The organism is Streptomyces sp. NPDC006385 (assembly GCF_040612485.1).
GTDB lineage: Bacteria > Actinomycetota > Actinomycetes > Streptomycetales > Streptomycetaceae > Streptomyces.
Genome location: NZ_JBEXQG010000052.1, coordinates 1 through 55,926, shown reverse-complemented (window position 1 = coordinate 55,926; position 55,926 = coordinate 1). Strand labels below are relative to the sequence as shown.

The window sequence follows — 55,926 nt, the reverse complement described above, 5'->3', positions numbered from 1 at the left end:
CGCGGAGCGGGCGCCGGAGGCGCACACGACGAGGAGGTCGCCGCGGGCGGCGGCGGTCTTCAGGGCAGGCATGGCCACGTCGAGGTGGTCGAGGGGGATGTTGTGGGCGCCGGGCAGGTGGCCGGAGGCGTATTCGCCGGGGGTGCGCACGTCGATGACGGTCAGCTCGTTCAGGCGGGCGTTGGCCTGGTCGGCGGTGAGGGCGGTGGTGGGTGCCACGGGGGATTGTCCTTCGCTCGGTTGCGGTCACCCCTTCGGTAGGATACCCAAGGGGGTATCTCGAAGGAGAGGAGTGTGGGTTGTGGAACTGGCGATGGCGGCTGAGGAACTGAAGACGGTGGTCAACCGGCTGCGCCGGGCGCAGGGCCAGATCGCCGGTGTGATCAAGATGATTGAGGAGGGGCGGGACTGCGAGGACGTGGTCACACAGCTCGCGGCAGCCTCCCGGGCGTTGGACAAGGCGGGTTTCGCGATCATCGCCACGGGGTTGCAGCACTGCCTGACCGATGCGGACATGGCCGCTTCCGGTGACCGGGAGCAGATGCGGGCCCGGCTGGAGAAGCTGTTCCTTTCTCTGGCCTGAGGCCGTGTCGCCGCCGGCGTCTGATCGCCCGCCCGGTGTGTCAGGTGAGGGCGTCGATGAACATGAAGGCGGCCACGGCCAGCAGCACGATGGCGAAGATACGCTGCAACAGGGTGCCGGTGACCTTGGCGGCCAGGCGTTTGCCGTCCCAGGCGCCGAGGATCGCGGCCGCGGTGAACGGGCCGATGACCGCCCAGTCGATGCCGGCGGTGGTGGCGCCGCGGGTGGCCAGTGAGGCCATGGAGTTCGCCGAGATGACCAACAGGCTGGTGCCGACGGCGGCCTGCATCTCGAAGGCCAGCACGGTGACCAGGGCGGGCACGGCGAGGAAGCCTCCGCCGACACCGAGCAGCCCGGTCAGCGCCCCCAGTCCCGCGCCGGTCCCGGCGGCCTTCGCCGGTTGCACCACAGGCATCTGACCGGTGCCCGTCTCGCTGGGACGCAGCATCTTCACGGCGGCGAGGGCAGCGAATGCGGCGAATGCGGCGGTCAGTACGGGTTGCGGCACGCGGGAGGCGGCGGCTCCGGCCGCGGCGGCGGGCAGGAGTCCGGCCGCGGCGAACAGGGCGCCGGCCTTCCAGCGGACGTTGCCGGTGCGGGCGTGGGCGTACAGGGCGGTGAGCGAGGTGGCGGTGACGATGATCAGGCTGGCGGTGGTGGCGGCGGCCGAGGTGAAGCCGAGCAGGTAGATCAGCGCGGGCACCGCCAGGACGCTGCCGCCCCCGCCGAGCGCGCCGAGCGCGAGTCCGACCACGGCTCCTGCGATCAGGGCCAGGATCAGCGCGCTCACGCTATGACACCGCCGCCGCCCTGGCCGGTGACCGGCAGGCCCTCACGCGCCCAGGCGGTCATGCCGCCGGTGACGTCGGTGGCCTCGATGCCGCGGCCGGCCAGGAGCTTGGCGGCCTGCTGGGAGCGGTGACCGGAGCGGCAGATCGCCACCACCGGCTTGCTCTGCGCGCGGGCTGGGAGCGATGCCCCGGCCATCAGGCGGGACAGCGGCAGGTGCAGCGCGTCGGGCGCGTGCCCGGCTGTCCATTCCGGTGTTTCGCGGACGTCCAGCAGCACGGCCTGGCCGTCGCTGGTGCGCTGGTGGGCCTGCTTCGGGGTGAGGCGGCGGGGGCCGCGGCGGAGAAGCGAGAACATCGTCTGATCACTTTCATGCAGGTGGTGCGGGCAGGGCGTGTCAGTCGGTGCCGTCGGTGCGGGTGAGGGTCAGTCCCGCCTCGGTGGCGGCGTCGAAGCCGTCGTCGACGGCGACCACGTCACGGCCGGCGGCATCGAGCAGGGAGGCGGCGATCGCCGCGCGCATCCCGCCGGCGCAGTGCACCCACACCACCCCGTCCGGCACCTCACTGATGCGGCCGTGCAGCTCGTGGATCGGGATGTGGACCGAGCCGTCGATGTAGCCGCCCGCGCGCTCCGAGTCCCTGCGCACGTCCAGGACGACCACGTCGTCGCCGCGCTCGCGCACCTGGGCGAGGTCGGCGAAGCGGGCGCGGAGGAAGGAGGCGAGCTGCTCGCCGGCGCGGACCCAGCCGGCCGGGTCGCCGGTGGCGGCGGCGGCCGGGCGGTCGATGCCCACCCGGGCCAGCTCCCGCTGCGCGTCGGTGATCTGCTCCGCGGTGTCGGCGAGCAGGGTGACGGGCTTGCCCCACGGGATCAGCCAGGCCAGGTAGGTGGCGAGCTTGCCCTCGCCCTCGAAGTTGAACGACCCGGCCACGTGCCCCTCGGCGAAGGCCATGCGGCTGCGCAGGTCCACCACCCACTCACCCGCGGCCAGCCGGGCGGCGACCTCCTCGGCGTCCGCACGCTTCGGAGGGGTGAGGTCGACCGGCGCGGGGCCCGCGGCGTTGGCCGGGCCCATGTGCGCGTAGTAGGCGGGCACGTCCTCCAGCCCCGTGAGTATCTGCGCGACGAAGGTGTCCACGTCCAGGGTCAGCGCATCGTTGGTCTTGCGCTCCTGGCCGATCGTGGTCGCATCCCCCTCGGCCTGCGAGGAAGTACAGAAGCTGCCGAACCCGTGCGTGGGCAGCACCGGCACCTCGTCGTCCAGCTCATCGGCCAGCCGGTGCGCGGAGGCGTGCTGGGCGCGGGCCAGCTGCTCGGTCAGCCTCGGTTCGACCAGGTCCGGACGGCCCACCGCGCCGATCAGCAGCGACCCGCCGGTGAACGCCGCCACATCACGCCCGTCCTCGGTCAGGGCGTAAGAGGTGTGGTGCGGGGTGTGCCCGGGAGTGGCGATCGCGCGCAGCGCCACATCCTCGTCCACCGTCACGGTGTCGCCGTCGGCAACCGGGGTGCGGGCGAAGGACACCTGCGCCCCGGCCGGCACCAGGTACTGGGCGCCGGTGACGCGGGCCAGCTCCAGGCCGCCGGTGACGTAGTCGTTGTGCACGTGGGTTTCGGCGACGTACGCGATGCGCACCCCGCGGCGGGCCGCTGCGGCGATGACCTGATCGATGTCGCGCGGCGGGTCGATGACCACCGCGGCATTGGGTCCGCCGGCTAGGTAGCTGCGGTTGCCCAGGCCCTCGAATTCCAGGGTGTCGACAAAGAACACGACTACGACTCCTCTCGAACGATGTACCCCGGGGGGTATCGGATACTCACTCTAGCAGTCATACCCGGGGGGGTATTCAGGGGTCGAAAGCGCCCCGCCCCCGGCATCGCCGCGCCCGGCGCGGCTACCGGGCGGGGGCATAGAGGAATGAGTCTTTCCGAACCATCGGGGAGTGTCCGTGTCCTACGACCGCACCGTCCGCCTCGACGCCGACTTCGACACCGCCGTCACCGCCGTCACCGCCGTCCGCACAGCCCTGGCCGACCACGACCAGGGCTTCGGAGTCCTCACCGAGATCGACGTCAACGCCACCCTCAAGGCCAAGCTCGGCCACGACATGGAGGACTACCTGATCTCCGCGTACAGGGACTTGGCGAGCACGGAGTGCGCGGCGCCGGCGGCCGGCAGGGTCATCCCGCGCAGGACCGGGCTCCGGCGGCGGCGTACGGGGGCGAACTGGCTGACGGCGAAGGTGAACAGCGGTCCGACGGCCAGGACTGCACTGCGGCGTGCAGCCACGGCTCATGCCGCATGGCCGCGAACAGTCCTGTGCGGTACAGCAGCCACAGTCCCCCGACATCGAGCAGGGCCGCCGGCGGCGGGAAGACCAGCGAGTCCGCCACACGGCTGTGCGCGAGAGCCAGCAGCCCCCGGCGCGTGGCACCGGGTCGCCGCGGTATCACCGGGGCATGCGGTATCCGCAAGGGGGCGGCTGAGCTGGCCAAGGCACCGGCGGCGCACGGCTGGGAGGACCAGCGGTGGACGCCGGCACGGGTCAGGACGGTGATCGGCCGGCGCTTCCACCTGACCTACACCATCCAGGGCGCGCGGAAGCTGCTGGTACGCAACGGCTGGTCCTGCCAGGTGCCTGCCCGACGCACGACGGAGCGGGACGACGACGCCGTCACGGGGTGGGTCAAGGAGGTATGGCCTCGCGCCGAAGGCTCACGGCGGCCCGTGGAGCCTGGCTCGTCTTCGAGGGCGGAGCCGGATTCTGCGTGACGCCGCCGCAGGCGAAGACCTGATCCCAACGCGGCCGGACTCCGGTGGGGCGGGTCCGCGGCCGTTCCCGCAGACGGGTGTCCAACGCCGCACTGACCTGCTACAGACCCGGCCACCGTTCCCGGCTGATCCACCGGCCACGACGGGACGACGGCAGGCGCGACGGACATAGGAGCTTCTCCTTTCACGCTTTCAAGACAGTGCCGTGTCAGCCGTCTCGATCGGTCGACAAGCCGTGGGCCCGCCTGTACTCCCTGATCAGTGACTCAGGGAGTCGACCTCGGGTGTTCACCGGTCGGCCCTCGGCCTTGGCCCAGGCGCGTACTTGCGCTGGCTCGATGTCGTTCGAGGATGGGGTGGGCTCTGGTAGGCCATCCGGCAGGGAGCTGGAGGACGCTGCGATCGCATTCGCCGGGGTGTTCCATGGTGAGTCCGTACCGACGGCCTTCGTCTCGATCGCCGAAGCCAGTGAGCGTAGCCGCAAAGCGATCAGTTCCGGTGGTGCCGTGATCGCGTGATCGCCGCCTCGTTCAAGCACGCCTGCGACGCAGGGACTGGTGAGGAAGGCCAGCGCCTCTTCGATCTCCTTCTTGTCGAGCGGCGTCTCCAGCGATGCCTTCGTCTCACGCCAGATGTCTCGTACGTCCAGCGCGCCGGCACCGAACTCGATGTCGGCAGGATCGTTCGCACTCTTCCACATGGCGTTGACCACGAGCGCCAGTGCTTCGGTCCGCCGTTCCGTCTCGCTCCAAGTGTGCTCGAGTGCGTCGGCTTGGCCTGCGAGAAGCAAGGCGACGAGTTCGTGTGGGTAGAGGGGGGTGTCGGAGTGGCGGACGACTGCCTCTGCGAGCTGCTTGGCCGTCAGTACTGCCACGCCTTCCTTGTCTGCCTCCTGGGACACCCAAGTGTCGAACCCAGGGCCGATCAGCACGGTGTGGTCGGCGTGGTGGCGGGCGCGGTGCTTGCTGAGCCGCATGAATTTCACGTCCTGGTCGGTCACCAGACCGGCACCGTCCGTCTTGGCTTCCACAGCGATGCGCCGTCGGTTTGCCGGGGAAAGCCACAGTGTGACAACCATGTCTGTCTTGGCCGGTCCGCTGTGCACTTCGACGTCCGCCCCGAGGTATCGGAAAGCCTCCGCCAGAGCACGCTCGAACCGCTGGTAGTTCGCACTGTCCGTGGACGAGCTCACCACCTCGGCCGCCAATCGCTCAGGCAGGGGAAGGCGCTGGCTGTCCTCTGTCGCGACGGTGCCTGCCGGGCTCAGCACGCTGTCCTGATGAGCATCGTGGCGTTGCTGAAGAGGAAGTGAGCCGGCAAGTGCCGTACCGAGCGCGGTCCTGCGCGTCACATTCCCAATGCGCTCGGCGAGCCCCGCTTCCACGAGGAGAGCGACGCGTGCCGTCACGTCCTTCCGGGTGAGACCGGACGTGGGGTACCTCTCGGCCAGGATTGCGGTCAACCTGCCCGAGTCGGATTCGGATTCCAAAGCGTCCAGGGTTTCCCCGAGCAGGGTCAGGTTGAGATGTAGGTGGCGGATGAGGTCCACGGCCTCCCCAGAGGCGAACCACTCCGCCGCGAGGTCGGTCGCCGCGAATTGGTCCGGCCCCACCTGGACCATCAGATCGAGGCCTTGGAGAGTGTTGAGCGACTGCTCAGCAGATGACTTGCTGACTTCGAAGACTTCAACGGAGAACTGGATGAACTCACTGCGGGACAGACTGTCCGTCGCAGCATCGACGAGGCGGCTGAGGGCCGCCATGTTCGCTCCGCCCGCGATGTACCCCAACACTCGCTTGCGCGCCTGCAACTCCTCCTCGGTGATCTCGTTGAGACGCTCGGCAAGCAGACGCGGAGGTTCTGGAAGCTCCGCGGCAAGGCTGGCGGCCTGTCTCTGCGACTCCAGGTCGCTTGGACGAACCAGGCTCAGCCGGGACAGCAGTGCCAGGCCGTCCTTTGCCGGGGTGATCTTTCCATTGGTCCAGTATTCGACCATGCCCGTGCCGCGCATCCAGTGCACTCGTCGGCGAACCTGGTCGAGCGACTTCCAGTTCAGCCCATAGCTATCGACGGCGATGTGATTCAACTCGTCGTAGGTGAGGCCCTCGCCGATCACCTCCAACGTCTCGCCGAAGAAGCGGACATGAGCGTGAAGCACAGCAGTGAGGTAATCGACTTCACCGGTGTCGAGGAAGTGCCTGGCTTCAGGCGTGAGAAGGACACGCGACGGACGGCCCTCCCGCGTGAACAGGCCGCAGTTCCCCATGTAGTGGAGCACCTGACGCAGTGGGACAGGAGAGGCGGCACCTGGCCAGGTGAACGTTCGGTCCACCAGGGGATCGGCGTCGATGTCCTTCAACAGAGCCGTGAGGTTGTCTATGAGCTCGGAGAAGTGACCCGGAATATAGGGGGCCGTACCGGCCCGGGCCAGCCACGGGAGAGGGGTGGGGAAGTCTCCGCCGTCTGACTCGAGCGCTTGTGGCATGAATGGGGCTCCCGCTAGAGATGGTTGAGCATGTGATGCGGAGCATCACGAGTGCCGTCAATGATGGCCTCAAGTGTCCAGTGCTGCCACCGGTTTGAGTCATGTTGGCAATACTTCGGATGCTTGCTCGGCCGTACTGGAAGGAGAGTGGGTCGCCGCCTTCGAAGATCATGCTGGGTACGATCGCCGGCAGGATGCCACCGCCTGGTTTGTCGGCAGCGAGGTCGGCGGAACCCGGTTGCGGTACAGCAGCGGCACACGGCAACCAGCCCGAGGTCTACCGCCAAACCGGTGAGAACTTGCCCACGGCCGGTCGGAGGCCGCGCGTCCCGGGAGGCTTGTTCGGATGCCGTGATCACACCGGCCACCCGAAGGTCACCCCGTGATACCCGGCGTCAACGCACGGGCTCAGGCTGCGGCCTTCCCGTCACGGCCGGACGCGAAAGCCAGGATGTGAGGAACCGCCTCCCGCAGACTGACGAAGTGGCGATGCACGCCCTCCACCGCGGCGACGGCGTTCACCCCCCACACCGTCATCCCGGCGCGCAGCCCGGACCGCACCCCGGACGGGGCGTCCTCGATGACCAGGCAGTCTCCCGGCTCGGCTCCGAGCCGCTCAGCGGCCAGCAGATACGGGACGGGAGAGGGCTTGCCCTCCTCGACAGCGGCGGCGTCCACGATCACGCCCGGCACCGGCAGGCCCGTCCGCAGGAAACGGCCGCGCACCCGGTGCTCGTAGTTCGAGGTCACCAGCGCCCAGGACCCCAGTGGCAGGCCGCGCAGCAGCTCCGAGGCGCCGTCGAAGGCCGCATAGACACCGGATCGGACGTCTTCGTCCTCGAGCTCATGCAGCATCGCCAGGCACTCGTGCGGATCTCGGTCCGCAGCGACCTGCGCGAACGTCTCCATCGGCCGCGTCCGCAGAGCCACCTCATAGACCCCGTCCGGATCCAGCCCGTACCGCTCCGCCCAGGTTCCCCACACCTTGCGCTGGTTGCCCACCGCGTCGATCAACGTGCCGTCGACGTCGAACAGGACGTACTTCACGCGGCCCGGCCGCGCAGGTTCACTGGTCACCCGTCGATCATGCCAGGCAGCGAACAGGCGATCGCGGGACAGCCTTCAAAGCACGGCGCAGATGGCTGTGATCTGGGCGTTTCCTTGGTATGGCCGGGGTGTTGTACCGATGAGTTCCGGATGCGTGCTCGGTCTATGGGTGGGTGTGATGGTCTCCGCAGCTCACGCGGAGAAGATCACCGGCCTGGACCCACACCGGTCAACCGCACCGGTCAACCGCACCGGTCAACCGCACCCGAGGAGAACGCCATGACCGCTGCCTACACCTTCGACGTCTTCTCCAGCCTCGACGGCTACGGCGCCGCCGGCGCCGACTGGACCGGCTACTGGGGCAAGCAAGGCCCCGAGTTGCTCGACCATCGCCTTGCCTTGTACGGCGAGGAGCAGCGGATGGTCTTCGGGGCCCACACGTATCGGGCGTTCGCGCGGATGCTGGCCGCGAGCACCGAGGAGTCGGACGTGCGTGACCCATGGGTCACGCGGATGAGGAACCTGCCGGCGACGGTGGTGTCGACGACGCTGGAAGGCCCCCTCGACTGGCCGAGCGCGACCGTCGTGAGCGGTGACGCCGTGGACGTCGTCGCCCGGCTCAAGGAGGAGTCCGACGTGCCGTTGCGCTCGCACGGCAGCCTGTCGATGAACCGCGCGTTGATGGCCGCCGGCCTGGTCGACCGCTTGCAGGTGACGATCTTCCCTGTCATCACCGGTCAGAGCGGGCTGGACCCGATCTTCCGGGGTGCGGCCGACTTCGACCTGGAGCTGATCGAGAGCCGGACGCTCGACGGCCGCATCCAAGAGCTCATCTACCGACCCACCCTCCATTGACCAGTACGGCTGACCGGCGGCCGCGGCGGCGGCAGCGACAGCACATCGACAGCCCCCGACAGGGAACCGACAGGTCCGCTTTACCCACCTCTTCGCCGGACCGGGTCAGGATTTCGACAGCGTCTGAACAGCCGGTCCCGAAGGACCGTACCTCTCGGCAGATCACGAATCCGCGGAAGGAACGTCAGCATGACCAGCGAATCAGTTCAGCCGGTGTCGGGCCCCAACCGCCGTACCGTCGTGGCGGCGGTCGGCGCGGCGGGGCTCGCCGTTGCGCTGACCGCGTGCGGGTCGGACGACGACGCGTCCGGTTCGTCCACCGAACAGGGCGCCGGCGGCGGTGCGTCGACCGAAGCGGGCGGCTCGTCGCCCGAGGCGGGCGCCGGCGGCGGTGCGGCGCTCGCGAAGACCGCCGACATCCCGGAAGGCGGCGGCAAGGTGTTCAGCGACGAGAAGGTGGTGGTCTCGCAGCCGGCGGCGGGCGACTTCAAGGCATTCTCGACGATCTGCACCCATCGGAACTGTCCGATGACGGACCTCAAGGAGGACACCCTCTCCTGCGCCTGTCACGGCAGCCAGTTCTCGGTCCTCGACGGCAGCGTGAAGAAGGGGCCCGCGACCGAGCCGCTGGCCGCCAAGCAGATCAGCGTGTCGGGGGACTCGATCACGCTCGCGTGACGCGAGGCGGACGCCTGAAGGAGCCCAGCACCTCGTCCGTGGTCGCGACCGTGGCGACCAATGCGAGGGTGTTGCGGATCATCGCGGGGGTGTAGTCGGAGGGCACCCCCGCGATGGCGTCCGTGGGCACGACGGCCGTGTAGCCGCGGTTGACGGCGTCGAACACCGCGTTGGGGACGGCCACGTTGGCCGAGACGCCGGTGATCACGAGCGTGCGGCAGCCCAGGTTGCGCAGCAGCGCGTCGACGTCGGTGCCCTGGATCGGCGACAGACCGTGCAGCCGTCGTACGACCAGGTCCTCCTCGGCGACCTCGATCGGCGCCGCCACGCGGACCGCCTCGGTACCGGGCAACTGCTGGACGGGGAGCCGTGCGGCGGCGCGGAAGAGGCGGGCGTTGTGGTTGGCGCCCCGACCGTCGGGGCGGCGTTCGGCGATCGCGTGGATCACCTGGACCCCGGTCTCGTGGGCCGCGGCCACCAGCCGTGCCACGTTGCCGAGGGCGCCCGACTCCCTTGCCTCCTCGGCGAGTTCGGGCAGCGCGCTGCCGGGGCCGACGACGCCCTGCTGGCACTCGACGGTGAGCAGGACGGTGGTCACGGGGTCGAGGAGTTCGGCGTACGACGGCATGGATCCCCCTGGGCCGACGGCGGCGTGGGCCGGCGAGCGTAGCCACCATTGCGTGCGGACGGAAGACGACTCATCCTTTTCTGACGTGATGTCAGAGGATCTCTCCTCTGGCACGACGTGGGAGAAGAGGGGGCCGTATGACCGTCACTCAGCGCCGGGGCCGCAAGATCATGATGACGCCCGGTGAGCTGGACGAGTTCCTCACCAGCCAGCGCACCTGCCGGGTCGCCACGGTGTCCGCCGACGGCTTCCCGCATGTCAGCGCCCTGTGGTTCGCCTGGGACGGCACCTCGCTGTGGCTGTACTCGGTCGTTCGCAGCAAGCGGTGGGCCGATCTGCGCCGCGATCCGCGGGTCGCGATCGTCGTCGACACGGGTGAGGAGTACGAGCAGCTGCGCGGCGTCGAGCTGTCCGGCACCGTCGAGTTCGTGGGCGAGATCCCGCGCGTCGGCGAGCTGCGCGCCGAACTCGACGTCCCCGAGACGCTGTTCGCCCGCAAGAACTTCGGCCTCGACGAGATGCCGCACGACGGCCGGCACGCGTGGATGCGGCTGACGCCCGAGAAGATCGTGTCCTGGGACTTCCGGAAGCTGGGAGCGGTGTGACCGGTATGCCGCGCCTCGTCGCGGGGGACGCCTCAGCCGACCTTCTCGGCAGCTGACCGCAGCGCCTCGACCGCCGCCCGGATCGACGGGCGGCGGTCGGCGTCCGCGCGCCACACCGCGTACACGTACCGGTGGACCCGGTCGCGCACCGGCACGGCCCGCACCCCGAGCGGCATCGGGTCGCGGCCCAGCCGGGGCGCCACGCAGACCCCCAACCCGGCGGCGACCAGCGCGAGTTGGGTGTGGTGCTCCTCGGCGCGGTGGGCGATGCGGGGCTCGATGCCCTTGGTGCGCAACGTGTACACCAGCCACTCGTGGCAGAACGCGCCCTCGGGCCAGGCGACCCACTCGTCGTCCGCGAAGTCCTCCAGGGCGACCTCGCGCCGGTCGGCGAGCGGGTGCCCCTCGGGCATGGCGATCTCCACGCGGTCGTCGAGAATCGCTGCCTTGGCGAGCCCCTCCGGCATGGGCAGGGGCTTGTTGTACCAGTCGAGGACGACGGCCAGGTCGGCGTCGCCCCGGATCACCGCGTCGACCCCGTACTCGGGCTCCAGCTCTCGTGACCGCAGACGCAGCGCCGGATGGTCGGCCCGCAGCGCCGTGAGCGCGGCGGGGAACAACCCCCGCAGGGCGGTGGGGAAGGCGGCCAGCCGCAGCTCGCCGACCACCTGTCCGCGCTGCGCCTCCAGTTCGGACTGGGCCAGCTCGACCTGCGACAGGATGCGCGCGGCATGCTCGGCGAGCAGTCGGCCGGCGTCGGTGAGCCGCACCCCCCGGCCGTTCTTGGCGAGGAGCTGCTGGCCGACCTCGCGCTCCAGCTTGGACATCTGCTGCGACACCGCGGAGGTGGTGATGTGCAGCCCCTCGGCCGCGCCGCTGACCGAGCCGTGCCGGGCGAGGGCGTCGAGGGTGCGCAGGCGCTCCAGATTCAACATGTAAGCAATACTACGAGATACGGGGGACAAAATCTCGCTTGTGCTACGAGATCGTTTGCCGCATGGTTGCTGCCATGACCACCGCCACCGCCTGCCGCGCCCCGGCCGAAGCCACCGCCCCTCCTCGCCCCCGCGCCCGCCTCGACTGGCGTGTGCGGTTCGCCGCGCTCTCCCTGATCTGGGGCTTCAGCTTCCTGCTCATCAAGGTGGGCACCGAGGGCTACGCCCCCTTCCAGGTCACGCTCGGGCGGCTGGTGTTCGGTACGGCGGTCCTGGCGGTCGCGATGGCGGTGAGGCGGGAGCGGTTGCCGCGCGGGGTGCGCACCTGGGGGCATCTGACGGTCGCCGCGTTCCTGCTGAACGCGCTGCCGTTCTCGTTGTTCGCGTACTCCGAGCTGACGATCCCGTCCACGCTGGCGGGGATCTGCAACGCGACCTCGCCGCTGTGGGGCATGGCCCTGTCGCTGGTCGCCCTCTCGGAGGACCGGCCGACCCGCGTCAGGGTCGCGGGGCTCGGCATCGGCTTCCTCGGTGTGCTGACGGTGCTCGGGGCATGGCAGGGTTTTCACGGGCTGGATGCCACGGGCACGGCGATGGCATTGCTGGCCTCGCTGAGCTACCCGATCGGCTGGATCTACGTCCGCCGCACGCTGGCCGGCTCGGGCGACTCGCATCTGTCGCTGACGGGAGCGCAGTTGTTGCTGGCCACGGGTCAACTGGCCGTCGTCACACCGCTGTTCACCTCCCTGCCGACGCGGTTCTCGCCGCTGCCGCTCCTGGCGATCGTGGCGTTGGGTGCGCTCGGGACCGGGCTCGCCGTACTTTTGCAGTACGGACTGGTCGCCGAGGTCGGGCCGACCACGGCTCAGATGGTCACGTACTTCATTCCGGTCATCGCGACGGCCGCGGGGGTTGCCCTGCTGGGCGAGTCGCTGGCCTGGTCGACGCCGGTGGGGGCGGTGATCGTACTGGCGGGTGCGGCCCTTACTCAGGTGCGGCGAAAGACACCTGGTGGCGCATGACGGGGGGAGGGATCAGGTCGGTGGGTCGGTCGGCGTGGCAGGTGTTCACCTGTAGCTCCTCGCCGGGCCCGTGCCCACCGCCGCCGCCACCGCGTCCGCCAGGGGGCCCGTCTCCTCCTCGGTGAGCGTCGAGACGGTGATCCTGATTCCGGGTGGTGCGCTCGTCCGGAAGCGGATCCCAGGGGCGACCGCCCAGCCGGCGTGCAGCAGACGGGCCACGGCGCCCGTCTCGTCGGGCACCGGGATCCAGACGTTCATGCCGCTGCGCCCCTGCGCCTCGACCCCGCGCTCGGCCAGGGCTCGCAGCAGCAGGTCACGGCGCGAGCCGTACGTCGCCGCCACCTCCGCCGGAACCAGGACGTCGCCGCTCCACAGCCGCACCACGGCCCGCTGCACCAGCCGGCTCACCCAGCCGGGCCCGAGGCGCTGCCGACCGCGCACCCGATCCAGGGTGACGGGATCCCCGGTGAGCACGGCAAGCCGCAGGTCCGGCCCGTACGCCTTGGCGACCGAGCGGACGAAGGCCCAACTGCGGGTGACGCCGGCCAGGGGACGCAGGGCCAGGTCGACGATCCCGTGACCGTGGTCGTCCTCGATCAGCAGGATCTCCGGGTACTCCAGGAGCACCGAGCGCAGGGCACGCGCGCGCGTGGCGCTCACCACGGCGCCGGTGGGGTTCTGCGCGCGGTCGGTGACGATCAGGGCGCGTGCCCCTGCGGCGAGGGCGTGCCGTACGTCGTCGGGCAGTGGTCCTTCGTCGTCGACGCCGACGGGGGCGATGCGCAGGCCGAGCGCCGGGACCAGGTCCAGCAGGCTGCCCCAGCCGGGGTCCTCGACGGCGACGGTGTCGCCGGGTTTGAGGTGGGCCGCGAGGACGCGCTCGATGGCGTCGAGGGAACCGGAGGTGACGGCGAGGGGCCCGTCCGGCACCCCGTCGGCATCCAGGGCGGCTCGCGCGATCCGCGCCAGCTCCGGCTCCACGGGGTCGTCTCCGTACAGCACCGGCTCCCGGTCGCCCTGTTCGGCCGCGGCCGCGAACGCCTTGGCCAGCGACGGCAGCAGCGCCGGGTCGGGGTTACCGCTCGCCACGTCACGGACGCCCTCGGGCACCTCCACCCGGACGTACTCGCGCCCGGTCGTGGCCGGCCTGGGCCGCACCCGGCTCCCCCGGCGGCCGGCGGTCTCGATCACCCCGCGCTCCCGCAGGATGCGATACGCGGCGGCGACCGTGTTGGGATTCACCCCCAGCTCGACCGCCAACTCGCGTATGGGCGGGAGCAGTTGCCCCGGCTCCAGCTCGCCGACTCCCACCGCACGCTCGACGCTCGCCGCGATCTCGGCTGCGCGGCGACCTTCGATCCGATATCCTCCTAGCACAAACCAAATTATGCACTAGTGCAATGGAGGACGCAATGCAGGGGACCCAGCAGCCGACGTCGCCGACCGCCGCCTACACGCCGACCGACCGCACCGTCCCCACCCGCTCCGCGCAACGGGCGTCGTACGACAAGGAGTTGGTGCACGCGATACTCGACGAGGCCTACGTCTGCCATCTCGGTTTCGTGCGCGACGGCGCGCCGGTCGTGCTGCCCACGCTGTTCGGCCGGGTCGGCGAGACGCTCTACATCCATGGCTCGACGGGCTCGCGCCCACTGCGGATGACCGGCCAGGCCGACCCGGGGCTGCCGGTGTGTCTGACGGTCACGCACGTCGACGCGCTGATCCTGGCCCGCTCGGCCTTCCACCACTCGATCAACTACCGGTCCGTGGTGGTGCACGGCACGGCGTACGAGGTGACGGACCCCGAGGAGAAGCGGGTCGCCCTCGACGCCCTGGTGGACCACGTGGTGCCCGGCCGGTCGGCCGACTCCCGCCCCGCGAACAAGAAGGAGCTGGCCGCCACCGCCGTGATCCGCCTCGACCTGAACGAGGTCTCCGCCAAGCTCCGCACCGGCGGCGTGAACGACGAGCCCGAGGACCTCGCCCTCCCCCACTGGGCCGGCGTCGTCCCGCTGCGCAAGGGCTACGAGACGCCGGTCGGGGACCCGGCACTGGCCCCCGGCACGAAGCTCCCCGAGTACCTCGGGGCCCAGTGATGCCGATCCGTCCCTGGGACGCGCCCGGCGACGACGCCGAGTGGCAGCGGTGGCCGGCCGTCCACGACTTCGGGCAGCTCGGTCGTCAACGGCGTCGGGGGCGAGCCACCGTATGTGCGGCCCTTGCGCTTCGCCTACGACGCCGGGCGCGGCGAGGCCGTCACGCATCTGGCCCGCCCCCGTCCGATGTGGCCGGCGCTACTGGCGAACCCCGAGGTCGTCCTGAGCGTGGTCGACGACTACGTGTCTGTGCCCGGCCCGTGGCAGGCGGCCCCGGAGGAACCGTCTGAGCACGGCACGCCGGCCAGCTTCTACGCCGCCGTCCAACTGCGGCGCCGGCCCATGTGTGGACGACCCGGCCGAGAAGGCCGAGTTGCGCAACCGCCAGGTCGGCCACTTCCAGCCGGAGGGCGGCTCGGCGCGGGTCGCGGTGGGCGGGCTGCCGTACGGCCGCATGCTGTCCGGGATCCGTGGGGTGCGGCTCGAAGTGCCAGAGGTACGGGCGAAGTTCAAGTACGCGGGTCACCGGACCGAGGAGGTCCAGGGCAGGATCGCGGCCCGCCTGGCGGAGCGGTGCGGTCCGCGCGACGCGGGGGCACGCGAGCATCTGCTGCGGCGGCGCGGGGGTTGAGCGAAGGGAGCCCCGGGGTGGGATGGCCCCTCGGTGCTGTCGGTGACGAGGCGCCGGGGCCCCGCACCCACGCGGTGCGGGGCCCCTCGCTGTCACGCCGGCAACGGCTGCCGCCTCGCCCCGCGTGTCTCCGCCACGGCGAGGCCCGCGACCGACCCGAGCATCAGCAGGGTGCCGGCGAGGGTCGGTGCCGTCAGGTGTTCGCCGAGCAGGACGACGGCGAGCACCGCCGCGCCGACCGGCTCCAGCAGCATGATCACGGACACGGTGGCCGACCGAACGGCCGCCGCACCCGCGAAGTAGAGGGCGTAGGCGAGAGCGGTGGGGACGGACGCGATGTAGGCGAGCAGCCAGCCGAGCCGGACGGGTTCGGCCGTGTGCGGCACGATCCCCTCGGCGAGGGCGAACGGCAGCAGGCACAGGCTGGTGACGGCGAAGGCCCGGACGGACGTGTCGGCGGCGTCGGCCCCGCCGTCGCGGCCCCACTTGCGCGTCAGCAGGGTCATCACGGAGTACGCGGCCGCGGACACCAGGGCGAGCAGCACACCCCACGGACGGACGGTCGCGCCCCCGCCGCCGAGCGAGAGCACGGCGAGCCCGGTGAGCGCACCGGCCACCGCCGCCACACCTCCGCGACCGAGCCGCTCCCCCAGGGTCAGGCGGGCGCCGAGCGCGATGAAGACGGGACCGGCGCCGAGGGTGACGACGGTGCCCACGGCGAGCCCGGTGGCGTCCACGGCCGCGAAGTAGGCGGTCTGGAACACCGCGAGGCCGACGCCCGTGGCCCCGGCCCGCAGTGCCCTGCGACCCAGCGGCTGGGGGATGGCGGTCCGCGTCGTGCGCGGACGCAGGAGGCGGACGGCGATCAGCAGCATGAAGCCGATCGCGCAACGCCAGAAGGAGAGGGCGATCGGCCCCATGTCACTGGCCCGGTAGACCAGGGAGGCGGCCGCGCCCGCGGTGCCCCAGGCGGCACCGGCGACGATCAGGTAGAGAAGGCCTCGCCCGATGGGCAGGCCGGAGGCAGTGTTCGACACGAGTTGTCTCCGCAGACGCGCGCATGCGCGGAAGTTCGGGAAGGAGCCCCGGGTCAGCGGGGTCCGTGGACTTCTTCTGCGGGCAGCACCGTTGCGCCCTGCGGTGCGCGGGATTCACGTCCCGTCAGGCACCGGGGCTCGGCTTCCGGAGGGCCCGCCTCAGGCGGCCGGAGGCGGAAGAACGAGTGTCGAAGGCATGATCCGGCAGCCTAGGTGACGTTTCCCCGGGCAGACAACTCGCGCTCCCGTCCGCCGCTCGCCACCGGCTCGACGGGGCTCTTGGCGGGCGCGGACGACTGCGCGATGAACGCCCCGACCAGGACGATCGCGCCGCCGACGAGCTGCGGCGCCGAGAGGTGCTCGCCGAGCAGGAACCAGGCGAGGACGGTCGCGATGACCGCTTCGAGGCAGGCGACGACGCCGGCGACCTGGGGTGAGAGCCGTCGTACCGCGAGGACGCCGGTGACGTAGGCGACGACCGTGGCGACGAGGACGATCCAGGCCAGCAGGAGTGCGGCCGCGACCGGGGTGCCGTTCATGTGGGCGGTGTCGGCGAGGACCGACCAGTCCATGTTCCAGGGCCGGGCCACGACGGTCAGGACGGCGGCGCCGACGAGCAGGCCGTAGGCGATGACACCGAGCGGGTCGGGTGCCTCGTCGCCCGAGTCGCTGCCCTGGTCGGACAGGACGAAGTAGCCGACCTGGCAGCAGGCGGCGCCGAGTGCGAGGAGCAGCCCGAGGGCGTCGAAGCTCAGTCCCGACCAGACCTCGACGACGCAGGCGAGGCCGCCGACCGCGAGGACCACGCCGAGCGCGGCGGCACGCGTCACCGGCCGACGCTGCACGAACCGCACCCAGCCGAGGACGAGGGCGGGTGCGAAGTACTCGACGAGCAGCGCGACGCCGACCGGGATCCGGGATATCGCGGCGAAGTAGCAGGCCTGGACGCCGGCCACGCCGAGCAGACCGAACCCGGCGAGCAGCGCGGGACGGTCGCGCAGCAGCGCACGGTGGCGCACCGCGAGCGGCAGCATCACGAGGGCGGCGCCGGCCACGCGCAGCCACACCACGTGGAGCGGGTCGAGCCCCGCCTCGATCAGCGGCTTCGCCGCGACACCGGACCCTCCGAAGGCGACCGCGGACCCGATCGCCAGCCCGAGCGCGACGCCCTTGCCGCGACCGGCCTGACTGCTCTGAGAGATACGCACCGGCACATGATGACAGGCGATGACATGAGCGTCATCCCCTATGACACCTGTCTCGCCGAGTGGACAGGGCGGGGGCGGGGCACAGCCGGACAGGTGGCACCGACATGCGGGCGCTCGGGCCCGGCGAACCCAGCGGGCCACGAACCCAGCGGGCCCACGAACCCAACGGACCCACGAACCCAAGGGGCTCAGCGCTCAGCGGGCGGTGTCGCCGGCGACGTACTCGTCCCGGTGCTCGTCGATCCGTGCGCGCAGCGCGCCCGCCTCGATCCCCGCGCGTTCGAGCACCTCGACCGCCCGCGCCTCAGGGTCTTCCACGATCGCCGCGAGCAGGTCGACGCCGCGGGCCCGGACATCGCCACGGCGGGCGGCTCGTCGGTGGGCATGTTCCATGGAGATCGCGGCCAGTGGGGAGAAGCCCTCCCCGTCCGAGAGCACGGGCACGGCACCGGAGTCCTCGACGGTGCCCTGCCAGCGCAGGCCGTAGCCGATGGTGCGCTGCACGAGGTAGCCGAGAAGGCGGGCGACGTGGGGGCCGTCGCCGAAGACGGCGTACACATCCGGGTCGTGTTCCAGCAGCGAGTGCAACAGATGGGCCGTGTCGATCTGCCGGTCCCCGTCCCTGATCGCCCGGCGGCGGGCACCGGCGATCACCGATGCGAGCTCGTCGCTGAGCCTGGCATCGTCCGCCGCGGCGTCCGGGCGCCGGCAGTCCTGCTCCTGGGCCGACTGCCGGGGAATACGGGGTTGCACATCCCCTACCCCATCAGCCACGTCGAGCGGGGTCATCCCCGAGGGGAAGCATTCTCCCGTCCCACAGAGAGTGGACTCGGCCGACTGGATCTCCTCCTCAGGGAGGAGATCACGCCGAGGATCCGGAAAAGGCGGGCGCGCGCCCTTTTGCCGCGCCCCCGCCGCGCAACCAGAGCGCTCCGCAGACAGTACGGCTACCGCGCGTACGCCCCCGAGGAGGCCCTGCTCACCGATCTGTTCTGGGAGGCGTGGCACTGCCACGAGGAGAGCGCGTTCCCGCGCGCGTGGGGTCTGTTCGACGCGGCGGTGATACGGCTGGTGGGCTGAGCCCGGCCGGCCGGCGTCTCCACGGCCTCCACGCTTTCTGACGGTTCATCAGTATTGAATGTTCCAGACCATGCCGCTACGTTCCGCAACACCGTAGCCCGAGACGAAGGGGTGGTCGCATGGCCGAAGTCAGCGCGGAGGCATGCATCGAGGCGCCGGCCGAGAAGGTCTGGGCACAGCTGACGGACTGGTCGGCGTACGGCGAGTGGAACGCGACCCACACCAGCTTTCCGGGCGGAGGCCCCACCACCCTCGAAGTGGGCGCGACCTTCCAGGAGAACATGAAGCTCATGGGGTTCCCGGCCGAGGTCGAGTGGACCATCGAGGAACTGGAACCGGCACGCGTGCTCGCCATCCGCGGCAAGGGGCCGATGGCGGTGACCGTGGCCACGCGCTACACGCTGACACCGGCCGGCGACGGCGCCACCGACGTGCGTATCGACGGGGAGTTCACGGGCGCGGCGGTGTCGTTGATGGCGGGCAGGCTCAAGGACTCGGCCACGGCGGCCCTGAACGAGTCGCTGCGCAAGCTGGCGGGTCTGGTGACCTGAGCCCTCACACACACCACCCTCCAGACGGAGCACGGCACCCCCGCACCGCCCGCCCGCACACGAGGACGCCCCGCGGACCACTCCACGGGGCGCCCTCTCTCACGGCGGGGAGACCGCCGACCGGCCTCAGTCCTCGTCGGCGAGGATGAGGTACAGCCGCTTACGGGCGTCGTTGATGACGGTGAGCGCCTTCTCGCGCTGCTCCTTGCTACCCGTCTTCCAGACCTGCCCGAAGGCCTCCATCAGACCGAAACCGGCCTGACGGATCTCACCGAGGGCCTCCCAGTCGACGCCGCGGGAGGCTTCCTCCCAGGGCGCGTCGGGCGCCTCGTCGGCAGCGGCACGGCCCGCCTCGGTGAGCGAGAACAGCTTCTTGCCGCCCTCGGTCTCGCTGGCGATCAGGCCCTCGTCCTCCAACAGTTGGAGGGTGGGGTACACCGAGCCGGGGCTGGGCTTCCACGCCCCGCCGCTGCGCTCGGCGATCTCCTGGATCATCTCGTAGCCGTGCATGGGGCGGTCCTTCAGCAGGGCGAGGATCGATGCCCGTACGTCACCGCGCCGCGCCCTCCCTCGCGGTCCGCCCCGCCCCCTCGGCCCCCAGGGGCCGGGTCCGAATCCAGGCCCGCCGAAGCCGGGCCCACCGCCGGGACCGAAGGGCCCGAAAGCACCGCGGAGCCCCTCGAAGCCACCTCGGCCGTGCCCACCGTGGCCACCGTGTCCACGCTCGAATCCGTGGGAACGCATCGCAATCACTCCATTCCATCGTTGATCTGTCGCGATGCCTCAACGATATATCGGAATAGCTCGTACGGCAAGAGCCGAGGGCAAGATGCGCGTGACCTGGCGCAGTGAAGGTTGATTGCCTCAGTGCCGGCCGTCTGCGACCGTGATCGATCGATCGCCTGTTGGTTGTCGCGGGTCAGGACGTTGGTGACGGCGCATAGTGGTGGGCAAGGTTGGTGGCGAGGTCGCGGAGGTGAGCCCTGGCTTCGGTGGGGCCGTGCACAGTGATGGCGCTCCCGAACGGCAGTAGTGCTCGCACGTCCTCCAGATGCAAGAAACGGATCGTCACCTTGTGGCCGGTGGCGGACTCGTCATGGTCGTCCCGGACGAGTCGTTGGCCAAAGATCCGTTGCGCTCGCTCGATCTGGGTCTGGTCGATGGTGGCGCTGACCTCTATCGCGTGGTTGTGTTCCCACTGAGCAACGAGCGCTGCAGCGACGGTGGCGAGGGTCTGGCTCTCGCGGATCCGTCGTGGCTGGTCGACTTCCTTCCACGTCGTGATCCGTTCGAGTCGGTACATCCGTGGCACTCGGGCACGGTCGGCGACGAGGTACCAGGTGCCGGCCTTGGCGAGCAGCCCGTAGGGATCCACGACCAGGACGCGTGGGCATGACGCGCGTGGGCTGTCGTACTCGATCCGTAGCCGACGACCTCGCCGCACTGCGCCGATCAGCGAAGCCGGAGTCGTGCCGGAAGTACGTGCCTGGAGCCAAGGACGGCTGTCCACGTGCACTACGTCGGTGAGCGGCAGGAGCTCATGAACCCGACGTGACTGTGCAGCGCCGATCTTGGAGAGCGCGCGCCGGCTTTCGACGGATGCGTTGAGCTCCGCACGTTGCTTCTCATCCAGCCCGGTGAGCGACAGATGATCAAGCTCGCCCGGCGTAAGTCGCGTGAGGTCGAGCCCGGACCCGGGCAGCATGGTCACGCCTCCGAGGCGGCCCCGTTGTGCAGTCACCGGGAGACCGGCGTCGCGGAGCCAGTTCAGGTCCCGGGTGATGGTTCGAAGGGACACCCCGAGCGCCGAGGCAAGTTCCTGTGTGGTCACGGCATCCCTTGATGCGAGGAGCAGCATCAGGGTGAAGAAGCGGTCTGGGGTCACGTGCCAAGGTTTTCAGGAATTGCGACACGATGCGGCGCATATCCCGGTCAGGCTGATGGATGCGTACCAACGACCTGCGAGAAGGAACAACCATGACCACATCCGTCCTGTCCATCGTCTACGTGAACGACGCTCCCGCCGCAGCTCGCTTCTACGGCGACCTCCTCGGCATGACCCCCTCGTTCGAGACTCCGGGCTACATCACCTTCGACCTCGGGCCCGGCGCTGACCTCGCTCTGTGGTCTGGCCAGTTCGAGGATCTGTCACCGGACGTCCCGCGCACCAGTGAGGTGTGCCTGGCCATCGACAGTGGACCCGACGAGCTCAACGCGATCTTCAAGCAGTGGCAGTCCAAGGGGGTCACGATCCTGCGCGAGCCTCATGATCTGGGGTTCGGGCTGACCTTCCTCGCAGCCGATCCTGACGGGAACCGTATCCGCGTGGCACCGCAGGGCTGAAAGGCCACCATGCGGCAGGCGCGCACGATAGGTGTCGCGCCTGCCGTTGTCTGACTTCGAGAGAACGACGAGTGCCCCACGCGAATGCGCCCCTGAGCGCCGAGGGCGTAGGCGGCTCGTGAAGCGGTGCCAGACGCGTCCCATCGCCCACGTCGCCGCTAGATGGGTATCTCTCGCGCATGCGCCGGACGCGACTCCAGCATGGGTCATCGCGCAGATCGAGTCCTGGCGCCGCGAGCACAAGTGGTCCGCGCAACGGATCACCGACGAACCAAAGCCGCCAGCAGCACGCCTCCGCGAGGGCGTCACCAACGTCGAGCCCTCATACAGTTGGTCCCGCTGCGGCCGCTCAGGCCAACCGCGGGACAACCGGTAGCACTTGCGCGAGCACCAGCGCCGCGTCCAGCCATCCTTGCGGCGATCTAGCGGCTTCTGGCACTGTCCGCACGCCACCGGCTTGAAGAAGACGGATGGGTCAACACCCCCAGAGCCCATCCCTCGGCCTGGCTGAGCATGACCATCGGCTTGCTGAGGGAGGCCGGCGGCGAACGCCCGCCAGCCGGGCAGGACCGTCAGGTAGCGGGCGAAGTCGTCCGGCTGTTCGGTTGGCGGGGTGTTCACGGGCGTCTCCAACCTCCAGCTGACCAGGGATGACCAGGAATGACGCGGATGACGCGGATGACGCGGATGACGCGGATGACGCGGATGACGCGGATGACGCGGATGACGCACCTGGATACACGGACGTACGACCCCACCGTCCAGAAAATCGGTCCAGCGCCCCCGAATTGGCCTTGGCAGCCGCCTCCCCGCGCCCCCTAGCGTCAGCGCCATGCGGATTCGAATCGTCGACGCCTTCACCGACCGCCCCTTCGCCGGCAACCCGGCCGGGGTCCTGCTCCTCGACGCCTTCCCGGACGACGACTGGCTGCAGAAGGTGGCCATGGAGGTCAATCACGCCGAGACGGCGTTCGCGCACCGGCTGCCCGAGGGCGGCGAGGCCGACTGGGCGCTGCGCTGGTTCACCCCTGTCGCCGAGGTGGCGTTGTGCGGGCACGCCACGCTCGCCACGGCCCACGTACTGCACAGCACCGGCACCCACGAGGGGCCCGTACGGTTCGCCACCCGCAGTGGCGTGCTCGTCGCCACGCCCCGCGAGGACGGCTCCCTCACGCTGGACTTCCCCACCGCCCCGCTCACGCCGGTCGAGGTCCCGGACGGGGTCGCGCGGGCGCTGGGCGCCGAACCTCTCCTCGCCTTCGACACCGGCCCGAACGTCGGCGACCTGCTCCTCGAACTGGCCGACGAGAAGACGCTGCACGCCCTGACCCCCGACCACCGGGCTCTCGGCACCTACTCCGAGCGCGGCATCATCGCCACCGCCCGCGCCGAGGACTCCGGCCTGGGCTACGACTTCGTCTCCCGCTGCTTCTTCCCGAACGTCGGCATCGACGAGGACCCGGTCACCGGCAGCGCGCACACCGCCCTCGCCCCCTTCTGGTCCCAGCGCCTCGGCCGGGCCGCACTCACCGGCCTACAGGCATCCCCACGCACCGGCCGCGTCCGCACCGAGCTGCGCGGCGACCGCACGCTGCTGAGCGGCCACGCGGTGACCGTCATCGAGGGGGAGTTGATCGCCTAGGACCGGTCCGGCTGGCAGGAAGGCGCAAACGCGGGAACGCGGGAACGCCGAAGGGGGCGGCGTACGAAAGGGGCGTACGCCGCCCCCTTCGAGAAGATCACGCCGTCGGCAGCCAGCCCACCTTTCCGGCCAGCAGCGCATACCCCACGAACGCCCCTATGTCGAGCAGGGAATGCGCCACGACCAGCGGACCCACCCGGCCCCAGCGCCGGTACAGGTACACGAAGACCACGCCCATCGCCATGTTGCCCAGGAAGCCTCCGATGCCCTGGTACAGGTGGTACGAGCCGCGCAGCACGGAACTGGCCACCAGGGCGGTGCCGGGCGTCCAGCCCAACTGGCCGAGCCGGCGCAGCAGATAGCCGACGACGATGACCTCTTCGAGGATCGCGTTCTGGAGGGCGGACAGGATCAGCACGGGGTACTTCCACCACACGTCGGGCAGCGCCTCGGGCACCACCGTGAGGTTGAAGCCGAGCCCACGGGCGGCCAGGTAGAAGGCGATTCCGGTGCTGCCGATCACCGCCGCGATCGCCGCTCCACGGCCGAGGTCGGACCAGGGCCGGGTGCGGTCGAAGCCGAGGGTGCGCAGGCTCGCTCCCTCGCGCAGCAGGAAGTGCGCGACGAGGGCGACGGGCACCAGCGCGGTGGTGATCCCGAAAAGCTGCCAGGCGAGATCCAGCCAGGGACGGCCCGGGGCCGCCGAGGCGTTGAGCGTGGCCGCCTGATCCTTGAGACCGCCAGGTTTGGTGACCGATCCGACAAAACTGATCAGGGCGGATACACCGCTCGCACCGAGCGAAAGCCCCAGAACGAGCAGCGTCTCGTCCCGGAAAATCCGTCGCGTGGGCCGCTCATGCGGAAAAGAATCGGCCACGGGGCCTGCCTCGCCCTGCACACCTGCCTCCAGTTGAGTAATCCCGCCTCATCCACATCGCCGCCCCGCTAGGGTCTCGAAAGCAGTTACGAAGACCGTGCGCGACAGGCCGTTGGGGGGACGGGCGCCGTACGGGGCGCACCGCCCCTTTGCCTGCCATACGGCCGGACTCCGGCACGAGGTTCGGCAGGGCTACAGGGAGGGGCGCCACCGTCATGGGACGTCACAGCTTGCCCGATCAGTATGGGGCGGGCGGCAGCGACCCCCGCCGCCGCGTCCCCCGCCGCCGCGTCCCCCGCCGACGCGACCCCCGTCGCCGGACACGCCGCCGTACGGTGGCCGTCGGGACGGTCCTCGTCCTGGCTGCCGCCGGCGGTACGGCCGCCGCGGTCAAGGGCGGGCTGCTCTCGTTCGGCTCCTCCTGCCAGGACGACCCGGTCCGGCTGACCCTGGCCGCCTCCCCCGACCTGGCCCCCGCCCTCGAAGCGGCGGCCGAGCAGGCCCGCGGAGCCGACCTCACCTCCGACGGGCGGTGCGTCGCCGTGACGGTGAGTCCGCGGGAGTCGTACAAGGTCACGGACACGCTCCTGGCGGGCAAGGATCCGGGCGCCGAGGTGTGGGTGCCGGACTCGGAGGTGTGGATCCAGCGGCTCACGGAGGACGGCGGCACGGCCGATCTCTCCACGGTGGGCCGCGTCGCATCCACGCCGGTCGGCATGGCGATGGTGCCCGCGGCCGCGAAGTCGCTGGGCTGGCCGAAGAAGACGTACGGCTGGCTGGAGCTGGCCGGCGCGGGTCTGGGCGACGACTCACTCCGGCTCGGCGCCGCCGATCCCGCGCGCAGCGCGACGGGTCTGCTCGCCCTGACCTGGCTGAGCGCGTCCGCCGCCGAGGTCGAGGGCGGGGACACCCAGGCCGCGGCGATGATGAAGGCGCTGTCGCAGCGCGTCTCCGACAGTGACGGCCAGGTCCTGGACACCCTGCCGCGCGACGCCTCCGGCACCGAGCAGGGCAACCCGAGGCGCAACCAGGCGCTGATCGTCACCGAGCAGGCGGCGTACGCGTACAACTCCGACGGCGGCGGCAGCCTGAACCTCTTCTACCCGAAGGACGGCTCACCCCGGCTCGACTACCCGTACGCCCTCCTCGACCAGACCGGACTGACGACCGACGAGAGCCGGGCCGCGATCCGGTTCATGAGCTACCTCCGCGAGCCCGGGCAGCGGCGGCTGCTGGAGCGGCACGGCTTCCGGACGTCCGACGACGAGGTGCCGGACGCGCTGGTCGCCCGGGCCGGCGGCAGCGGTCCGCAGCCGTACGAGGAGCCGCCGGGTCGGCCGGCCTCGGCGACCGCGCTCCAGGAGACGCTCGGCGTGTGGACGATCACCGTGCAGAGCGCGCGGATCACCACGGTCGTGGACGCCTCCGCGTCCATGTCCGAGCCGGTGCCGGGCACGGGGAAGTCGCGGATGGACGTGACGAAGGCGTCGTTGCTGCAGGCTCTGGCCACGTTCACGCCGCAGGACGAGATCGGTCTGTGGGACTTCTCCACCAAGCTCGACGGCTCCAAGGACTACCGCGTCCTCGTGCCGACCGAGCGGCTCGGCGACCGGAAGGACGGCGGCACCCAGCGCGACCGGCTGTCGGCGGCGTTCGACGGCCTGGCTCCGGTGCCGAACGGCGCGACCGGCCTCTACGACACCGCGCTCGCCGCGTACAAGTCGGCGACCGCCTCCTACACCAAGGGCAGGTTCAACGCCCTGGTCGTCCTCACCGACGGCGTGAACCAGGACCCGGGCAGCATCTCCCGCACCGATCTCCTCGCCCAGTTGGAGCGCCTCACCAACCCCGAGCGCCCGGTCACCCTCATCGTGATCGCCGTAGGCCCGGACGCCGACCGCGAGGAGGCCGCCCGAATCGCCGAAGCGACGGGGGGCTCGGGCCACGCCGTCACGGATCCGTCCCAGATCCACTCGGTGATCCTCAAGGCAATCGTGAAGGCAGGTTCCTCGGGCAACCAGGGCTGACGAAACCAGGTTTCCTGGAATCCGCCGCGACGGCGATCCACCACGTCCGCGCGCTCCGGCGGTCCGCGGTCACCTCGGCCGCCCGCCCCGGACTCGCTCGTCCTCCCGTCGGCTCCCTGCCACGCCCTCACCCCGCCGGCACCGGCTCCAGCAAGCCCACCGGCCAGGTATGGACCGGATCCCCGCGGTGCATCAGTTCGCGGTACCGGCGGGTCGTCGCGGCCAGCGCCGCCTCCCGGGTCAGCCCCGCCTCCAGCGCCCGGTGGAAGGTGGCCGACTGCCAGGTCGCACCGTTCATCCGCCTCCGGCACCGCTCCTCGATGACGCCCAGGTAGAGGTCCCGGTCGGCCGGCTCGACTCCCCACGCGTCCAGGCCGACCTCGGCCAGCGGCAGCAGCTCGTCGCGGACGAGGGTCACCGCGTCGACCTCGGTCGTCCCGCCGTACCGCCCCCGCCGCGGCCAGCGCAGCCGCGCGTCGATGCCGTGCTTGCACGCCGCGTCGAAGTTGTCGGCCGCCGCCTCGAAGGGCATCCGGGTCCAGACGGGCCGCGACTCCTCGGCGAGGGCGCGGACGACGCCGTAGTAGAAGGCCGCGTTGGCGATCACGTCCGTGATGGTGGGCCCGGCGGGCAGCACGCGGTTCTCCACGCGCAGGTGCGGTACGCCGTCGGCGATGCCGTACACCGGGCGGTTCCAGCGGTACACGGTGCCGTTGTGCAGGACGAGCTCGGCGAGTGTCGGCGTGCCCCCGGCGTCCAGGACCTCCAGTGGATCCTCGTCGTCGCAGATCGGCAGCAGGGCCGGGAAGTAGCGGAAGTTCTCCTCGAAGAGGTCGTAGGCCGAGGAGATCCACCGCTCCCCGAACCAGGTGCGCGGCCGCACGCCCTGGGCCTGGAGCTCGGGCGGGCGGGTGTCGGTGGACTGCTGGAACAGCGGCGGTCGCGACTCGCGCCACAGCTCGCGCCCGAACAGGAACGGTGAGTTGGCGCCGACGGCGATCTGGGCCGCGGCGACCGCCTGGGCGGCGTTCCACACGTCGGCGAAGCGGCCCGGGGTGACCTGGAGGTGCAGTTGCACGGAGGTGCAGGCGGCCTCGGGGGCGATGGACTTCGACGTGCAGGTCAGGTGCTCCACGCCATCGATGTCGAGCGTGAAGTCCTCGCCGCGGGCGGCCACGATCTGCTCGTTGAGCAGGGCGTACCGGTCGACGTCGGAGAGATTCGAGGAGACCAGGTCGTCCCGGTCGAGCGTCGGCAGAATGCCGATCATCACGATTCCCGCGTCGAGCTCACTCGCTTTTCGATCGGCATATGCCAGAGACGTGCGGAGTTCCTCGGCAAGCCGGTCGAATACTCGCCCCTCCAACCTGTGTGGGGCTATGTTGACTTCCAGATTGAACATGGCGAGTTCTGTTTGGAAATCGCGACTCGCGATCCGCTCCAGTACCTGTCCGTTCAACATTCTCGGCATGCCCTCGGCGCCGGTGAGATTCAATTCGATCTCGAGCCCCATGAGGTTCTTGGGACGATCGAACCGCTTCTCCTCCAGCAACCGCTCCAGGCCCGTCAGACACTGCCGCAGCTTCCTGCGGTAGTGCTGCCGATCGGACAGATCGAACCGACCTGCCACGACCTTCTCCCCCATCGAAGCTTCCCTCCTCGGATGGGCGGGCCGAAGATCCGGCCGCTGGTCTCCCGGGTCAGGTGGGATGATGCCCAGCGGAAGCGATCGATAACGTCCCACGCGGGTCCGGTGCCCGCTACTCTGTCGGACGTGACCGGCGGCACATTCACCGGGCAAGGTGCATGGAGCAGTTTCCGGTCGCTCACGAACTCGTGAAAAACGCCGATGAGAATTGGCCGACCACCCCCGGGGTGTTTTTCGAGGTCATCGTCGCGTGACCGGCCGGGAATCGGGATGTTTCCCGCGTATCACCGGCCGATTGAACCCTTGCCGAGTGCGCCGAAAACGGCTAGACGAAACATGGTCTGAACACTCGTCGTATAAACTCCGCAATCAAGGCAGAGGGTTGGCGCCCATGGTCTCAGGATCTGCCGTCAGGTCACGCGCGGCAGGCATCACTCACCCCCCTCGCGCTCCCTGACCCGGCCCCCGCCTCTCTGACCTCCGTGAGCAGACAGCGTCGTCCGCCCCCGCCCCCGCCCCCGCCCTCGCGCCACCGTGCCTGTCAAATGAGAGGCGACCCACCATGCCGCTGCATGTTCCCCCGGCTCCCGCGCCCGCACTTCGCTCCGTCCTGACCGCGCTCGGCTCGCCCACCGCGGTCCGCGAGGCCCGAACTCCCTCCCTGCGCGCCGCCCAGGGCCCCACCACCCCCGAACTTCCGCTGCCCGTGCATGTCGTGGACGAGATCACCCCTGCGGGTGTCTCCGCGACCCGGCTGGCCGGCTGGCGGTTCCTGATCCGCTGCGGCGACCGCGCGGTGGCCGCGGCCGAGACCCGGCTGACTCCGGACGGCTGGGCGTTCTCGCACTTCTTCGAAGGCCCCTACATCGCCTCCACCGAGCGCGCCCTGCGCCAGGCCGAGGCGATCAAGCAGCCCTACCAGCCGCGCCTGCTGTCGTTCCCCGGCCTGTACATGCTCACCCTCTGGCTGCACGGCGACCGCACGGCGGACGGCGCCTCGGGCCACCCCGACGCCGCGGACATCCTGATCCCGCTGGCCCCGGCGCCGCCCGGCATCGCCTCCCACCTCCCGCACCGCGTCGCCGAGCTGCTTCCGGTGCTCACCCATCGGGCCACTCCCGCACCGACCCCCGCACCGCTCCCTCCGCTGCCTCCCCTGCCCCCGCTGCTCGGCTCCCCCGCCTGACAGCACCCCGCGCGAGCGCTCCGTACCCCGTCGCCCCGTTCCGGGCAGCGGGGTACGCCGCTGTTCGCGGTGGGACCAGTCTCGGATCGGACAATCAGGAAAGGCGCGCGCACAAGCCGTAGAAGTACTCGTACGAGCGGCAAAGGACTCGCCTGAGCGTGAAAATGCGCGACCACGAGAAAGGTCTCGCTCGCACGAGCGACAATACGCTCGAACGAGCCCCGCAGGGTGCCCGGCCCGCCCGGACCAGCCCCATCCGACCACGGCGAACCCCCCGAAGGGACAGGGGAGTTGGGGTGAACCATCCGGGCGGCGGATGCGTCATCAATCTGTGAGAAGCGGGTGCTGCGAAATCCCTGCGGATTGACGCCCGTGGGGCAACACTGGGTTCCGACCGACTTATCAAACGGGGGGCGGCCATGAACGAGGCTTCACGCCGCGAAACAGACCAGACAGCCATCTCAGCCACCACGACAGAGCGAAAGATCCCATCCATGTGCCAGCACCAGCCACCGTGCCCCTCAGCCGACTCCGCCGACCGGGAATCCGCCCGTCTCGTGGCGCACCACCCGGAGCAGGGATGGAGCCTGCTGTGCAACGGTGTCCTGCTCTTCGAGGACACCGGTGAGCTCCTGCCGGACGGCCAGATCATCGCCCCGCACCGTCCGCTGGGCACCGGCAAGGTGATGACCCCGGCGTAGTGCCTGCCGGCGTATTCCGCCGGCGAAGCCCTGCACCACGGGCGGAACGACGGACGCCCGGCGTACTTCCAGGGGCCGGTCGCAGACTCTCACTGCGAGCCGGCCCCCACGTGCGTCCAGGGGCGGTCACCCGGCGTAGCCGCTCGTGTCTCCGTCGAGCGTCCCGGGCGCCCGCTGTACCGACGCCCGGGACAGTGACCGGCGGCCTACTTCAGCGCCTCCCGCAGCGCGAAGTACGCCGGCTTCGGACGCAGGTCCTCGTCCCACGGCAGTGCCGCGCCCTCACCCGGGAACACCGCGGGGATCCACGAATATCGGTCGGTGTAGTCCCACAGCGTGATTCCCACACACCGGCGCACCGCCAGACACGCCTCGGTCATCTCCCGGTACCAGTCGGCCTGCTGCGCCAGCTTCTCCTCGGTCGCAGGCAGCGGCATCCGTACGTCGACCTCGGTGAGCGCCGTGTCGAGGCCGAGCCGGGCGAAGCGGCGGAGGTTGTCCTCCAACGTGGCCGGATAGCCGTACTGGAGCGCCAGATGGGCCTGGAGGCCGAAGCCGTGCAGGGGGACGCCCTGGGCCTTCAGCTCCTTGGCCAGCCGGTGGTAGGCGTCGCTCTTGGGGCCGATCGCCTCGACGTTGTAGTCGTTGAGGTAGAGCTTGGCCCTCGGGTCGGCCTGGTGGGCCCAGCGCAGGGCGTCGGCGATGTAACCGGGGCCGAGCGTCCTGTAGAAGATCGTCTCGCGGTAGGTGCCGTCCTCGTTGAACGCCTCGTTGACGACGTCCCAGGCGTAGATCTTGCCCCGGTAGTGCCGTACCACGGTCTGGATGTGCTTCTTCAGGACGGCCCGCAGCTCGCTCGCCGTCCACTCGCGGCTCGTGAGCCAGCCGGGCAACTGGCTGTGCCAGACGAGGGTGTGGCCGCGCACCTTCTGGTGGTTGGCGCGGGCGAGCTCCACGATCTCGTCGCCCTTGGAGAAGTCGAAGACACCTTGCCGGGGTTCGGTGGCGTACCACTTCATGCTGTTACCTGGGGTGATCTGGTCGAACTCGCTGCCGAGCAGGGCCTTGTACGGCTCGTCGGTGAGCTCGGGGTTGTCGGTCGCGCTGCCGAAGTAGCGGCCGTGACGCTGGGCGAGGTCGGCCAGGGTGGGTTCCTTGCCGCGCCGCTCGTCCGCCTGGGCCACCGGGCCGGTGGCGACGCCGGCCGCGACCAGCACGGCGGCGAGGGCTCCGGCGAGTCTGAGGCGGGAGCGGGTGCGGGTGCGGGTGCGGGTGGTCGTACTACTGCGCATGGTGCGACTCCTCACGTAGCGGTGGTGTGTTGAGCCGTACGTCCGCCTGCGCGCGTCATCCCTTGGTCGCGCCGGCGGTGAGGCCGCCGACGAGCTGGCGCTCGGCGACCGAGTAGAAGGCGAGGGCGGGGATCATGGCCAGCACCAGGTAGGCGAAGACCTTGGCGTAGTCCGCGGAGTACTGCCCCTGGAACTGCTGGACACCGATCGGCAGCGTCCACCACTGCGCGTTGGTGAACACCAGCAGCGGCAGGAAGAAGTTGTTCCAGCTCGTGACGACCGCGAGGACCGAGACCGTGCCGAGCGCGGGCCGCGCCATGGGCAGCAGCACCCGCCAGAAGAAGCCGAACGAGCCGCACCCGTCGAGCGTGGCCGCCTCCTCCAGCTCACCGGGGATCTGCCGGAAGAAGCCCCGGAGGATGATGATCGTCATCGGCAGTCCGAAGGCCGCCTGCGGGAGGATCACGCCGAGCGGGTTGTCCAGCAGGCCGAGGGAGCGCAGCAGCAGGAACAGGGGAAGGGCCGCCACCGCGAACGGGAACATCAGCCCCATGGTGAACAGCGTGAACAGCACCTCCCGGCCGCGGAACGCGAACCGCGCGAAGGAGAAGGCCGACAGGGCGGAGACCGCGACGACCAGGACGGTCGTGCCCACCGCGATCAGCGTGCTGTTCCCGATCAGGCGCCAGAAGTCCCCCGAGCCGAGGAGCCCGGTGTAGTGGGCGGTGACCCACGATTCGGGCAGTCCGACCGGGTTGCGGGAGAGCTCGTCGGTGGACTTGAAGCCGGACAGTGCGGCGTAGAGCAGCGGGACGGCCATGACCGCGCCGACGACGACCAGGACGAGGTGCAGCGGAAGGTTCCTGCGACTTTTCTGCCTGATCGTCACTTTGCGTCACCCCGCATGGTCGTGGTGGCCCCTTCCAGGTCGCGGCGGAGCACGAACCGCTGGTAGGCGAGGGCGAAGACGAGGCTGATGCCGAACATGACCACACTGATCGCGCTGGCGTAGCCGACCTGGTAGCGCTTGAAGCCGTACTGGAACATGGTCACGGCCATGGTCTCGGAGTGGTGGTCGGGGCCGCCCGCGGTGGTCACCCACACCAGGTCGAACAGCTGGATCGACCCGATGACGGACAGGAACACGCTGATGCGCAGGGTCGGCGCGAGCAGCGGCAGGGTGACATTGCGGAAACGCTGCCAGGGTCCGGCGCCGTCGATCAGCGCGGCCTCGGTCAACTCCCGCGGGACGGCCTGCAGTCCGGCCAGGTAGAGCATCATGTGGAAGCCGAAGTACTTCCATGTCATGACCAGGAAGAGGGTCGCCATGACCATGGACGGGTCGGCGAACCACTCCCCGCCCAGCCCGTCCAGCCCGATCCTGCCGAGGAGTTGGTCCGCGAAGCCGTCGTCCGGGGCGAAGATCATGCCGAACAGGATTCCGGTGATGGCCTCGGACAGCACGTACGGCGCGAAGAACAGCATCCGGTACACCGCCCGGCCGCGCAGCCGCTGGTTGAGCAGCACGGCCATGGCCAGCGCGAACGGCAGCTGGACGGCGAGGGACAGCACGACCAGGACCAGGCAGCGCCACAGGTCGCCGAGGAAGACCGGGTCCTGGAACAACCGGGTGAAGTTGTCGGAGCCGACGTAGTCCGACGGCATCCCGAAGCCGCCCCAGCGGAAGAAGGCGGCGTAGAGGGCGAACAGGATCGGCAGCAGCACCAGGACGAGGAAAAGCACCAGGGCGGGTACCTGGAAGCCGACCGCCGTGAGCCAGTGCAGCGCGCGCCGCCGGGTCCGCCCCGGGGCCGCGCCGGCGGACGGGGGCGGCAGGTCGATGTCGGGTCCGGTCCGCTTGTCCGGCAGGAACGTGGACGTCATCGCCGGTTACTGCTCTTGCTTCGCGGTCTTCGTGATCGACTCGGCGACCTGCTGCGGCGACTTGGAGCCGGCGATGAGCGCGCCGACGCTGTCGTTGACCTCCTGGCCGACGGCGGGCGCGTACGCCTGGTCGAGATAGAGCTGGAAGCCGGTGGCGACCTTCAACTGCGCCTGTACGGCCTTGATGTTGGGGTCGCTGATGGCTCTCTCGGCGGCCGGGACCACGGGGAGGACACCGGTCTTCTTGACCAGCTCCACATCCGTCGCCTCGGAGGCGAAGAACTTCAGGAAGTCCACGGCGGCCTGCGGAGCCCCGCTGCGCAGGGCGTGCCCGCCGCCCCCGCCGAACACCTCGGTGATCTCACCCTTGCCGCCCTCGACCGCTGGGAACGGGAAGAAGCCGAGGTCGTCGCCGAGGCCCCTGCCGGCGTCCGCCTGGACTACGGGCGCCCACTGGCCCATGAGCTCCATGGCCGCCTTGCCGTTGCCGACGGTCGCGGCCTGCCCGGTGGGGCTGGAGTAGGCGGCGCCGAGGAAGCCTCTCTGGAAGGGCTGGAGGTCGACGAGTTCCTGGAGGTGCTGTCCGGCCTGGACGAAGGCGTCGCCGGTGAAGTCCTGGTCGTCGTAGGCCTTCTGCAACGCGGAGGCGCCGGCGGTGCGCATCGCGAGGTAGGCCCAGTAGTACATGCCGGGCCACTTCTCCTTGCCGGCGAGGGCGAGCGGGGTGGTGCCCTTGGCCTTCAACTCACGTACGGCGTCGAGGAAACCGCTCCACGTGGTCGGCGGCTCGCTGATGCCTGCGTCCTTGAAGAGGGCCTTGTTGTACCAGAAGCCGACCATGCCCATGTCGAACGGTATGCCGTACACCTTGTCGGCGAGGAGGTACGGCTCCTTCGCGACCGGCAGCAGGCCGCCGGCGAAGTCCTCGGTCCGGTCCGTGAGGTCCTCGACGAGCGCGGCGTCGACCTGCTGCTTCAGGACGCCGCCGCCCCAGGTGTGGAAGATGTCGGGCAGCTTCCCGGAGGCGGTCAGCGCCGTCATCTTCGACTTGTAGGCGTCGTTCTCCCACTGGACGATCTTCACCTTGACCTTGGGGTTCTGGGCCTCGAACTTCTTGGCCAGCGCCGCCCAGACGCCCTTCGTAGGCTCGGTGGTGGAGATGTTCCACCACTCGATGGTGGTCGTCCCGTCCGACGACCCTCCGCCCGAGTCGCCGCCGCAACCGCTCAGTGCCGTCGCGCCCAGACCGGCCGCGGCGGAGGCCGCCAGGAAGCCGCGGCGGGACAGTGCCGGGTCGCCCATCATGCGCTCCTTGGGTACGGGACGACCTGTGCGTGGCCGTCCACGAGATCGAAAGTTTCGGAACTGATCCAGAAAGCTGCGCCGTTGCCGCACCCTAGAGACAGCCGCCGAACGGTGGCAACCCCTTGTACACGGTGGAATCTGGCGCCAACTGTCACGCCGTCTCCGGAACTTGAACCGACGACGGCGCCGCCCGGCAACCGAGGCAGGATGCTGCCGGCGCTAGCAGGCGGCACGGACCCGGGTCACTCTGAAGAACTCTCGCTGGACTTGCCGAAACATTCGCATCGATGGACGAACATTATGGAGCGGGCTGTAAGGGCACCTCGGAGCGGCAAAGCGGCCCCGGGGCAGGACGGGAAGCCGTCCCGCCCGGAGACTTCGGTCGGCCGGGGTCTTACAGGCCCGCGTCGCGGCTGCGGACGTCCTCCAGGGACTCGCGGCGTACCAGGAGCCGAGCGGCGCCGGCGCGTACGGCGACCACGGGTGGGCGTCCGACGAGGTTGTACCCGGAGGCCATGGAGAGGTGGTAGGCACCGGCGACGGGGATGGCGAGCAGGTCGCCGGTGCGCACGTCGCCGGTGCGCACGTCGGCGGGGAGCACGGCATCCGGGGCGAGGACGTCGCCCGCCTCGCAGTGCCGGCCGACCACGGTCACCGTGGCCTGGGCGGCGGTGCTGTGGCGTCCGATGAGGCGGGGGGCGTAGCGCACGCCGTACAGGGCGGGGCGCGGGTTGTCGCTCATGCCGCCGCCGACGGCGACGTAAGTGCGCTCGTCCGTGCGTTTGACCGCGAGGACGCGGTAGAGGGCGATGCCCGCGGGACCCGCGATGGCCCGGCCCGGCTCGATGATCAGCGCGGCAGCGGCAGCCCGGCGGTCACGCACGCCTCGGTCAGTTCCGCGCGGACCCTGCGGGCCGGCGTGGTGAGGTCCAGGGCCGGCTCGCCGGGGCGATAGGGATGCCGTGGCCGCCGCCGAGGTCGAGTTCGGTCAGGACGAGGCCGTGCTGCCGGCGCAGCCGGGCCATGAGGCCGACCAGGCGGCGTACGGCGGCGAGGTACGGCTTGACGCCGGTGATCTGTGAGCCCAAGTGGCAGTGCAGTCCGGTGAGTTCGAGTTGCGGCTGGTCCAGGATCCGGGCGATGGCGTCCTGCGCGTAGCCGTCCGAGAGGGACAGGCCGAACTTCTGGTCCTCGGTGCCGGTGCGGATCTTCTCGTGGCCGCCGGCGCTGATCCCGGGCGCCACCCGCACCATGACCTTCTGATGACCGCCGGGCCCGACCGCCGCGGCGAGCCACGCGATCTCCGAGGAACTGTCGATCACGATACGGCCGACGCCGAGGCGCAGCGCGCTCTCCAGGTCGCGCGAGGTCTTGGCGTTGCCGTGCAGCACGATCCGCTCGGGCGCGAAGCCCGTGGTGACCGCGAGTTCCAGTTCGCCCGCCGAGCAGACGTCGAGACCGAGGCCCTCCTCGTCCATCCAGTGCACCATGGCGCGGCACAGGTACGCCTTGGCGGCGTACAGCACTTCGGCATCGGCGAAGGCGGCCCGGTAGGTGCGGCAGCGTTCGCACACCTCGGTCTCGTCGAGGACGTGGATGGGGGTGCCGAAGCGTTCGGCGACCTCGGCGAGCGGTACGCCTGCCCCGCGGAGCTCGCCGGGCGGGGCTCGGTGGTGTCGGCGGGCCATACGGACAGCCCTGACGCGAGGGCGTGTTCGTGAACGGTCGTCATGTGCGCTTCCCCCTTCAGCCGAACTGCGGTGCGAGGGTCGGAGCCGTCGGCTCGACCGGCGCGGGAGCCGGTGCCGACAGCGGCGGGTCCACCGTGACGGTGGTGGCGCCGAGGGGTGCGGCCAGGGTGCGCAGGGCGGGCTCGGCGAGCCTGATCCAGGGCTGGCCGGGGCCGAGGGTAGCGGTCAGCCTGCGGACGGAGGTGAAGCCGACGGCCGTGCGGTCGCCGAGGGGCGTACGGAAGAGGCGGACCGCGCAGCCCGAGGGTCCCGGCCGGACCGGGACGAACAGGGGCCCGGCCGGGGAACGATCGGAAGGCTCGGGATCTTCACCGCACAGGATGTCTGTCATGGATGCCTCCTGGAGGATCCGAGAAAGTGGGTCGAGGTCGGGGCAGCCCCGGACACGGGGAGGCGGACCGGGGCGCACCTGACGACGCTATGCCCGCCGGGCCGACGCTGCGGACGCCTGATGACGCGGTGCTGACGGGGGACGGGCGGATACTGACGGGTCGCTGACGCCGGGGGACGCGGGGCCGGCTGACAGGGCGGGCGGGCACGCGGGGGCGCGTGTCAGTCGTCGGCGAGCCGGGAAGTCAGGAAACCCGGCGTCGACGCTCGCGGGCACGGGGACGAACTCGTCCGGCACCGCTCCCACTGTCGGCGAGGACACACCCCGCCACGTCTTCCACGACCACCACCCGGTTCATCAGTTGCCCTTGATCAGTCCGTTGAGCGCGATGTTGATTTCGAGGACATCGACGCGGGGCTCGCCCATGAAACCGAGGGTCGACCTTCGGCGCGCTCCCCGACGAGCTTCTCCACGACCACGAGCACTCCAGGGCGGGCGACGTGGCCCGGTCCTCGGGCGTTGCCCCCACCCGCTTGACAGCGGGAGCCAGAAGGGGGGCCCTCCTCCCCATGACGCTGGGTGTCCACCCGACGCGAGCCGCCCGGTCACCCCCGCCCACCCTCGCAGCGCTCCCGTAAGCCCCGGAGCTCGATCGTTGCTGCCCCGCCCACTGCGACGCGGCGAGTCTTAACGGAAGCTTGACGCCGCCGGAGCCCTCATCCGTGGGCCCATGCGTCACTCTCTGCTTACGCTGGTGCCGCCGTCCGCGTGATGGCCGGACTCCACGCCGATCCGCACCTCTGGAGCAGCCGATGGCCACCACCACCGAACGCCCCTCGCCCCATCGTCTGCGCACCTGGATGCTCCAGGGGCTGTCCGACATAGGCAAGGGCCACGGTCCCCAGGGGCCGCACGCCGAGCCGGAGCCCGCCCACAAGGGGCAGCGCTGGTATCGCGTCATGTGTCTCACCGGTGTCGACTATTTCTCCACCCTCGGCTACCAGCCCGGCATCGCGGCTCTCGCGGCAGGTCTTCTCTCCCCGGTGGCGACCATCGTCCTCGTGATCGTCACCCTCGCGGGCGCTCTGCCCGTCTACCGGCGGGTGGCCGAGGAGAGCCCGCACGGCGAAGGCTCCATCGCGATGCTGGAGCGGCTGCTGTCCTTCTGGAAGGGCAAGCTGTTCGTCCTGACCCTGCTCGGCTTCGCCGCCACGGACTTCCTGATCACCATCACGCTGTCGGCGGCCGACGCCTCGACCCACCTGGTCGAGAACCCGCACCTGCACAGCGCCCTGCACGACAAGCAGATGCTGATCACCCTCGTCCTCGTCGCCCTGCTCGGCGCGGTGTTCCTCAAGGGCTTCCTGGAGGCGATCGGCGTCGCCGTCGCCCTGGTCGCGAGCTACCTCCTGCTCAACGCCGTCGTCGTGGTCGTCGGCCTCTACCACGTCCTCACCGAGGGGCACGTGGTCACGGACTGGTCCAACGCCCTCACCACCGAGCACGGCAACGTCTTCGTCATGATCGGCGTGGCCCTGATCGTCTTCCCCAAGCTCGCGCTCGGCCTCTCCGGCTTCGAGACCGGTGTCGCCGTGATGCCCCACGTCAAGGGCGACCCGGGCGATACCGAGGACCGTCCGCTGGGGCGTATCCGGGACACGAAGAAGCTGCTCACGACCGCCGCCCTGATCATGAGTGGCTTCCTGATCACGACAAGCTTCATCACCACCCTCTTGATCCCGTCGAAGGAGTTCGAGCCGGGCGGCCAGGCCGACGGCCGTGCGCTGGCGTTCCTCGCCCACGACTACCTCGGCAACACGTTCGGCACGGTCTACGACATCTCGACGATCGCCATCCTGTGGTTCGCCGGCGCTTCCGCCATGGCCGGCCTGCTCAACCTGATGCCCCGCTATCTGCCCCGGTACGGCATGGCCCCGCACTGGGCACGCGCGGTGCGTCCGATGGTCATCGTCTTCACCCTCGTCGCCTTCCTCGTCACCTGGATCTTCGACGCCGACGTCAACGCCCAGGGCGGCGCGTACGCCACCGGCGTCCTGGTGCTCATCAGCTCCGCGGCCATCGCCGTGACCATCGCGGCCCGCAAGGCCGGCCAGCGGAAGTGGACCATCGCGTTCGCGGTCATCTCCGCGGTGTTCCTGTACACGACCGTCGCGAACGTCATCGAGCGCCCCGACGGTGTGAAGATCGGCGCCTGCTTCATCGCGGGCATCATCCTCATCTCCCTCCTTTCGCGGCTGCGGCGCGCCTTCGAGCTCCGCGTGACCGGCGTGACGCTGGACGCCATGGCGGAGCGGTTCGTCCGGGACATGGCCAGCCGGAAGATACGGCTCATCGCCAATGAGCCCGACCGGCGTGACAAGGCCGAGTACCGCGACAAGATCGAGCAGATCCGCAACGACAACGACCTGCCCGAGCAGGAGGACTTCGTCTTCGTCGAGGTGACGGTCACCGACCCGTCCGAGTTCGAGGCGGGCCTGACCGTGCGCGGCGAGGTCATGCATGGCCGCTACCGCGTCCTCACCCTGGAATCCTCCTCCATCCCCAACGCCCTGGCCGCCCTTCTCCTCCACGTCCGCGACACCACCGCTCGCATCCCCCACATCTACTTCGAGTGGACCGAAGGCAGCCCCTTCGCCAACTTCCTGCGCTTCATCCTCTTCGGCCAGGGCGAGGTCGCCCCGGTCACGCGCGAGGTACTGCGCGAAGCGGAGCCGGACCGCGCGCGTCGGCCTCGCGTCCACACCGGCTGAGCGGGCGGATCGAGCCCGGACGCCGCTCGCAGGGCACCGACCCCGGGGCACGCCATACACCGGCACCGGCACCGTCACCGGCACCGTCACCGTCACCGGCCACTTCACGCCAGAATCCCGTCCATATTCGGCTGTACACGGTCAGGGTCCCGTCAGCGCCGGTTACAGCGGCCCTCGCGCGCCCTACCTTCGCCTCATGGGACGGAGTGGACCGCAAGGCCACACCGGCGACCGCCACTGGTGCGGCAGCGCCTGTTTCGCCGTGGGCTGCGCTCTCGGCTTCGCGGCCATGACCGAGCTGGTCGACTGGGACGCGGGCACCCTGACGCCGCCACGCACCCTGCTCTGGCTGGCCCTGTCCGCGACGCTGTGCGTGGTGCTGCTGCCGCCGTACGTCACCGCGGGCCCAGGCTGGCTGGCCGTCCAGGGCACGGTCCGCAGGCACGTCGTGTGCACGGACGCCCTGGTGACCGTACGGCAGTACGAGGGTGTCTCCCTGCACCTGGTTCTGCGCGACGCCTACGGCCACCGCCTGGAACTCGACCCCCGCGTCCTCGTCGCCAACCCGCTGCTGTGGCACGAGCTGGACACGGGGATGCGCCGCTCGCTTGAACGCGGCACGCTGCGCGAGGGCGCGGACGTGCTGAGGCGCATCGGCCACCGGATCGACGACGAGACGGCCCAGTCGGTGCTCAGGGCTTCGGGGCTCTCATGACGAGCGAGCGCCGGGCACGACGTATCAGGATCCGTCCGAGGCCGATCTCCCCGGTGATCACCACCCGGAGGACCACCGGGCCATCGGCGTCGCCGTTCGCTCGGGTCTTGATCTTGGCGTAGTTCGACACGAGGGAGTCCGTGTCCACGGCCACTCCAGGCGGAGTCACGAGTTTCAAGGTGCCGCCGCACATGTCGAGATCGATGTGCAAGGTGTCCCGCGTGATCACCGCTTGGCTCAGGTCGAGCGTCACATCGCCCCACGCCGAGACGATCTCCAAGCGCCGGGGGACCACCCAGCCCTCCCCACGCCGGACCGAACCGCCCCGCTGCTCGATCCGCACGACGTCCTTGGGCTCGGCCACGAGGATGTCGTCCACGTCGACCGGCAGGTCCCTCGTCAGGGCGGTCAACTCGCCCATCATGCGGGCGGTCAGGGCGGCCTCCACACGCTCGTCCAGTTCCTCGACGGTCAGCCGACCGTCACCCGCCGCTCTCCGCAGCACGTCAACGACCCGGTCCCGGTCCTCGTGCGAAGCCCTCAACACGGGCGCCTCGTCCCTGCCCACCAGCCCAGCCGACATGCCCTCACCCCGTTCGCCACCCCATCGACGAAACTAACGCTATATCGCGTCATACGTGTTTGCCAAGCTCTGGCCATGACCGCCGCGTCCGGCCCTATCGTGATCCGCATGCAGTCCTACACAATCGGCCAGGCCGCCCGTCTGCTCGGCGTGAGCCCCGACACCGCGCGCCGCTGGGCGGACGCCGGTCGAGTGGCCACCCACCGCGACGAGACCGGACGCCGACTCATCGACGGCCAGGACCTCGCCGCGTTCTCGGTCGAACTCGCCAAGTCCGGTACCGGCGAGGAGGAGACCTCGCACACCTCCGCCCGCAACGCCTTCCCCGGCATCGTCACCGCGATCAAACTCGGCGACGTCGCCGCCCAGGTCGACATCCAGGCCGGCCCGCACCGACTGGTCTCCCTGCTGACCCGCGAGGCGGTCGAGGAACTGGGCCTGGAGGTCGGCATGGAGGCCACCGCCCGCGTGAAGTCGACGAACGTCCACATCGACCGCGCGTGACCGGGCAGCCGACACACTTACGGTGGGGCCGGGATCAACAATCACCAAAAGCTCCATGAGCACCCGTAAGGCCCTATAAGCCCCACCGTCTGCGAGGCGTACCCCCATGAGCCTGAGCATCCGCAACCAGCTCCCCGGCACGATCACCGCCGTCACCCCCGGCGAGGTCATGGCGACCGTCAAGGTCCGCCTCGCCGGCGGCCAAAGCCTCACCGCCGCGATCACCCTGGAGGCCGTCGAGGATCTCGGTCTGACCGATGGCAACGCCGTGACCGCCCTCGTGAAGGCTACGGAAATCTCCCTGGCCACCGCCCCGATCGAGGGCCTGTCCATCCGCAACCAGCTCCCCGGCACGGTGTCCGGCATCGCCACCGGCGGCGCCATGGCCTCCGTCAAGATCGCCACGGAGGGCGCCTCCCTGACCGCGGTCATCACCAGGGACGCCACCACCGACCTCGCTCTCTCCCCCGGCGTGCCGGTCGTAGCGCTGATCAAGGCGACGGAGGTGGCGCTGGCCAAGGCGTGACGCAAGGGGGCGTAGCCGGGGCGTAGCAGGTGGGCGTACAAGATCGGACCGGACACAGAAGGGCTCCGCCCGGCCGAGTACGGCGGCCAAGACGGAGCCCTTCCCTCACCTACGTCGGTGCGTGAGCCCTGCGGACGTCAGTCCTCCGGACGTCAGTCCTCCGGACGTGGGTCGTCGGGACGTTGGTCGTCCGGACGTTGGTCGTCCGGACGCCAACCCTCCGGGGTGTCAGTCCTCGTACGCATCCAGCGGCGGGCAGGAACAGACCAGGTTCCGGTCGCCGAAGGCCTGGTCGATCCGGCGCACCGGCGGCCAGTACTTGTCGGCGACCGACACACCGGCCGGGAACACGGCCTCCTCACGGCCGTACGCATGCTCCCACTCCGCGCCTAGCGCACGGGCGGTGTGCGGAGCGTTGCGCAGCGGGTTGTCGTCGGCGGGCCACTCGCCCGACCCGACCTTCTCGATCTCCGCGCGGATGGCGATCATCGCCTCGCAGAACCGGTCGAGCTCGATCAGGTCCTCGGATTCGGTCGGCTCGATCATCAGCGTCCCGGCCACCGGGAACGACATCGTCGGCGCGTGGAAGCCGTAGTCGATGAGCCGCTTGGCCACGTCGTCGACGCTCACCCCGGTCGCCTTGGTCAGCGGCCGCAGATCGATGATGCACTCGTGCGCGACGAGCCCGCCCGGTCCGGTGTAGAGCACCGGGTAGTGCGGCTCCAGCCGCTTGGCGATGTAGTTGGCGGACAGCACCGCCACCTGCGTGGCCCGCTTGAGCCCCTCGCCGCCCATGAGCCGGACGTACGCCCACGAGATCGGCAGGATCCCGGCGGAACCCCAGGGCGCGGCCGAGATCGGCCCCACACCCGTGTCCGGGCCGGCCGCGGGCTGCATCGGGTGGTTCGGCAGGTACGGCGCCAGGTGCGCTCGCACCGCCACGGGCCCGACACCCGGGCCGCCACCACCATGCGGGATGCAGAAGGTCTTGTGCAGGTTCAGATGCGAGACGTCCCCGCCGAAGTGCCCAGGCTTGGCGAGACCGACCAGGGCGTTGAGGTTCGCGCCGTCGACGTACACCTGCCCGCCGGCCTCGTGCACCTGCGCGCAGATGTCGGCGACGTGCTCCTCGAACACACCGTGCGTAGAGGGGTACGTGATCATCAGCACCGCCAACTGGTCGCGGTGCTGCTCGATCTTCGCCCGCAGGTCCTCGACGTCGATCTCCCCGTCCTCGGCGGTCTTGACGACGACGACCTTCATCCCGGCCATGACGGCACTGGCGGCGTTCGTCCCGTGCGCGGACGACGGGATGAGGCAGACGGTCCGCTGCTCGTCGCCGTTGGCCCGGTGGTACCCGCGTACGGCGAGCAGCCCGGCCAGCTCACCCTGCGACCCGGCGTTGGGCTGCAGCGACACCTTGTCGTAGCCGGTGACCTCGGCGAGACGTTCCTCCAGCTCGCGGATGAGCGTCAGATAGCCCTGCGCCTGCTCGGCGGGCGCGAAGGGGTGCAGTTGACCGAACTCCGGCCAGGTGACCGGCTCCATCTCGGTCGTCGCGTTCAGCTTCATCGTGCAGGAGCCCAGCGGGATCATGCCCCGGTCCAGCGCGTAGTCACGGTCCGCGAGCCTGCGCAGGTAGCGCAGCATCGCCGTCTCGGAACGGTGCTGGTGGAAGACGGGGTGCGAGAGGTACGCGTCGGTGCGCAGCAGCGCGCCCGGCAGGACGTCCTCGGTCTCCGCGTCCAGCGCCTCGATGTCGCCCTCGACCCCGAAGGCCGTCCACACAGCGGCCAGTTGCGCCCGCGTGGTGGTCTCGTCGCAGGCGATGGACACATGGTCGGCGTCGACGAGGTGCAGGTTGACGCCGTTCTGCCGGGCGGCGGCGACGATCTCGGCGGCCTTGGAGGGCACACGCACGGTCAGCGTGTCGAAGTACGAGCCATGAACGACCTCGACCCCACCGGCCGCGAGCCCCGCGGCGAGGACGGTGGCGTACCGATGGGTCCGCCGGGCGATGCCCTTCAGCCCCTCGGGCCCGTGGTAGACGGCGTACATTCCCGCCATCACGGCGAGCAGCACCTGAGCGGTGCAGATGTTGCTGGTCGCCTTCTCCCGCCGAATGTGCTGCTCACGCGTCTGCAGAGCCAGCCGGTACGCCTTGTTCCCGTCCGCGTCCACGGACACGCCCACGAGCCGCCCCGGCAGGCTGCGCGCGAACTTCTCCTGTACGGCCATGTAGCCGGCGTGCGGCCCGCCGAAGCCCATCGGCACACCGAACCGCTGCGTCGTCCCGACCGCGATGTCCGCCCCCAGCTCACCGGGCGACTTCAGCAGCGTGAGCGCGAGCAGATCGGCGGCGACGGTGACGAGGGCACCGAGTTCATGCGCCTGATCGATGACGGGCTTGATATCCCGTACGACACCGGAGGCGCCCGGGTACTGCAGGAGCACGCCGTTGATCTCACGCCCGGCGACCTCGGCCGGAATACCGTCGCTGAGGTCGGCGACCACGACCTCCACACCGGTCGGCTCGGCGCGGGTCTCGATCACGGCGATGGTCTGCGGAAGCACATCCGCGTCGACCAGGAACAGCCCCTTCTTGTTCTTGCCCATGCGCCGGGACAGGGCCATGGCCTCGGCCGCCGCGGTCCCCTCGTCGAGCAGTGAGGCGCCGGAGGTCGGCAGCCCGGTGAGATCGGCGACCACGGTCTGGAAGTTGAGCAGGGCCTCGAGCCGCCCCTGGGAGATCTCGGGCTGGTACGGCGTGTAGGCCGTGTACCAGGCAGGGTTCTCCATCACATTGCGCAGGATGACCGGCGGCGTGAACGTCCCGTAGTACCCGAGCCCGATCATCGAGTCCAGCACCTGATTGCGATCGGCGAGCGACCGCAGCTCGGCCAGCACCTCGGCCTCGGTGCGCGCCCCCGGCAGCTCAAGAGAGTCGGCATTCTTGATCACATCCGGCACCGCCGCGGCGGTCAGCTCGTCCAGCGAGCCGTACCCGACCTGGGCGAGCATCTTGGCCCGAGCCTCATGATCGGGACCGATGTGACGCTGCTCGAAGGGGATTCCCTGCTCGAGCTCGGAGAGCGGAATGCGGTGGGCGGTCATTGCGGAGGCCTCCTGGTCTGACGCGACCTTCGAGGGGCACCACGGCGCGGGTACCCATACGGCCTCCCCCTCTGTCATCTCAACCTGAGAGCTTCACCGGGGCGCCCGAGGGCTCCGGTTTTCACCGTCGGTGAGAGCGGAAGCCGTCGACACCCGCCCTGCTTTCCAGAGTGACCTCGTCCGTGCGGTACGTGTGCCTGAGAGATTCCGGGGAGGATTTGCTCCTTCGGCGCCTCCGATGATGCCTGGAGGACTCTCCCGCACGGGGTCAGCAGCCGCTTGCAAGCCTACCAGCGGGGTCAACGCACGAACCTTCGAGTGGCCGCTCTCACCAATGTGCCTTTTCGTAGTGCTTACGGATGAGTTGCGACCAAGTGGAGGGCCCGTGCAGACCGACATCGATCCGCGCAACCTGATCGGCCGCAAGGCCTTCGACCGCAACGGCACCAAGATCGGCACCATCGACGAGGTCTACCTCGACGACGCGACCGGAGTGCCGGAATGGGCGGCGATACGCACCGGCCTGTTCTCCCGGGACGCCTTCGTCCCCCTGGAGCCCAGCGAACTGGTCGAGGGCAGCCTGCACGTCCCCTTCGACCGCGCCCTGATCAAGGACGCCCCCGACTTCGGCGTAGGCCGCCACCTCTCCCCCGAACAGGAACTCCAGCTCTACCACCACTACGGCCTCGACGTGGCCCCACCGCCCCCGATCCCGGACCGAGACTTCGGCAACCTGGCAGGCACGGAGGACACCTGACCCCCACACCACACCACCGACGCACCCTCCCACCAGGAACCACACCGAAGGCCGGCTTGCCTCTGCACCCAGCGCGACGGCCCCCCACCACCCAAGCCGTTCGCCCACACCGTCACAACGACCGCACACGTACCCAGCCGAAACCCAGCGCCCCCACCCACCAAGACCGACGCGCCCCCCACCATGCGGGCAGTGTCCAGCCGGCCTGCGGGCAGTCGCCTGACCAGCCTGTGGCCAGCTGCCCCAAGTTGCTTGCTCCCAAGGCCCCGCCCACTCGGACAGCACCGCGCGGCACCCACTCGGCCCCCAGCCAGTGGCCTCACCCAGTGTCCGGACGGTCATCGTCTGAGCGCATTCCCAGCGCGGCACGCCAACTGCCCTCCTGCAACCAGTCGCCCCACCCGGCCTACGCCCAGCGCAGTGACCCAACCAGCGCCTGGCGACACCCGCTCATCCAGGCCCAGCCCCCCACCCCGGCCAACCCGAGGGCAGCACCCGCCAGCCCTGGGGCAGCCACCCCACCCAGCAGGCACCTCGCGGCACCCACCCACCTCCGCCCAACGGCTCCACACAGCCTGCGGGCAATCGTGCCGCTGGGCGGCACAACACAAAGCCGCGGGAGCCACGGCCCCCACCACCCCTCCGCGCCCTACGCCGGCACCACAGGCCCCGCCCCGGACGCCCCACCCCCCGCTTCCCAAACCCCCGGTCTCCGCGCCACCAACGGCAACGGCTCCGCCGCCTCCAACTCCGGATCGTCGACCCGAAACGTCCGCACCCGCCCCGGCTCCGACCCAGGCGTCTCGAACCGCACCGTCACCCGCCCGAGCCCACTCCCCTGCACCCACCCATGCCCGTACTCGGCATGCCGCACATCATGCCCAGCAGCCCACCGCCGCTCGACATGCACGGCCTCCCGCTCCTCCGCAGGATCCTCGTGATCCCCCTCATCCTCAGCGGGCTCCAGCCGCTCCCCTGCCGCCTGCGCGAACAGGTCCTCCTGCGTGTAGTCGGCCAGCCCACTCACCCCGACCCCCAGCAGCCGCACACCTCCTGTCGTGTCCACGGAATCCAGCAGCCGCGCAGCGGCCTCCCGCACCACAGCGGGGTCATCCGTCGGCCCCCGCAGCGTCTCGGACCGGGTCAAGGTCGAAAAGTCGTACCGCCGCACCTTCAGCACGATCGTCCGCCCGGACAACCCGGCCGCACGCAGCCGCTGCACACACCGGTCGGCCAGCCGCTGCACTTCCAGCCCCACCCGGACCCGGTCGTGGATGTCCACGTCATACGTGTCCTCGACCGACACCGACTTGGCCTCCCGCTCGGCCACCACGGGCCGCTCGTCATGGGCCAGCGCCATGGCGTACAGGGCATGCCCATGAGCCTTGCCCAGCAGCCGAACGAGCTCGTCCTCCCCCGCCTCGGCGATCTCATTCACCGTATGGATCCCGGCCCGCCGCAGATGGTCCCCCGTCGCCGGCCCCACCCCCGGCAACGTGCGCACCGACATCGGCCCGAGCAACGCCCGCTCGGTGCCCGGCTCGATCAGCACCAGCCCGTCGGGCTTGGCCTCCTCCGAGGCGATCTTCGCCAGCATCTTGGACGCCGCCAGCCCCACCGAGCCGGCGAGCCCGGTGACCGCACGTATGTCGGCGCGCAGCTTCACCCCGACCAGCCGCGCCGACTCCGCGTCCCAGGCCGCTCCCCCGGCCTCCAGGTCCACGAAGGCCTCGTCCAGACTCAGCGGTTCCACCAGCGGAGACAGCTCCCGCAGCAGCCCCATCACCTGCTCGCTGATCTCACGGTAGATCCCGAAGCGCGGCACGAGATACGCGGCATTCGGCGCCAGCCGCCGCGCCTGAGCCATGGGCATCGCCGAGTGCACCCCGAAAACCCGAGCCTCGTAGGACGCGGTGGCAACGACTCCACGCGGCCCGAGCCCACCCACGATCACGGCCTTCCCGCGCAGGCTCGGCTTGGATGCCTGCTCCACCGAGGCGTAGAAGGCATCCATGTCGAGATGCAGGATCGTGGGCGCGTTTCTCACATCTCCGATGCTGCCTCACGCCACTGACAATGCCCTGCTACGCCCGCCGGTCTCGTCCACCCGACCACCAGGGGGCCCGTCGGCTCAGACCACGAACGCTCTCAGACCGCCCGGTTACGCCGCCGGGCCAGCTCGTCCGCCGGGTTGTGCCCGACCAGCGTCTCCCCGGTGTCGATCCGCTCCCCGTGCAGCTGCGACAACGCGCTCTCGACGTCCCGCCACACCACTCCGACGGCGATCCCGAAGATCCCCTGACCACCCTGGAGCAGCGCATGGACCTCGTCCGGCGAGGTGCACTCGTACACCGTCGCGCCGTCGCTCATCAGCGTCATGCGCTCGAGATCACGAAAGCCCTGCTCACGCAGATGCTGCACGGCGGTGCGGATGTTCTGCAGCGACACACCGGTGTCGAGGAACCGCTTGACGATCTTCAGGACGACGACGTCCCGGAAGCTGTACAGCCGCTGCGTCCCCGACCCGTAAGCGGGCCGCACGCTCGGCTCGACGAGGCCGGTGCGCGCCCAGTAGTCCAGTTGCCGGTAGGTGATGCCGGCGGCCGCACATGCCGTCGGACCGCGATAGCCGATCTGCTCGGACGCCATGGCCGTCGCCTCTCCGCTGCTCGGCACGGCCGTGGGGCGCTGCGGAGCGTGATCGGCCGCGCCGGAGGCAGGGGTGAATCCCATGCCCGAACGCAGCTGAGAGCCTGAGGGAGGGTACGGACCGCTCTCCCCGAAACTGTGTCCGGGGGCACCCCCACCCGTACCGTCGCCGCTGCTTCTCACGCCGACCTCCGTCCTTGACCTGCCTTCTCGACGGTAGGCAGTCACCAGGGGTGCGTCAACGATCGCCACACTCGGCACGCCGAGTGATAATCACCCTAGGAGTGGTTTCCCGCACCCCACCGCGGGGAAAGGCTAGCCGAATGCGCTCGAAGCAAGCCGCAGGACGCTCTCGCTCGCCGCTGGCAAATGCCGGCATTTGAGCTGTAACCGGCTGAGGGCCGCCCGTCACGGTCCGCGAGTCCGCCGGGCCGCCCCGCCGCTTCACTGACTGCTGGTGCCGAAGTCCTCCGGCGAGATCTGGTCGAGGAACTCGCGGAACTTCTCCACCTCGTCCTCCTGCTCGTCCGGAATCGCGATGCCCGCGTCGTCGAGCACTCCGTCGCTGCCGTAGATCGGCGTTCCGGTGCGCAGGGCCAGCGCTATGGCATCGGACGGGCGGGCGCTCACCTCGACCCCGCTGGCGAAGACCAGCTCCGCGTAGAAGACGCCCTCACGCAGGTCCGTGATGCGTACTTCGGTGAGCTCCTGACCGACGGCCTCCAGCACGTCCTTGAACAGGTCGTGGGTCAGCGGTCGCGCGGGGGCCATGCCCTGCTGGGCGAAGGCGATCGCCGTCGCCTCCCCCGGCCCGATCCAGATGGGGAGGTAGCGGTCGCCTCCCACTTCACGCAGGAGCACGATCGGTTGGTTGGAGGGCATTTCGACCCGGACACCTACGACATCGAGCTCGTTCACACAGCAACCCTAGGCCGTGCTCGGGACGTTTGGGTAGTCGGGCCGGGAACGGGTGGCCGATCCGGGGCACCCCGGGACGCCCGGTCAGGGCAGCCGCACGCCGAGGGCGGTCTGCACCAGCGCGGCATGCAGCCTCACCGTGAGCCCCGCCAGTTCCTTCGCACGGGCCTCGGCATGCGCCCTGGTCTGCGGATTACGGTGCCGTCGCAGCGGCGCCACGACCTGGTCCACGAGCCCGGCCTCACGGTCGGCGGCGGCCTTCATCACCCGCAGATGGCGTGGCTCGATCCCGAACCGGCCCAGCTCGGCGACCAGCGAGGCCACGGTGACCGCCTCCGCCTCGTACGCCCCGTCCGGCAGCGGAGTGATCAGCCCGTACGACTCCCATTCCTCGAGCTCCTGCTCACCGATCTCGGCGGCGGCGAGCAGCTCGGCCCGCCCGATCCGGGCTGCGGTCGGCCTCTCGACCGGCTCCAGGACGGTTTCGCCGTCACGCTGACGGCACAGGGCCGGCAATGGTGCGGCCTCACCGCGCTCCGTGGCGTCCAGGTGCTCGCGGATCACCTTGAGCGGCAGATAGTGGTCCCGCTGCATCCGCAGGACGTGACCGAGCCGCTCGATGTCCCGCGCGCTGAACTTGCGGTACCCCGAGGGGGTCCGCTGCGGCTCGACAAGGCCCTCCGACTCCAGGAAACGGATCTTGGAGATGGTGATGTCAGGGAACTCCTCGCGCAGCACGTTCAGCACCGTGCCGATGCTCATCAGCCGACTGTCCGTGGCGGCGGTGCCGTGCTCGGCACCGCCGCTCGGTGTTTTCAGCATGGACCTTCCCTGGGTCTCCCCGGACGGCATCCGGGGGAAGGGTCAGTAGCCCCGCTGGCTCGCGTAGAAGACCAGCCGGTACTTGCCGATCTGCACCTCGTCACCGTTGTTCAGAGCGACCTGGTCGATCCGTTCGCGGTTGACGTACGTACCGTTGAGGCTGCCGACGTCGGCCACCGTGAACGTGCCGTCCTGACCGCGACGGAACTCCACATGCCGACGCGAGACCGTCACGTCGTCCAGGAAGATGTCGCTCTGCGGGTGCCGTCCGGCCGTGGTCAGATCGCTGTCCAGGAGGAAGCGACTGCCGGAGTTCGGCCCGCGGCGCACCACGAGAAGCGCGGAGCCGAGAGGCAGCGCTTCGACCGCCGCCTGGGCCTCGGGAGACAGCGCCGGAATCGGCGTCTGGCCGGTGGCCTCGGCATCGTAGGCCTCAAGGCCCGAGATGGAGATCGTGGAGGTGGTCTCGGACGGGCGCTCGGCCGCGCCGCCGGCCCGCAGCGGCGCGCCACAGTTGGAACAGAAGCGGCTGTTCTCCGCGTTGCGGTTACCGCACCTCGTACACACCAGGGCCGACATCGGGGAAAACCCTCCACCCGTACTTGAGGTTGACGGTTGCCCGAAACCTATGCCGCCGGACTGGCCAGGGTCAACCGACGGCGCGCCCTGACCTCCGGGAATGTCACCGCCCGGCCCAGGCACCTGGTCCCTGAACAGCGGGCGCTGACCTTCCTCGTCCCCCTGTGCGCGATGACGAGCGGTCGCGTTGTCGCTGCCCTCTCGCGCGCTCTTCCCGAACAACTTCGCAAACAACTTCACGGGCGATTCCCCTTGACCGAAACAGACCCGCCCGTGGGGCAGGACGAACCCTGACTGCACTCTCTGACCGACCCGGACATCCTCACAACGTCCGTCTCCACCAGACAGTTTCCACCACGCACCACCCAATCGGTGCGCCGACCCCCCGCAACCTCATGCCCTCGCCGGACGTCCCCCATGCACCCCCGGTTCACTGGGAGGACGACCGAGCGTAGTCAGGCCGCTTCGCCGCTCGCAAGGCGTCCACGACGATCTTGTCCGACCGCTCGATGGTCACGGTGGCCTGCTCCTTCTCGAGAGTCTGCACCACGCCTCCAGGGATGTTGAGCGCCGGTTCGAGGTCCTGCGGCTTGCCGATGACCTTGAAACGATAGGGCGCGTTGATCTTGTTCCCGTCGACGCTCACGCCATTGCCGGAATCCGTCAGATACGTGCCGGCGACAACGCGTACGCCGTTCACCTGGATCGCCTCCGCACCGGCCGCGCGCAGCTCCTGGATCGCGTCGAGCAGCATGTCCGCCTCGACCGTCCCCTTCGTGTCGTCGATGGTCACCGTGATGCCGGGTCCCTGGGCAGCCACCGTGCCCGCCAGAATGCCGAGTTGTCTCTCCTTCTCGACCGTCTGCCTGCGGGCCTCCTCGGCCTGGTTCGAGCTGTTCTCCAGCTCGTCGCGCTGCCTTTCGAGACCTTGCTTCTCGTCCTCAAGACGCTGAGTACGGTCATCCAGTTCATCGAGGATGCGAACGAGATCTTCCTGACGTGCGCCACGCAGCGCGCTGTCGCCGTCGCTGTTCGAGGCGACCTGGACGGCCAGGCCGAAGCCGAGGCCGAACAGCAGCACGGCGACGATGAGTTGGGCCCTGGTGATCCGCGGCGGCCACAGCCCCTTCACCAGCCGCTGCCGCCCGGTCAGCTCGCCCTGCTCGCTCTCCGGCTCCTCGGGGGGCACCACCGCCTCGGTCGCGCCGGCCGGCACCTCCTCGGGCAGTTCCTTGCGCAGCCGGTTCTCGGGCGTGTCGTCGTGGTTGCTCATCGGCCTCACGCCTCATGCCCGGAACACGTGACGGCGAATCGCCGCGGCGTTCGAGAAGATACGGATGCCGAGCACGACGACGACACCGGTGGAGAGCTGGGCGCCCACGCCCAACTTGTCGCCGAGGAACACGATCAGCGCGGCCACGACCACGTTGGACAGAAACGACACCACGAAGACCTTGTCGTCGAAGATGCCGTCGAGCATGGCCCGCAGGCCACCGAAGACTGCGTCCAGAGCCGCCACGACGGCGATCGGCAGATAAGGCTCGACGACCGCCGGAACCTCAGGCCGGACCAACAGGCCGGCCACGACTCCCACGACGAGGCCCAGTACGGCGATCACGATGTGCCCTTCTCGGTGTTCTCGGTGTTCGGCTGTGCTGTACGTACGATCACGCTCGGTGCGGCGGGAAGGCGAAGGTCGTCCTGCACGGAGATGTTGGTCCTGATCCCGAAGTTCTCCTGCAGGGCGTGCAGGTAGAGCCCGTCGGCACTGTCCTGGAACCTGGTGCTCAAACGCTCCCCGTCCCCCACCGCAAGCACCGTGTACGGCGGGACCAGCGGCTTGTTGTCGACCAGTATCGCGTCACCCGCGGCCCTGATCGCCGACAGGGCGGTCAGCCGCTGCCCGTTGATGGAGACGGCCTCGGCACCCGATTCCCACAGCCCGTTGACCACCCGCTGCATGTCCCGGTCGCGCACCCTCCCGGTGTCGGAGAACCCGGACGTCCCACGCGGATCGCCGTCGCCGCCCGAGGAGGCTTCCTTGGCGTCGTTCACGACCAGCTTCACTCCGGGCCCGTGCACCTCGACAGCGCCCGCCAGAATGCCCACGAGCTCCGCCTGATCGCTGTGGCCCGCCGTTCTCAGCGCCTCGCGCTGCCGCGCGCTCACGTCGTCGCGGAGCTTGTCGACGTTCTCCTCCAGCTTGTCGGCCGCCGCGGTCTCGCGGTCGATGCGGTCGATCAGCTCTTGGCGCTCCTTCGCCATGACGGGTGCCGCAACCCGCGCCTGCGCCGCTCCCACGGTCACGACGAGCGCCGCGAGCACCAGACCGGCGGCGAGCCCCAGCTTGGCCCTCAGGGTCTTGGGCAGACCACCGTCACCGGCGGCCTTCTTCCGGGCGGCGGCCTCGGCGTACCCGTCGTCGAGGCTGTGATCCATGACGTTCGTCAGCAGCGACATGGACGCGTCCGGGCGCGGGGGGCGCGTAGGTGTGCTCCGAACGGGGGGCTGCGGCATGCCGCACATCGTCGCACGTCGCGACCACTACCTCCGAATGGCCCCACCGGCGTGCCGGACAGGGCCCCTTTGGGGCAGACCTGTCCGGCACGCGCGCGTACTACGGCTCAGCGGCCCGCGCTGTCCACGACCGCCGCCCACTCGTCGAGCAGCGCCTGGGCGGACGCGTCGTCCGGCCCCTCGGCCCACAGATGGGTGACCGCCTCGGCAGGGTCGGGCAGCACCATCACCCAACGCCCGTCGGTCTCCACGACCCGCACGCCGTCGGTCGTATCGACAAAGCGATCTCCGGCCGCCTCCACGACCCGCCGCATCACGAGCCCCTTGACGGCCCAAGGAGTCGCAAGATCACGCTTGATGACATGCGCCCGCGGAATCCGCGCGTCGATCTGGCTGAGCGTGAGCTGCGTCCGCGCCACCAGCCCGATCAGCCTTACGAAGGCCGCCGTACCGTCGAAGACACTGCTGAACTCCGGGACGATGAACCCACCCTTGCCGTCACCGCCGAAGATCGTGGTGTCGTCGCGACCGACACGGGTCAGGTCGTCAGGCGAGGTGGTCGTCCACTCCACCTGCGTCCCGTGATACGCCGCCACCTGCTCGGCGATCCGTGTGGTCGTCACCGGCAACGCCACCCGCCCGCTGCGCCGCTCCGCGGCCACGAGGTCGAGCATGACGAGCAGGGCGCGGTCATCCTCGACGATCCGCCCCTTCTCGTCGACCAGCGACAGCCGCTCACCGACCGGGTCGAAGCGCACGCCGAACGCGGCCCGCGCGGACGCCACGATCTCGCCCAGCCGCACCAACCCCGACCGCCGCGCATCCGCCGACTCCGTCGGCCTGGACTCGTCGAGACCAGGGTTGATGGTCAGCGAGTCCACACCGAGCTTGCCGAGCAGACTGGGAAGCACGAGCCCGGCACTACCGTTCGACGCGTCGACGACGACCTTGAGCCCTGATTCCGAGATCCCGGTCGTGTCGACGTTCCGCAGCAACGACCCGGTGTACGAGTCGAACACACTCGCCGGAAAATGCAGATCCCCTATCTCTCCCGGGAACGCACGCCGGTATTCCTGCCGCGCGAAGACCCGATCCAGCTTCCGCTGACTCGCCTGCGACAGGTCGGCCCCCTGCCCGTCGAAAAACATGATGTCGACGGAATCCGGCACCCCGGGCGTCGTCCGGATCATGATCCCGCCGGCACTACCCCGCGCGGTCTGCTGCCGTGCCACGGGCAGCGGTACGTTCTCCAGGTCGCGTACGTCGATGGCGCTGGCCTGCAGCGCGGAGATGACGGCCCGCTTCAGGGCCCGGGCACCCCGGGAGTGGTCGCGGGCCGTGGTGACGGTGGAACCCTTCTTCAGGGTCGTCGCATAGGCCCCGGCGAGGCGCACGGCGAGTTCGGGCGTGATCTCCACGTTCAGGATCCCGGAGACGCCACGGGCACCGAAGAGGTGCGCCTGGCCCCTGGACTCCCAGATCACCGAGGTGTTGACGAACGCGCCGGCCTCGATGGTCTTGAAGGGATAGACACGCACGTTGCCCTGAACGATCGATTCTTCACCGATCAGGCACTCGTCGCCGATGACCGCGCCGTCCTCGATGCGGGCGGCGCGCATGATGTCGGTGTTCTTTCCGACGACACACCCGCGCAGATTGCTGTGCTGCCCGACGTACACGTTGTCGTGCACAACAGCCTTGTGCAGAAACGCGCCGCTCTTCACGACGACGTTCGAGCCGACGACGGTGTGCTCCCGGATTTCCGCACCGGCCTCGACCTTGGCGTAGTCCCCGATGTACAGCGGTCCACGGAGAACGGCATCAGGATGCACCTCGGCGCCTTCGGCCACCCACACACCCGGGGAGATCTCAAAGCCGTCGATCTCGACGTCGACCTTGCCCTCCAGGACGTCGGCCTGCGCCTTTACATAACTCTCGTGAGTGCCGACGTCCTCCCAGTAGCCCTCCGCGACATACCCATAGATCGGCTTGCCCTCCTTCATCAGCTGCGGGAAGACATCGCCGGACCAGTCCACGGGCACGTCGGGCTCGACGTAGTCGAAGACCTCGGGCTCCATGACGTAGATGCCGGTGTTCACGGTGTCCGAGAAGACCTGGCCCCAAGTCGGCTTCTCGAGGAAGCGCTCGACCTTTCCTTCCTCGTCGACGATCGTGATCCCGAACTCCAAGGGATTGGGCACACGCGTCAGACAGACGGTGACGAGTGCACCCTTTTCCTTGTGGAAATTGATCAGCTCAGTGAGGTCGAAGTCGGTCAGCGCATCACCGGAGATGACGAGGAAAGCATCGTCCTTCAACGCCTCTTCGGCGTTTTTGACGCTTCCGGCGGTACCGAGTGGCTTCTCCTCATTGGCATAACTGAGCTCCATCCCGAGCTCTTCGCCATCACCGAAGTAGTTCTTGACCAACGAGGCCAGGAACTGAACGGTCACGACGGTCTCATTGAGCCCATGCCTTTTGAGCAGCCGCAGAACGTGCTCCATGATCGGCCGGTTGGCCACCGGCAGGAGCGGCTTGGGCATGCTTGAGGTCATGGGGCGCAGGCGCGTGCCTTCGCCCCCGGCCATCACGACGGCCTTCATGTCGGAAGCGTCCTCCTCTAAGAGACGACGGTCTAGCCGACTTCACCCGTCAGATTGTCCCGCACTTTTCCACCGCGGGCCATCGAGCCGCTACGCCCGCTTCAATCCGCGAGTTCCATCGGCCATGGCGTCCGCACGAACCAGACGGCGGACTTGTACCACGTAGAGCACTCCTGCCCACCAGTACAGCGTTGTACCCCATCCGGCGAACGCCCATCCGAAAATAGCAGCGAGTGAGTGGATCCAACCACTTCCGTCACTGAGCAGCAACAGCGGGAAGGCGTACATGAGGTTGAAGGTGGCGGCCTTCCCGAGGAAGTTCACCTGCGGCGGCGGATAGCCGTGACGCCTGAGGATGCCCACCATCACCAGCAGGACCAGCTCTCGCGCCAAAAGTACAGCGGTCAACCAGACAGGCAGAATCTCGCGCCAGGTGAGACCGACCAAAGTCGAGAGAATGTAGAGCCGGTCGGCCGCAGGATCCAGCAGCCGGCCGAGGCTGCTGATCTGGTTCCAACGACGCGCCAGCTTGCCGTCCAGGTAGTCACTGACGCCGCTCAGGGCCAGCACCAGGAGCGCCCAGCCGTCACTCTTGGGCCCACCGAACTCAGGCCTGAGAATCAGCCACAGGAACAGCGGCACGCCGACAAGCCGCGCCATGCTGAGGATGTTGGGGATGGTGAGGACCCGGTTCGTCTGAACACGGGTCTCCTGGACCTCCACCCGGGGCCTCCTGCGGGAACGGTACCGACGATGCTCCCTGACCCTACCTCAACGCAAAAAAGCTCTGGCTCTCGGGCTGTCTGCCCAAGAGCCAGAGCTCTAAAAGGAGTTCGGCGGTGTCCTACTCTCCCACAGGGTCCCCCCTGCAGTAC

53 protein-coding genes, 5 pseudogenes and 1 riboswitch (1 of these 59 only partly in view) are annotated in these 55,926 nt (G+C 69.7%); of the genes and pseudogenes, 23 read left to right on the top strand and 35 right to left on the bottom strand.

The window, feature by feature from the left end:
* Positions 1–219: the start of a rhodanese-like domain-containing protein gene (locus tag ABZ078_RS31215; RefSeq protein WP_356580782.1), read on the bottom strand. The gene continues 348 nt to the left of window position 1, outside the view; only the first 219 of its 567 coding nucleotides appear in the window; the start codon lies at positions 217–219; its stop codon lies beyond the left edge, outside the window.
* Positions 220–301: 82 nt separating this feature from the next.
* Here ABZ078_RS31215 and ABZ078_RS31210 point away from each other — a divergent pair, with 82 nt between their 5' ends.
* Positions 302–583, top strand: a complete 282-nt coding sequence (locus ABZ078_RS31210; RefSeq protein WP_018845516.1) for a metal-sensitive transcriptional regulator — start codon at positions 302–304, stop codon at positions 581–583.
* A 40-nt stretch (positions 584–623) separates the two neighbouring features.
* Here ABZ078_RS31210 and ABZ078_RS31205 read toward each other — a convergent pair whose 3' ends face one another.
* The 3 genes from ABZ078_RS31205 to ABZ078_RS31195 are packed head-to-tail and all read right to left on the bottom strand — an operon-like array spanning position 624 to position 3,146.
* Positions 624–1,373 (bottom strand): sulfite exporter TauE/SafE family protein, encoded by a 750-nt coding sequence (locus tag ABZ078_RS31205; protein WP_356580780.1) that lies wholly within the window; start codon positions 1,371–1,373, stop codon positions 624–626.
* Positions 1,370–1,729, bottom strand: a complete 360-nt coding sequence (locus ABZ078_RS31200; RefSeq protein ID WP_356580778.1) for a rhodanese-like domain-containing protein — start codon at positions 1,727–1,729, stop codon at positions 1,370–1,372. The genes ABZ078_RS31205 and ABZ078_RS31200 overlap by 4 nt, the downstream gene beginning before the upstream one ends.
* A gap of 40 nt (positions 1,730–1,769) precedes the next feature.
* A complete protein-coding gene (locus ABZ078_RS31195; RefSeq protein WP_356580776.1) occupies positions 1,770–3,146 on the bottom strand; it encodes an MBL fold metallo-hydrolase in 1,377 nt (458 codons plus the stop codon).
* Between the two features lie 178 nt (positions 3,147–3,324).
* Here ABZ078_RS31195 and ABZ078_RS31190 point away from each other — a divergent pair.
* A pseudogene (locus ABZ078_RS31190) lies at positions 3,325–3,501 on the top strand (DUF302 domain-containing protein); the annotation flags it as partial.
* Positions 3,502–3,556: 55 nt separating this feature from the next.
* Here the strand turns inward: ABZ078_RS31190 and ABZ078_RS31185 are convergent.
* Positions 3,557–3,769, bottom strand: a complete 213-nt coding sequence (locus ABZ078_RS31185; RefSeq protein WP_356580774.1) for a hypothetical protein — start codon at positions 3,767–3,769, stop codon at positions 3,557–3,559.
* Positions 3,770–3,803: 34 nt separating this feature from the next.
* On the opposite strand from ABZ078_RS31185, the gene ABZ078_RS31180 reads away from it, so the two are divergent.
* Positions 3,804–4,148, top strand: coding sequence for a winged helix-turn-helix domain-containing protein (locus tag ABZ078_RS31180; protein ID WP_356580772.1), 345 nt, complete (start codon positions 3,804–3,806; stop codon positions 4,146–4,148).
* Between the two features lie 44 nt (positions 4,149–4,192).
* Positions 4,193–4,333: pseudogene (locus ABZ078_RS31175) on the top strand (IS630 family transposase); the annotation flags it as partial.
* Between the two features lie 23 nt (positions 4,334–4,356).
* Here ABZ078_RS31175 and ABZ078_RS31170 read toward each other — a convergent pair.
* Complete coding sequence (locus ABZ078_RS31170; protein ID WP_356580770.1) at positions 4,357–6,633, bottom strand: restriction endonuclease; 2,277 nt, start codon at positions 6,631–6,633, stop codon at positions 4,357–4,359.
* Between the two features lie 408 nt (positions 6,634–7,041).
* A complete protein-coding gene (locus ABZ078_RS31165) occupies positions 7,042–7,710 on the bottom strand; it encodes an HAD-IA family hydrolase (RefSeq protein ID WP_356580768.1) in 669 nt (222 codons plus the stop codon).
* Between the two features lie 249 nt (positions 7,711–7,959).
* Between ABZ078_RS31165 and ABZ078_RS31160 the strand changes: the two genes are divergently transcribed.
* Positions 7,960–8,535: a dihydrofolate reductase family protein gene (locus ABZ078_RS31160; RefSeq protein ID WP_356580766.1), complete on the top strand. Its 576-nt coding sequence runs from the start codon at positions 7,960–7,962 to the stop codon at positions 8,533–8,535.
* Positions 8,536–8,724: 189 nt separating this feature from the next.
* A complete protein-coding gene (locus ABZ078_RS31155) occupies positions 8,725–9,213 on the top strand; it encodes a Rieske (2Fe-2S) protein (protein ID WP_356580764.1) in 489 nt (162 codons plus the stop codon).
* On the opposite strand, the gene ABZ078_RS31150 is transcribed toward ABZ078_RS31155, so the two are convergent.
* Positions 9,200–9,841, bottom strand: coding sequence for a cysteine hydrolase (locus ABZ078_RS31150; protein WP_356580762.1), 642 nt, complete (start codon positions 9,839–9,841; stop codon positions 9,200–9,202). The two genes, ABZ078_RS31155 and ABZ078_RS31150, sit on opposite strands and share 14 nt — an antisense overlap.
* A gap of 137 nt (positions 9,842–9,978) precedes the next feature.
* Here ABZ078_RS31150 and ABZ078_RS31145 point away from each other — a divergent pair, with 137 nt between their 5' ends.
* On the top strand, positions 9,979–10,446 hold the full coding sequence (locus tag ABZ078_RS31145) for a pyridoxamine 5'-phosphate oxidase family protein (RefSeq protein ID WP_356580760.1): 468 nt from the start codon (positions 9,979–9,981) through the stop codon (positions 10,444–10,446).
* Between the two features lie 32 nt (positions 10,447–10,478).
* Here the strand turns inward: ABZ078_RS31145 and ABZ078_RS31140 are convergent, their stop codons facing one another.
* Positions 10,479–11,381 carry a LysR family transcriptional regulator gene (locus ABZ078_RS31140; RefSeq protein ID WP_356580758.1) on the bottom strand — a complete coding sequence of 301 codons (903 nt, stop codon included), beginning with the start codon at positions 11,379–11,381 and terminating at the stop codon, positions 10,479–10,481.
* Between the two features lie 74 nt (positions 11,382–11,455).
* On the opposite strand from ABZ078_RS31140, the gene ABZ078_RS31135 reads away from it, so the two are divergent.
* Positions 11,456–12,403, top strand: a complete 948-nt coding sequence (locus tag ABZ078_RS31135; protein WP_356580756.1) for a DMT family transporter — start codon at positions 11,456–11,458, stop codon at positions 12,401–12,403.
* Positions 12,404–12,448: 45 nt separating this feature from the next.
* Here ABZ078_RS31135 and ABZ078_RS31130 read toward each other — a convergent pair whose 3' ends face one another.
* Positions 12,449–13,780, bottom strand: coding sequence for an aminotransferase class I/II-fold pyridoxal phosphate-dependent enzyme (locus tag ABZ078_RS31130; protein ID WP_356580754.1), 1,332 nt, complete (start codon positions 13,778–13,780; stop codon positions 12,449–12,451).
* A gap of 35 nt (positions 13,781–13,815) precedes the next feature.
* Between ABZ078_RS31130 and ABZ078_RS31125 the strand changes: the two genes are divergently transcribed.
* Together ABZ078_RS31125 and ABZ078_RS31120 are read left to right on the top strand one after the other, a co-directional pair.
* Positions 13,816–14,499, top strand: a complete 684-nt coding sequence (locus tag ABZ078_RS31125) for a pyridoxamine 5'-phosphate oxidase family protein (RefSeq protein WP_356580752.1) — start codon at positions 13,816–13,818, stop codon at positions 14,497–14,499.
* A pseudogene (locus tag ABZ078_RS31120) lies at positions 14,499–15,130 on the top strand (FMN-binding negative transcriptional regulator). The gene ABZ078_RS31125 and the pseudogene ABZ078_RS31120 overlap by 1 nt, the downstream one beginning before the upstream one ends.
* A 92-nt stretch (positions 15,131–15,222) precedes the next feature.
* On the opposite strand, the gene ABZ078_RS31115 reads toward ABZ078_RS31120, so the two are convergent.
* The 3 genes from ABZ078_RS31115 to ABZ078_RS31105 all read right to left on the bottom strand — a co-directional run bounded on the left by ABZ078_RS31115 (position 15,223) and on the right by ABZ078_RS31105 (position 18,128).
* Positions 15,223–16,167: an EamA family transporter gene (locus tag ABZ078_RS31115; RefSeq protein WP_356580750.1), complete on the bottom strand. Its 945-nt coding sequence runs from the start codon at positions 16,165–16,167 to the stop codon at positions 15,223–15,225.
* Between the two features lie 209 nt (positions 16,168–16,376).
* Positions 16,377–17,381, bottom strand: coding sequence for an EamA family transporter (locus ABZ078_RS31110; RefSeq protein ID WP_356580748.1), 1,005 nt, complete (start codon positions 17,379–17,381; stop codon positions 16,377–16,379).
* Positions 17,382–17,570: 189 nt separating this feature from the next.
* Positions 17,571–18,128 (bottom strand): Clp protease N-terminal domain-containing protein, encoded by a 558-nt coding sequence (locus ABZ078_RS31105; protein ID WP_356580746.1) that lies wholly within the window; start codon positions 18,126–18,128, stop codon positions 17,571–17,573.
* Positions 18,129–18,275: 147 nt separating this feature from the next.
* Between ABZ078_RS31105 and ABZ078_RS31100 the strand changes: the two genes are divergently transcribed.
* Together ABZ078_RS31100 and ABZ078_RS31095 are read left to right on the top strand one after the other, a co-directional pair.
* Positions 18,276–18,455: a hypothetical protein gene (locus tag ABZ078_RS31100; RefSeq protein ID WP_356580744.1), complete on the top strand. Its 180-nt coding sequence runs from the start codon at positions 18,276–18,278 to the stop codon at positions 18,453–18,455.
* Positions 18,456–18,574: 119 nt separating this feature from the next.
* Positions 18,575–19,006 carry an SRPBCC family protein gene (locus tag ABZ078_RS31095; protein ID WP_356580742.1) on the top strand — a complete coding sequence of 144 codons (432 nt, stop codon included), beginning with the start codon at positions 18,575–18,577 and terminating at the stop codon, positions 19,004–19,006.
* Between the two features lie 126 nt (positions 19,007–19,132).
* Here the strand turns inward: ABZ078_RS31095 and ABZ078_RS31090 are convergent, their stop codons facing one another.
* Both ABZ078_RS31090 and ABZ078_RS31085 read right to left on the bottom strand, forming a co-directional pair.
* On the bottom strand, positions 19,133–19,750 hold the full coding sequence (locus ABZ078_RS31090; RefSeq protein ID WP_356580740.1) for a PadR family transcriptional regulator: 618 nt from the start codon (positions 19,748–19,750) through the stop codon (positions 19,133–19,135).
* Between the two features lie 175 nt (positions 19,751–19,925).
* Positions 19,926–20,891: a WYL domain-containing protein gene (locus tag ABZ078_RS31085; RefSeq protein WP_356580738.1), complete on the bottom strand. Its 966-nt coding sequence runs from the start codon at positions 20,889–20,891 to the stop codon at positions 19,926–19,928.
* Positions 20,892–20,983: 92 nt separating this feature from the next.
* Between ABZ078_RS31085 and ABZ078_RS31080 the strand changes: the two genes are divergently transcribed.
* From ABZ078_RS31080 to ABZ078_RS31070, 3 genes and pseudogenes are all read left to right on the top strand, one after another.
* Positions 20,984–21,349, top strand: coding sequence for a VOC family protein (locus ABZ078_RS31080; RefSeq protein ID WP_356580736.1), 366 nt, complete (start codon positions 20,984–20,986; stop codon positions 21,347–21,349).
* Between the two features lie 71 nt (positions 21,350–21,420).
* Positions 21,421–21,611 (top strand): annotated as a pseudogene (locus ABZ078_RS31075) (IS481 family transposase); the annotation flags it as partial.
* Between the two features lie 570 nt (positions 21,612–22,181).
* On the top strand, positions 22,182–22,991 hold the full coding sequence (locus ABZ078_RS31070) for a PhzF family phenazine biosynthesis protein (RefSeq protein ID WP_356580734.1): 810 nt from the start codon (positions 22,182–22,184) through the stop codon (positions 22,989–22,991).
* Positions 22,992–23,088: 97 nt separating this feature from the next.
* Here the strand turns inward: ABZ078_RS31070 and ABZ078_RS31065 are convergent, their stop codons facing one another.
* A complete protein-coding gene (locus ABZ078_RS31065; protein ID WP_356580732.1) occupies positions 23,089–23,889 on the bottom strand; it encodes a type II CAAX endopeptidase family protein in 801 nt (266 codons plus the stop codon).
* A 194-nt stretch (positions 23,890–24,083) separates the two neighbouring features.
* Between ABZ078_RS31065 and ABZ078_RS31060 the strand changes: the two genes are divergently transcribed.
* A complete protein-coding gene (locus tag ABZ078_RS31060; protein ID WP_356580730.1) occupies positions 24,084–25,895 on the top strand; it encodes a substrate-binding and VWA domain-containing protein in 1,812 nt (603 codons plus the stop codon).
* A 127-nt stretch (positions 25,896–26,022) separates the two neighbouring features.
* Here ABZ078_RS31060 and ABZ078_RS31055 read toward each other — a convergent pair whose 3' ends face one another.
* Positions 26,023–27,540, bottom strand: a complete 1,518-nt coding sequence (locus ABZ078_RS31055) for a glutamate-cysteine ligase family protein (RefSeq protein ID WP_356580728.1) — start codon at positions 27,538–27,540, stop codon at positions 26,023–26,025.
* 565 nt (positions 27,541–28,105) lie between these two features.
* Here ABZ078_RS31055 and ABZ078_RS31050 point away from each other — a divergent pair.
* Together ABZ078_RS31050 and ABZ078_RS31045 are read left to right on the top strand one after the other, a co-directional pair.
* The gene (locus ABZ078_RS31050) at positions 28,106–28,729 is read left to right on the top strand and encodes a hypothetical protein (RefSeq protein ID WP_356580726.1); all 624 of its coding nucleotides are present in this window, start codon (positions 28,106–28,108) and stop codon (positions 28,727–28,729) included.
* Between the two features lie 494 nt (positions 28,730–29,223).
* A complete protein-coding gene (locus ABZ078_RS31045) occupies positions 29,224–29,430 on the top strand; it encodes a DUF5999 family protein (protein ID WP_356580724.1) in 207 nt (68 codons plus the stop codon).
* 206 nt (positions 29,431–29,636) lie between these two features.
* On the opposite strand, the gene ABZ078_RS31040 is transcribed toward ABZ078_RS31045, so the two are convergent.
* The 6 genes and pseudogenes from ABZ078_RS31040 to ABZ078_RS31015 all read right to left on the bottom strand — a co-directional run bounded on the left by ABZ078_RS31040 (position 29,637) and on the right by ABZ078_RS31015 (position 35,993).
* Positions 29,637–30,722, bottom strand: a complete 1,086-nt coding sequence (locus ABZ078_RS31040; protein WP_356580722.1) for an endo-1,4-beta-xylanase — start codon at positions 30,720–30,722, stop codon at positions 29,637–29,639.
* A gap of 55 nt (positions 30,723–30,777) precedes the next feature.
* A complete protein-coding gene (locus tag ABZ078_RS31035; RefSeq protein ID WP_356580720.1) occupies positions 30,778–31,611 on the bottom strand; it encodes a carbohydrate ABC transporter permease in 834 nt (277 codons plus the stop codon).
* A complete protein-coding gene (locus ABZ078_RS31030) occupies positions 31,608–32,606 on the bottom strand; it encodes a sugar ABC transporter permease (RefSeq protein ID WP_356580718.1) in 999 nt (332 codons plus the stop codon). The genes ABZ078_RS31035 and ABZ078_RS31030 overlap by 4 nt, the downstream gene beginning before the upstream one ends.
* Before the next feature lie 6 nt (positions 32,607–32,612).
* Complete coding sequence (locus ABZ078_RS31025; RefSeq protein WP_356580716.1) at positions 32,613–33,908, bottom strand: extracellular solute-binding protein; 1,296 nt, start codon at positions 33,906–33,908, stop codon at positions 32,613–32,615.
* 397 nt (positions 33,909–34,305) lie between these two features.
* Positions 34,306–35,643: pseudogene (gene lysA, locus ABZ078_RS31020) on the bottom strand (diaminopimelate decarboxylase).
* 14 nt (positions 35,644–35,657) lie between these two features.
* Positions 35,658–35,993 carry an SAV_915 family protein gene (locus ABZ078_RS31015; RefSeq protein WP_356580714.1) on the bottom strand — a complete coding sequence of 112 codons (336 nt, stop codon included), beginning with the start codon at positions 35,991–35,993 and terminating at the stop codon, positions 35,658–35,660.
* 812 nt (positions 35,994–36,805) lie between these two features.
* On the opposite strand from ABZ078_RS31015, the gene ABZ078_RS31010 reads away from it, so the two are divergent.
* Together ABZ078_RS31010 and ABZ078_RS31005 are read left to right on the top strand one after the other, a co-directional pair.
* The gene (locus ABZ078_RS31010; protein ID WP_356580712.1) at positions 36,806–38,764 is read left to right on the top strand and encodes an amino acid transporter; all 1,959 of its coding nucleotides are present in this window, start codon (positions 36,806–36,808) and stop codon (positions 38,762–38,764) included.
* A 196-nt stretch (positions 38,765–38,960) separates the two neighbouring features.
* The gene (locus tag ABZ078_RS31005; protein WP_356580710.1) at positions 38,961–39,479 is read left to right on the top strand and encodes a hypothetical protein; all 519 of its coding nucleotides are present in this window, start codon (positions 38,961–38,963) and stop codon (positions 39,477–39,479) included.
* Here the strand turns inward: ABZ078_RS31005 and ABZ078_RS31000 are convergent.
* Positions 39,457–40,062 carry a DUF1707 domain-containing protein gene (locus tag ABZ078_RS31000; RefSeq protein WP_356580708.1) on the bottom strand — a complete coding sequence of 202 codons (606 nt, stop codon included), beginning with the start codon at positions 40,060–40,062 and terminating at the stop codon, positions 39,457–39,459. The genes ABZ078_RS31005 and ABZ078_RS31000 overlap by 23 nt on opposite strands.
* Positions 40,063–40,170: 108 nt before the next feature.
* Between ABZ078_RS31000 and ABZ078_RS30995 the strand changes: the two genes are divergently transcribed.
* Together ABZ078_RS30995 and ABZ078_RS30990 are read left to right on the top strand one after the other, a co-directional pair.
* Positions 40,171–40,566 (top strand): helix-turn-helix transcriptional regulator, encoded by a 396-nt coding sequence (locus tag ABZ078_RS30995; RefSeq protein WP_356580706.1) that lies wholly within the window; start codon positions 40,171–40,173, stop codon positions 40,564–40,566.
* A 106-nt stretch (positions 40,567–40,672) separates the two neighbouring features.
* Positions 40,673–41,092: a TOBE domain-containing protein gene (locus ABZ078_RS30990; RefSeq protein WP_356580704.1), complete on the top strand. Its 420-nt coding sequence runs from the start codon at positions 40,673–40,675 to the stop codon at positions 41,090–41,092.
* 228 nt (positions 41,093–41,320) lie between these two features.
* Here ABZ078_RS30990 and gcvP read toward each other — a convergent pair whose 3' ends face one another.
* Positions 41,321–44,206, bottom strand: coding sequence for an aminomethyl-transferring glycine dehydrogenase (gene gcvP / locus ABZ078_RS30985; protein WP_356580702.1), 2,886 nt, complete (start codon positions 44,204–44,206; stop codon positions 41,321–41,323).
* Positions 44,207–44,381: 175 nt separating this feature from the next.
* Positions 44,382–44,477, bottom strand: a riboswitch (glycine riboswitch).
* 114 nt (positions 44,478–44,591) lie between these two features.
* On the opposite strand from gcvP, the gene ABZ078_RS30980 reads away from it, so the two are divergent.
* The gene (locus ABZ078_RS30980; protein WP_356580700.1) at positions 44,592–44,963 is read left to right on the top strand and encodes a PRC-barrel domain-containing protein; all 372 of its coding nucleotides are present in this window, start codon (positions 44,592–44,594) and stop codon (positions 44,961–44,963) included.
* Between the two features lie 649 nt (positions 44,964–45,612).
* On the opposite strand, the gene ABZ078_RS30975 is transcribed toward ABZ078_RS30980, so the two are convergent.
* The 10 genes from ABZ078_RS30975 to ABZ078_RS30930 form a co-directional block, all read right to left on the bottom strand.
* On the bottom strand, positions 45,613–47,010 hold the full coding sequence (locus ABZ078_RS30975; protein WP_356580698.1) for a DNA polymerase IV: 1,398 nt from the start codon (positions 47,008–47,010) through the stop codon (positions 45,613–45,615).
* A 101-nt stretch (positions 47,011–47,111) separates the two neighbouring features.
* Entirely contained in the window at positions 47,112–47,795 is a 684-nt protein-coding gene (locus tag ABZ078_RS30970; RefSeq protein ID WP_356580696.1) for a MerR family transcriptional regulator, read from the bottom strand.
* Between the two features lie 261 nt (positions 47,796–48,056).
* Positions 48,057–48,530 (bottom strand): bifunctional nuclease family protein, encoded by a 474-nt coding sequence (locus tag ABZ078_RS30965; protein WP_004002801.1) that lies wholly within the window; start codon positions 48,528–48,530, stop codon positions 48,057–48,059.
* Positions 48,531–48,614: 84 nt separating this feature from the next.
* Complete coding sequence (locus ABZ078_RS30960) at positions 48,615–49,352, bottom strand: MerR family transcriptional regulator (protein ID WP_356580693.1); 738 nt, start codon at positions 49,350–49,352, stop codon at positions 48,615–48,617.
* Between the two features lie 42 nt (positions 49,353–49,394).
* Positions 49,395–50,300 carry an FHA domain-containing protein gene (locus tag ABZ078_RS30955; RefSeq protein WP_356580691.1) on the bottom strand — a complete coding sequence of 302 codons (906 nt, stop codon included), beginning with the start codon at positions 50,298–50,300 and terminating at the stop codon, positions 49,395–49,397.
* A 61-nt stretch (positions 50,301–50,361) separates the two neighbouring features.
* Positions 50,362–51,204: a DUF881 domain-containing protein gene (locus tag ABZ078_RS30950; protein WP_356580689.1), complete on the bottom strand. Its 843-nt coding sequence runs from the start codon at positions 51,202–51,204 to the stop codon at positions 50,362–50,364.
* A gap of 12 nt (positions 51,205–51,216) precedes the next feature.
* A complete protein-coding gene (locus ABZ078_RS30945) occupies positions 51,217–51,549 on the bottom strand; it encodes a small basic family protein (RefSeq protein ID WP_003988855.1) in 333 nt (110 codons plus the stop codon).
* Entirely contained in the window at positions 51,546–52,457 is a 912-nt protein-coding gene (locus tag ABZ078_RS30940; RefSeq protein WP_356580687.1) for a DUF881 domain-containing protein, read from the bottom strand. The genes ABZ078_RS30945 and ABZ078_RS30940 overlap by 4 nt, the downstream gene beginning before the upstream one ends.
* A gap of 98 nt (positions 52,458–52,555) precedes the next feature.
* Positions 52,556–55,051 (bottom strand): mannose-1-phosphate guanyltransferase, encoded by a 2,496-nt coding sequence (locus tag ABZ078_RS30935; RefSeq protein ID WP_356580685.1) that lies wholly within the window; start codon positions 55,049–55,051, stop codon positions 52,556–52,558.
* A 90-nt stretch (positions 55,052–55,141) separates the two neighbouring features.
* A complete protein-coding gene (locus ABZ078_RS30930; protein ID WP_356580683.1) occupies positions 55,142–55,774 on the bottom strand; it encodes a CDP-alcohol phosphatidyltransferase family protein in 633 nt (210 codons plus the stop codon).
* Between the last annotated feature and the right edge of the window lie 152 nt (positions 55,775–55,926).

Excerpts from the sequence above, each read along its gene's own strand:
- ABZ078_RS31200 (WP_356580778.1), bottom strand. The coding sequence starts at position 1,729 with ATGTTCTCGCTTCTCCGCCGCGGCCCCCGCCGCCTCACCCCGAAGCAG.
- ABZ078_RS31015 (WP_356580714.1), bottom strand. The coding sequence starts at position 35,993 with ATGACAGACATCCTGTGCGGTGAAGATCCCGAGCCTTCCGATCGTTCC.
- ABZ078_RS31170 (WP_356580770.1), bottom strand. The coding sequence starts at position 6,633 with ATGCCACAAGCGCTCGAGTCAGACGGCGGAGACTTCCCCACCCCTCTC.
- ABZ078_RS31010 (WP_356580712.1), top strand. The coding sequence starts at position 36,806 with ATGGCCACCACCACCGAACGCCCCTCGCCCCATCGTCTGCGCACCTGG.
- ABZ078_RS31090 (WP_356580740.1), bottom strand. The coding sequence starts at position 19,750 with ATGCGTTCCCACGGATTCGAGCGTGGACACGGTGGCCACGGTGGGCAC.
- ABZ078_RS31070 (WP_356580734.1), top strand. The coding sequence starts at position 22,182 with ATGCGGATTCGAATCGTCGACGCCTTCACCGACCGCCCCTTCGCCGGC.
- ABZ078_RS31145 (WP_356580760.1), top strand. The coding sequence starts at position 9,979 with ATGACCGTCACTCAGCGCCGGGGCCGCAAGATCATGATGACGCCCGGT.
- ABZ078_RS31095 (WP_356580742.1), top strand. The coding sequence starts at position 18,575 with ATGGCCGAAGTCAGCGCGGAGGCATGCATCGAGGCGCCGGCCGAGAAG.
- ABZ078_RS31150 (WP_356580762.1), bottom strand. The coding sequence starts at position 9,841 with ATGCCGTCGTACGCCGAACTCCTCGACCCCGTGACCACCGTCCTGCTC.
- ABZ078_RS31155 (WP_356580764.1), top strand. The coding sequence starts at position 8,725 with ATGACCAGCGAATCAGTTCAGCCGGTGTCGGGCCCCAACCGCCGTACC.
- ABZ078_RS31140 (WP_356580758.1), bottom strand. The coding sequence starts at position 11,381 with ATGTTGAATCTGGAGCGCCTGCGCACCCTCGACGCCCTCGCCCGGCAC.
- ABZ078_RS30935 (WP_356580685.1), bottom strand. The coding sequence starts at position 55,051 with ATGAAGGCCGTCGTGATGGCCGGGGGCGAAGGCACGCGCCTGCGCCCC.
- ABZ078_RS31160 (WP_356580766.1), top strand. The coding sequence starts at position 7,960 with ATGACCGCTGCCTACACCTTCGACGTCTTCTCCAGCCTCGACGGCTAC.
- ABZ078_RS31025 (WP_356580716.1), bottom strand. The coding sequence starts at position 33,908 with ATGGGCGACCCGGCACTGTCCCGCCGCGGCTTCCTGGCGGCCTCCGCC.
- ABZ078_RS31055 (WP_356580728.1), bottom strand. The coding sequence starts at position 27,540 with ATGGGGGAGAAGGTCGTGGCAGGTCGGTTCGATCTGTCCGATCGGCAG.
- ABZ078_RS30990 (WP_356580704.1), top strand. The coding sequence starts at position 40,673 with ATGAGCCTGAGCATCCGCAACCAGCTCCCCGGCACGATCACCGCCGTC.
- ABZ078_RS30950 (WP_356580689.1), bottom strand. The coding sequence starts at position 51,204 with ATGAGCAACCACGACGACACGCCCGAGAACCGGCTGCGCAAGGAACTG.
- ABZ078_RS31080 (WP_356580736.1), top strand. The coding sequence starts at position 20,984 with ATGACCACATCCGTCCTGTCCATCGTCTACGTGAACGACGCTCCCGCC.
- gcvP (WP_356580702.1), bottom strand. The coding sequence starts at position 44,206 with ATGACCGCCCACCGCATTCCGCTCTCCGAGCTCGAGCAGGGAATCCCC.
- ABZ078_RS31125 (WP_356580752.1), top strand. The coding sequence starts at position 13,816 with ATGCAGGGGACCCAGCAGCCGACGTCGCCGACCGCCGCCTACACGCCG.
- ABZ078_RS31040 (WP_356580722.1), bottom strand. The coding sequence starts at position 30,722 with ATGCGCAGTAGTACGACCACCCGCACCCGCACCCGCACCCGCTCCCGC.
- ABZ078_RS31135 (WP_356580756.1), top strand. The coding sequence starts at position 11,456 with ATGACCACCGCCACCGCCTGCCGCGCCCCGGCCGAAGCCACCGCCCCT.
- ABZ078_RS31030 (WP_356580718.1), bottom strand. The coding sequence starts at position 32,606 with ATGACGTCCACGTTCCTGCCGGACAAGCGGACCGGACCCGACATCGAC.
- ABZ078_RS31000 (WP_356580708.1), bottom strand. The coding sequence starts at position 40,062 with ATGTCGGCTGGGCTGGTGGGCAGGGACGAGGCGCCCGTGTTGAGGGCT.
- ABZ078_RS31005 (WP_356580710.1), top strand. The coding sequence starts at position 38,961 with ATGGGACGGAGTGGACCGCAAGGCCACACCGGCGACCGCCACTGGTGC.
- ABZ078_RS30995 (WP_356580706.1), top strand. The coding sequence starts at position 40,171 with ATGCAGTCCTACACAATCGGCCAGGCCGCCCGTCTGCTCGGCGTGAGC.
- ABZ078_RS31050 (WP_356580726.1), top strand. The coding sequence starts at position 28,106 with ATGCCGCTGCATGTTCCCCCGGCTCCCGCGCCCGCACTTCGCTCCGTC.
- ABZ078_RS30940 (WP_356580687.1), bottom strand. The coding sequence starts at position 52,457 with ATGTGCGGCATGCCGCAGCCCCCCGTTCGGAGCACACCTACGCGCCCC.
- ABZ078_RS30960 (WP_356580693.1), bottom strand. The coding sequence starts at position 49,352 with ATGCTGAAAACACCGAGCGGCGGTGCCGAGCACGGCACCGCCGCCACG.
- ABZ078_RS31045 (WP_356580724.1), top strand. The coding sequence starts at position 29,224 with ATGTGCCAGCACCAGCCACCGTGCCCCTCAGCCGACTCCGCCGACCGG.
- ABZ078_RS31060 (WP_356580730.1), top strand. The coding sequence starts at position 24,084 with ATGGGACGTCACAGCTTGCCCGATCAGTATGGGGCGGGCGGCAGCGAC.